The sequence below is a fragment of the Deminuibacter soli genome (genome assembly GCF_003412455.1).
GTDB lineage: Bacteria > Bacteroidota > Bacteroidia > Chitinophagales > Chitinophagaceae > Deminuibacter > Deminuibacter soli.
Map to the genome: position 1 here is coordinate 288,357 of NZ_QTJU01000006.1, position 45,375 is coordinate 333,731.

The window sequence follows — 45,375 nt, forward strand, 5'->3', positions numbered from 1 at the left end:
CGGGAATAACCGGCGCGCCAGCGGTTCAGTGAAAGTATCTTCCAGTACGGCGTCTTCCAGCTGCTGTGCAGAGGCGCCATTTTTATACAGTTGCACCAGTTGCTGCACCTGCTGTTCGTAACGGTTTACCTTGCCATAACCGAGGGCTTCGGCCATGGCTTCTTTCAGCACTTCCACATTGCGGTTTTCGCAAAACACAAGGGGAATTACAATCCAGTAGTTGGCGGTACCTACCGAGCCGTCTGCCCGGTGAAAGCCCATGAAGGTTTTATCTTTCCAAGCAGCAACAGCAGGCCGGTTCCATTGCAGTTTGCGTTCGCCCATATGATAGCCGGCTGCTGCATGTTTTACATTGTGCACATGAATAGCGCCGCCTTTGGGTACCGCCTCGCTGGTTTTGCCTACCAGTACGCCGTACATATAAATGTTTTCACCGGCAGGCATGTCATATAAAGTAAATTTATGTTTGGCTGCTACATCATTAACCAGGGTTATAAAGCTGCCGTTGTGTTGTACCGTTGTTCCTTTGTCCAGTTGCTGTAAGGCTACCAGCACATTATCCGCGGGGTGTATGTGCAGGAAGTTTTGCTTAGTACCATTCATAGCTGCGCGCTGCTTGTTGTTATTAGGAATAATGCCGCCTGCGAAACGAAAAACTACGGAAACGTTTGCGTCTCCGTTACGCAGGCCTGTATTGGATTTCACAATCCGGGTACAAATAAAGCAAGGTACTGCCGGTAAAAAAATTTACATTTTATCATAGTAGTAAGGTAAATTAGCCTGTTTCCATTCCTTTCGTGCAAACCAAAGCATATTTATCTGAATGAGACCACAATTGCTAAAGGTATCCACTGGTCCGGCACATTCATTCAGTGTTCGCCAGGATGTAGTACCCCATGTGAATAACAGATGGCATTACCATGCCGAAGTAGAGCTGATCCATTTTAAAAAAGGAGAAGGCACGCAGTTTATCGGCGATAACATCAAGCCGTTTAAAGCAGGCGATGTGGTGCTGGTTGGCGCACACCTGCCACATTACTGGCGCTTCGATGATTTTTATTTTGATGAACATACCCGCACCAATGCCGACGTACGTGTGGCTCATTTTGGCGAAACATTCTGGGGCGATCATTTTCTGCAGCTGCCCGAAAACGTGAACATCCGCAATGTGCTGGAAAAGGCAAGGCTGGGCATACAAATCAGCGGTAAAACCCGCGTACGCGTGGCAGAACTGATGGAACGCCTGCTGTATGCAGAAGGTACGGAACGCATCATTTACCTGATGGAGGCGCTGATTACCATTGCCAATTGCAAGCAACTCACCATGCTCTCTTCCATCGGTTTTAAACATGAATTTGTAGAAGCTGAGAACGACCGTATCAATGCCATTTACGAATATTCACTGGCTAATTTCAAACGCAAAATTCAGCTGGATGAGATTGCCGGTGTTGCCAATATCAGCCCCAATTCGTTCTGCCGTTATTTTAAATCACGCACCCGTAAAACCTACTCACAATTCCTCATTGAAATACGTGTAGGCCATGCCTGCAAACTGCTTATCGAAAACAAACTGAGCATTAAACAGCTCTGCTACGAAAGCGGGTTTAACAACTTCGCCTGTTTCCATAAATACTTTAAGGATATTACAGGTAAAAGTCCGCTGAAGTACCAGAAGGAGTTTGTGGCGGGATGATGGGCCGCGCACATATCCGCCCGAGAATCGAGAATCGACAGTCGGCATGATCGCAGCGAATCCCGAAAGCAGCTTGCAGCAAACCTGCAAAAGCTGGCAGCGTTTTACTATGCCGCATACTCTGACAGCCACTGCACGTTAAACATTAAACTTTAAACCAGTACCCAGTACCGTTGCTTCTGCAAGCTAAACGCTACCTGCTAAACGCTAATCGCTTTTATTGTATCTTCAACACTTTATTCACCGATTGCAACTTAAAACATGAGGCTACTTCTTACCGCACTGTGTATGTTATACGGTGCTTCGCTATTTGCACAAAACAAAACCATCAGCATCGACACCAAAAACAGCAGCCTGGTATTTGCCGTTGGCAAAAACGAGCGCTTGTACCAGGTGTATTTTGGCAGGAAAACAGCCGGAACGGATTACACCAAATTCAAAACCACACACGAAGCATATATCGGCGGCGGACTGGATGACTGGTTTGAGCCTGCCCTACGCATGGTGCACAACGATGGTAATCCTTCACTGGAGTTGCATTATCAAAGTCATACCAGCACGGGTAATGCAGACAGCATACAAACCGATATTGTGCTGAAAGATCCAGCCTATCCTGTTGAAGTAGTATTACACTTCACCGCGTTCCCCAATGAAGATGTAATTAAAGCCTGGAGCACCATCAGCCATAACGAGAAAAAGCCGGTAGTGCTTTCCCAATACGCATCTGCATTGCTGCACTTTGATGCAGACCAGTATTGGCTTACACAGTTTCATGGTGACTGGGCCAAGGAAATGAATATGGAAGAAAGCCGCTTAACCAATGGCATACACATTATAGACAGTAAACTGGGTACACGCGCCGATTTTTACCGCGCTCCCCTGTTCTTCCTGTCGCTGAACCAGCCTTCCACAGAAAACACCGGTGAATTGATTGCAGGCACACTGGCATGGACCGGTAATTTCCGTTTTGCATTTGAGATAGACCGTCTTAACTCTTTGCGTGTGCTGCCCGGCATCAACAACTATGCATCTGACTATACACTACAACCCGGCGAAACCTTTACCACACCTGCATTTATTTACACTTACAGCAATGCAGGTAAGGGACAGGCCAGCCGCAACCTGCACAAATGGGCGCGTAACTACGCGGTGCTGGATGGCAACCAGCCACGCCTTACCCTGCTGAACAACTGGGAAGCCACTGAAATGAATTTCAATGAAAACATCCTCTCCGGCCTGTTCGATCAAACAAAGCAACTGGGTGTTGATATGTTCCTGTTAGATGATGGCTGGTTTGGCAACAACCACCCACGCAATGGCGATACAGCCGGCCTGGGCGACTGGCAGCCCAATAAAGCCAAACTGCCCAACGGTATTGGTCACCTGGTGCAGGAAGCGACAGCGAAAGGCGTGAAGTTCGGCATATGGCTGGAGCCTGAAATGGTGAACCCTAAAAGCGATCTTTACAATAAGCATCCTGACTGGATTCTGCGTCTGCCCAACCGCCAGGAACACCTGGAACGCAACCAGCTGGTACTGGATTTAACCAACCCGCAGGTACAGGATTTTGTATACCACATTGTAGCTGACCTGCTCGATGAAAACAAAGACATCGCGTATATTAAATGGGATTGCAACCGCCCCATGACCAATACTTATTCACCTTACCTGAAACAGCAACAATCACATTTATACATCGATTACACACGCGGCCTCTACAAAGTGTTTGAGCGCGTTCGTGCAAAGTATCCGCACTTACCTATTATGCTGTGTTCGGGCGGTGGTGGCCGTACCGATTATGGTGCGTTGAAGTATTTTACCGAATTCTGGCCCAGCGACAATACCGACCCGCTTGAACGCATCTTTATTCAATGGGGCTATTCTTACTTCTTCCCGGCCAATACCATTGCAGCACACGTTACCAACTGGGGCAAACAATCCCTGAAGTTTAAAACAGATGTAGCCATGATGGACAAACTCGGCTACGATATTAAAGTAAGCGACTTCACGGCCAAAGAGCTGCAATTCAGTCAGCAGGCCATTGCCAACTACAAGCGCCTCAGTGAAGTAATCTGGAAGGGTGATTTGTACAGGCTGGTATCGCCCTACGATAACCAGCGCGCAGTGGTAATGTATGTGAATGATGACAAAACAAAAGCTGTGCTGTTCAACTATCACCTTTACCCACGCAGGGCCGAAGTGTTTTACAATGTTACGCTACAGGGCCTTGACCCCAATAAACAATACCATGTAAAAGAAACCAACCTGTTTCCCGGTACGCAATCGCACAATGCAGCGAACGATAAAGTTTACAGCGGCGCTTATTTAATGAACATCGGCTTCAACCCGTCAAATGGTGGAACACCGGAGGTGTTGAGCAGCCATGTATTCGAGATCACGGCGGAATGATCGTGAATCGTGGGTTGTCACTCATCGGCATTTAGTAAACGGCTTCTTTGTGCACTTTGTGGTTTTCCCTTTGTGTTCCTTTGCGGTAAAAAAAAGCAATCAGCTTAACAGGCACAGTAGATTTATAAATTTCCTTTCAGTTCCAGGCTGATGACCGTGGCAATTGCATCAGGCGCTGTGGCAGGCACCTGGATGGTGATACCATCTGCAGCAGTGCTGGTTTGAAGGGATTGGTTGCCGGCCAGCAGGGCTGCTTTTACCACAGGCAATTGCACCCCTTTAATCAGCAGCTGTTTATCCTCAGGCCAGTTAAACACATGCACGTACAATGTGGTAGTGCCAGCCTGTTTTTTCAGGGTATACCTGCCCCATTCAGGTGCATCGAGCGGACTGGCCTGTGTACCGTAGATAGCAGTACCGTTTACTTTCATCCACTTGCCGATGCCTTGCAGGCTTTGTATGCTTTCATCCGGAAACTCGCCTGATGCGGTAGGGCCAACATTCAGCAGGTAGTTACCACCTTTGGAAGCAATATCAACCAGGTTGCGCACCAGGGTTTCCACGCTTTTCCATTTGTGGTCATAACTTTTATAACCCCAGGTGCCATTCATCGTCATACAGGTTTCCCAATCGGTATGATCCAGCTCGTGTGGTTTGGGTATTTTTTGTTCAGGCGTTTTATAGTCGCCGGGGAAGTTAGGACGTTTAAGACGGTCGTTGGTGATAATGTGTGGCTGCAGCTTTAATGCATCTTTCAGCTTTTGCGCATATTCATCGGTCATATCGGTTGGCGTATCCCACCACAACACGGCTACATCGCCATAATTGGTTAACAGTTCTTTTACCTGCGGCACCGCCACCTTGTCTATGTACTCACCCATTGAGGCCGTTGTTTGTGCCGGATCCCAATGGCCTTTGTGCGCAAGCGTGTATGCATCAATGGCAGCAGAATCGGGATTTGCCCAGCCTTCTGAAGCCGGTTTGCGTGCAGCAGCCCCGCCGGGATTGTTCCAGTCCTGCGCCTGCGAATAATAGAAGCCCAGGCGAATGCCATACTTCTTGCAGGCCTCAGCCAATGGTTTTAATACATCTTTGCCGTAAGGTGTGGCATCTGCGATATTCCATTTGCTGGCTGCACTTTTAAACATGGCGAAACCATCGTGGTGTTTGGCAGTGATTACAATGTATTTCATACCTGCATCTTTCGCCATGCGTACCCAGGCATCTGCATCGTATTTCGTGGGATTAAACCGGCGGGCACTCGCCTGGTAGTCTGCAACCGGTATTTTACCGCGGTTCATGATCCATTCACCACCGCGGCCAATTTCATGCCCCTTGTAACTACCGGCCAATTGTGCGTAATCGCCCCAGTGAATAAACATACCAAAACGGGCTTCGCGCCACCATTGCATTCTTTCTTCGCGGGAAGTATCCTGCTGCGCGTGTACGCTGCAACAGAAACAGGATAATACAACAAACAGGCAAGCAATCGATCTTTTCATATACAGTTTTTAGTGCAACCAATTATCCATGTCAGTCAGTTAGGATTTTTTCACGCAAGGCCCGCAAAGGCGCATACGCAACGCTTAACTGAACAAAACTGAATCTATAATAGTGACTGCAACTAACTCATTCTTCTGCAAATGCCGGCCGGGCTTTTTATCCTTTTATTCAGATGAATTGGCATATCGGCCATGCGTGCTTTATTTCCGCTGTTTCACTGAACGTTGCAGGGCTTCCAGGTAGTAGTAGTCTGCATAGTTCAATGGTGCATCCACCTCTGTGTTCGAGGGCTTTGTGCCTGTGCTGTGCAACAATATAAAGCCCTTGTTCTCACCAATGGGTGAACGGTAATGATTGGTTAAGCACTGCAATGTATGATCTGCCGCCTTACGGTATTCACGGCCATTGCTGCTGTATGCACTCAGCTCGTACAAGGCCGAAGCAATAACAGCAGCTGCAGATGCATCACGCGGTTCATTGGGTAGGTTGGGCGCATCAAAATCCCAGTACGGCACACCATCTGCAGGTAAGTGCGGGTGATGTAAAATATAAGCAGCCACATGTTCTGCCTGTTGCAGAAAGGCCGGGTTATGTGTTTCACGGTAACACATGGTAAAGCCATACAGGGCCCATGATTGTCCGCGCGCCCATGCAGAAGCATCGCTGTAACCCTGGTGGGTGGTGCGTTGCAGCACTTTACCTGTTAGCGTATCATAATCCACTACATGAAAACAGCTGTAATCATCCCTGAAATGATGCTGCATGGTAGTGGTTGCGTGCGCCACTGCTATTTTATAAAAAGAAGAATCACCGGTTAAACGCGTTGCTGCAAACAGCAGCTCCAGGTTCAGCATATTGTCGATAATAACGGGATAGGCCCATTTTTCCTTGTGATGATCCCATGAGCGGATACAACCTACTTTGGGGTTAAACCGCGTGCTAAGTGTTTTGGCAGCCTGTATAATGACTTCTTTGCTATGTGCATCATTGGTAAGGCGGTAGCCATTGCCGATACTGCTGTAGATTTTAAAGCCCATATCGTGCGTACCACCATTCCATTGTTCCGGTTCAACCAGTGCATCATATTTTTCGGCATTCGTACGCCATTGCTGCCCGTGATTATACGCATAGAGCTGCCACATTACGCCGGGAAAAAAGCCGCTGGTCCAGTCTTTTGCAGGCACCAGTTTCAGTTCGCCTTTTTCCAGTGTCCTGGGCGATACCAGTTCGGCATTCCTTGTACGTATGGAATCCGTATTCTTCAGCAGGCACATGGTTTGTACTGCAGCATCATTCATTATTTTTTTCAGTGGCACAGGCTGCGCTGTTAGGGTTGCAGCCCAAACAACCGCACCTGCCAATCCTATTAATTTTTGCATACCTGGTATTTAAAGCATGTTCTGCGAAATGTTCGTTCTGATGGTGCAACTGTTATATCGCCTTGTTTTCTTTTACCCATATCAGCGGGTGACGTACCGGCAGGTTCCTGATCACCTCTTCGTTCTGCGGGTTATGTTCCAGCTGTTTCCAGGTATTGAGCCAATCCGGCTGCTGTAAGGCATCCGCACCAAATATTAATGCAGGTTGCGCTACCGGCCATTGATCCCAGAACATCACGTCTTTCTGAAATGGCCAGGTATTTTTATCGCGCAGGTAGGGATACAGGTAAGCGATGCCTTTTTGCATGCAACGGCCATCCGGTGTTTTGTACAACCACAAATTATCCAACGGGGTGCTCAGCAACTGGCAGATAGTGCTCATGGCATCGAGGTTAAAAATAGCATACCCGTATGGTTTGGTGCGTTTCAGCTCACGTGGAAAGCTGCCGTCTGCATCCATTTGTGAAGGCAGCAGCAGGTTCTTAAACCGGTCTCTGCAAAACTGCTGCAGGGTATCGTTGTGCGTAAATACGGCAAAGGCAGCCACCTGCATTACCCAGCAGGTACCGTGGTTATTGGCAGCGTTCATTTCGTCTTTGCCATAGGGATGCGTGGTTAACCACAACAGGTATTTATTAAACCAGTTGCGTACACCGGCAAGCAAATCCGCACCAATTATGCCGGATGCTTCCATTGCTTCCAGTCCTTCCACTACTTCCATGAGCTGAATAGTATCGATGATGCCGATACCCCTGCCTGTTGCCCTGCCTTTAATGGCCTGCGCGTATTGCAGGTTAGGGTTCATGCAGGTAGCAGTATCTATAAACCAGGCGCGTACATGCAGCATCGCCTGGCGTACATATTTATCATCGTGTGTTAACTTGTAGGCCGAAGCCAATGCACCAATAATGCGGCTGAAGCGGATCATTGCCAGCCGGTGTGCGACAAAGTTGTCGGGATTGGTCAAACCATCCTTTTGTATGTACGGACTATCCGGATGCTGCGGATCAGGCCACCAATAGTCACCTTCAGAATAAAAATCATGTTTGCCGCCCGCACTGCGTACACAGGTTTGCGCCGTTACGGTAACAGGCGCCTCCTGCATGGCCTGTGCTGCTTCGCGCAATACCTGCGCACGCAGGGTTTTCGCAGCTTCTGCATACACAGGATTAACCAGCTTTTTGTGTTGCCAGGCAATACCTGTGCTGATTAAACAAAGCAGCAAAGCTGCATTCCATACTATTCGTTTCGTTTGCATCTAAAACGTGTTCATTGATTCATGGTGTGATCCCTGTAAGCCTGCCTGTTGCTATAACGGCAGCAGCGCTGTAGGTAAACCGGCGCTTTGCACACTTACCACACTTTTGCCGCCATTGGTATGTACACGTATTATGGCGCGCCCGTTTGTGAGCTGCACATAACGTGAACCAGACGAGGTGCCCTGATTGTCAATTAAGGTTCCGTCGCCCGCAATACCAAAACGTACAAAGGCAGTGGCATCCAGGCAGGTCACCTGCGCAGCATCCTTCAACTGTACTTCAACAGTTGCAATGCCGTTGGCTTCTGCCGTTTTGCGTAACACCAATGTGGCAGGCTTAGCCCATTTCCTTGTTTCATAAGTTAATTGAATGGTATCGGCAACAACTGTTTTACCTGTACGCGCCACTACACGCACTTCATTGTCACCACTTGCAAACACAACGTTCCAGCGTAAGCCGGCAGCAGGAAAGTCCTGGCTGTTGCGTTTTTTAGTGCCATAACTTTTGTTGTTGACAAACAGTTCTGCCTCGCTGCAGTTGGAATATACTTTCACCATTTTCTCTTCACCTTCATTCCCCCAGCGCACAGGCCAGCCATGACCGTAAATGTGTGCCATGGGCTGTGTTGTCCAGTATGACTGAAACACGTAGTATGCCTCTTTGGGTGTTAAATCGCGTTCTACCACGCCTTTCTGGTTCATGTAAGGCACCGGGTTATCAGGGCGCACAGGAGTGGAAAAATCTTTAAACACCCATTGCGCAGAGCCGGTGAGCCAGGGCATGGTTTCCTGTTCTTTCAAATGCCAGTCGAACAAATTACAGGCATAACTTTCACTCCAGTCGCCATCTTTTGAAGCCCTTGCCGCACCGCCGAACAGAGAGGCATCACCGGAGCGTTCATCTGTACCGCTACCTGTTTTTATATTTTGCAGTGCTTTATCGGGATTTTCAGAATGACGGCCTGCATGACTGTCTGCCCCCCATTCTGCATGAAAGAAATGCAGTGTTTTTTTGAACTCTTCTTCGGTAGATGATTTGTACTCGGTAAACAAACCGCGGTACCAGCCTGCCCATATGGATGGCGAATAAACATCCACAATATCCTTACAAAAATCGCAGCGGCGGATGGCTGTTTTGCGTGTTGAATCCAGCTGGTGCGAGAGCGTGTTGAGTTGTTTCATAAAATAACGGATGGCTTCTTTATCGAAGGTAGAGAAGTCGCCGGGCCAGTCATTTTCATTACCCAAACCCCAGATGACCACGGCCGGGTGATTGTAGTGCTGTTCAATCATGTTGGTGAGCATGCGTTTGGCCTGTGCCTGGTAAACAGCACCACCCAGCCCGCCGCGGCACCAGGGAATTTCTTCCCAAACCAGTATGCCCAGGCTATCGCACAGATGTAATACTTCGCGTGATTGCTGGTAGTGCGCAAGCCGCATAAAGTTCACGCCCATGTTTTTTATGAGCAGCAACTCTTTGCGGATCATGTCTTCCGTCATCGCGGCTGCAACACCTGCCTGGTCTTCGTGGCGGTGTGTGCCGCGTAACAGCAGTCGCTTGCCATTCAGCATAAACGGACCGTTTGCTTCAAACACAAAATTGCGAAAGCCAACCTGTTCTGTTTGTGTAAAGCTTTGTCCTTTCGCTGTAATGGTAGCTGTTACCGTATATAAAAATGGCTGATCAGGCTGCCATAGCTGCGGCTTTTTGATATTCCATTTTACCAGTTGCATTTCCTGCTGCAGGCTGGTTGCAGGCAGGGTTGCCTGCTGTATGGTTTTACCCTGCGGATCGCTGAGTTGCAGTGTGATGGTTGCGCTATCGAGGTGCAGGGGATTGTACCATCTTGCACGCACATCCAGCATACCCTGTTTGCCGGCAGCATCTGTGCCTGCCTGTGCAAACAGTTTATCTATCGACAATGCAGGTGCATATACCAGGTTCAGGTAACGGTAAATGCCGCCATACACGTTAAAATCCGACAAGCTGGAAGGAATCATTTCCAGGTCGCGCGAATTATCGGTGCGTATACTTACCGGTACCTTTCCCTTGAATTGCTTTTTGCATACCCCGGTTTGCTGAAAGGCTGCGACTGCATCGGTAATATCCACCGTAAACTCATCATAACCGCCGGTATGTGCACCTACTTTCGTGGTGTACACATATACTTCCGTTTTCTGCCCTGCACCTTCAAAATGCAGCAGCGTACGGCCGTTGGCGTAGGGATTATTGATGTTTAAACTGGTGCGGTACCAGGCTGGTCCCTGGTAGTAATTTACATCGGGGTCAACTGCATCTGTGGCATTTACACAATGCGGCAGCTGCACTTTTTGCCAGAGCGGCACACTTTCAGGGTTGCCTGCTGTTACAGGACGTACCGCTTCCCATATGCCGCCCAGATCCTGTTTCAAAAACTCCCAGCCTGTAATTAAACGTACCTGCTGCTGTGCCATTGCCATATGGCCAAAGGCAAGTAATAATACAATCGTTAAACGCTGTTTCTTCACGGTAAAACGTATAAATGTTGGTTGCGGCAATTGTGCTGAACAAAAGGCTGCAGGTAGTATCCCTGCAGCCTTTGTTTGTGCAATCATTTCTACCGGCGGCAATTTCGGCAAAAACGCCATTGCCCGGTATTTTGTTTACGTAATCGATTCCGGAAACCATTGCCGCAGACTGTTACTGAGGTGGCCATAGCCTCCCAGTTAGGTTATGCAATAGGCATAACGGCAAATGCATGGTTGCTTTAAAATGGCAGGTTTATTTATTTTTGTGATTACCGTATATTCCAGCGATTTTAAAGCCTTATTATGCAGGTTCAGCTTATACAGCATACCACCGATATTCCAGCCGCCGTACATGCATTGTATGAAAGCAGTTTTCCTGCAACTGAACGCCGCCCCTGGCACCTGCAAACCATACTGGCAGCAACAGGCAGCCTGCAACTGGCATCGGTAAATGTGCAACACCAGTTTGGCGGCATGGTGAGCTGGTGGTTATTACCCGGCTTTGTTTTTATTGAACACATTGCAGTAAGGGAAACCCTGCGCGGACAAGGCATTGGCGCTGCCGTTATTCAACTGCTGCAACAGCAATACCGTTTGCTGGTACTGGAATCGGAACATGAACACCAATCGCCTTTTGCCAAACGGCGCATCGGGTTTTACCAGAAACTGGGGTTTACTATTTTCCCCTACCCCTACCTGCAGCCACCTTATACAAAAGATGCCATGTTTGTTCCGATGCACCTGCTGCACAGCGGCAGTGACAATAGTGAAGCGGGGTTTCGTCATGTTAAGGAGATGGTGTATAGGAAGGTGTATGGGGTGAAGGGGAGTGAGGGAATCACTGGTGAGTAGTGATGAGTGATCGAAGCGGAAATTAGTTGCTGGTGGGGGCACCGGGCAACAGCGTTGGAAAGGGGGCATCAAAATTTGCTGCGATCGTCTCGACTGTCGACTGTCGATGGCTTTCCTCTCACGCCTTCACGTTTCTTCAAACTGCCATATGGCGGGGGTGGCGAGTTCTATTAAATGATTATCGGGATCACGGAAATAAATGCTGCACCCTTTTTTAAAGAACACCCTGCTTTCAATGGCAATACCTTTTTGCTGCAGCAAAGTTTCCCATTGCGCTTCTTCCGCAGCAGCAATGCCGAAGGCCATGTGTACCGGGCCATCGCCGTCGTGCGGGGGAATAATGCCTTCGGGTAACAGTGTGGGCGTAAGTGACATTTTTTTCTGGAACAGCAGCAGCACCTGTCTGCCGGCAATGTTGAGTGCCTTTAGCCTGCTGTCGCCAAACAGGAGTTTGAAACCGAACAGATCCTGGTAAAACTGAACGCTTACTTCAAGATCATCGACATATAACGCAGTTTCAAGAATGGAATGTATCGCTGGCATAACCGGTATATTTTACAGGTTGTAAATAACAGGCCAGGGCTGAGGTCGGCTCGGGAAACCGACACGCGAGATGATCGTAGCGGGTCCGTTTGACCAGGACATATAAGCATGCCGGTGGTATACACTTACCGGCATGCTTTGTATAATGCAATGTTATTACTCTCCTATCGCGTATTCAATACCTCCCAGCAGGTGCTGCAGGTAAAGCGGGTCTGCATAAGATTCATCGGTATGACCTAATTCAGTATAAAAAGAACGGCCGCCATCATAGTTGTGGTACCAGCTCATGGGGTGATAGTTGCCGTTTTCACCGCCTGTATAGCTGCTTTCATCGATGGTGATGAGTACATGCACATCATCCCAGTTGGTGGTTTTAAAATTGTACCATTCATCTTTGCGTTTCCAGGTTGCTGGCAGGTGTTTGCTGGCAATAAAGCTTGAATCGGTTACATGCAATACCGCTTCCTGCTGTTTGGGATGGCTTTTAAAATAAGCGCCTACCAGCTTGTTGTACCAGGGCCAGTCGTATTCAGTGTCTGTGGCAGCATGTACGCCTACAAAGCCGTGGCCTGCGCGGATGTATTTTTCAAACGCAGCCTGCTGTTCATCGTTCAGCACATTGCCGGTAGTGCTCAGGAACACCACAGCTGCATATTTTTTCAGGTTTTTATCGGTGAACACGGTTGAATCGGCGGTAGTATCCACATCAAAATGATGCGCTGCACCCAGCTGCATAATGGCAACCTTGCCAACAGCAATACTCTGGTGATGATAACCGGCCGTTTTGCAGAACACAAGAATGCGCGGTGTTTTTTTAAAGAAAGTGAAAGAGCAGGCCAGTACAGTGATACAGGCGGCAAGCATCAGTTTTTTCATCATGATATTTTTTGCGACAATAATAAGTTAGGTTTCTAAGGTACGTATATAAACAGAAATTATAACCTGTTACAGCGGGATGCCTTAAGTTTACACCGCAACACACAGCATGGCTTTAAAGGATTATTATAAAATATTAGGCATTAGTCCGGCAGCATCTGCTGATGAGGTAAAAAAAGCTTACCGCAGGCTGGCGCTGCGCTATCATCCTGATAAAAATACCGGCAATCATATGGCTGAGCTCCATTTCAGGGAAGTAAAGGAAGCCTACGACACGCTTATTGATGCTGCCAAACGCGAGGCGTATAACTACGAGCGTTTTTATCATTACCGTTTTTTGAACGAGCGGCCAATGGAGCATGGCATTACAGCCGACTGGATTGCCCGGCAAATGATAACGCTGGAAGAAACGGTACACCGCCAGGATTTTTTCCGCATTCATCATGATGCTTTGCTGTTTCAACTGCAACAACTGCTGAGCGAATATAACCTGGAAGTGGTGCAACGCAGCGAAAACCCGCAGGCCAATGTCAATATTGTAATACACGCACTCGCCTGTACAAGGCCCTTAAACCTGGCCTATACCCGGGCGGTTTGTGCCTTGTTGCAACAGGTAGCAGGTACCGACACGTTGCTGTTGCAACGCATAAAGGATACCCTGAAACAGAAAAAACAACAGCAGCTCATCAACCGCAGCATATTGCCTGCGGCGGTGTTGGCTGTTTTACTGATTTTGTGGTTGATCATATCGGTTACACGATAGGCTTTGCGGCGGAGAACAGCGGGAATTTTAACCGGACTAAAACCACCTGCACACTTGCCGTGTTGTACGAACATTTCTTTTGCCGCTTTTGTTTTAGCTATTGAACTGTGTAACCAAATGCAAACAAATAATCCACAAATGAGCATAAGTTATTTTAGGAGTTTAATGAAAAAATAATTTCATTTGTACTAAAACAGGGTAGCAATAGCAATGGTGGAAACGAGAGAAATATCGGCCTTATTTACCTTAATCGACGACCCTGATGAAGAGGTTTTCAGCACGGTATCGCACCGGCTGGTTGGTTATGGAAGAGGCATCATACCCAATCTGGAAAACCTGTGGGAGAACTCGCCCAGCGAATCTACCCAGGAAAGGATTGAGATGATTATCCATCGCCTGCACTTTTCTGACCTGGTGGTTGATTTTACCGAATGGAAAAACAGTGCCTACCACGATCTCCTGTTCGGCGCACTGCTGGTTGCCAAGTTCCAGTACCCCGATCTGCAAACCACACCCGTTCTCCAGGAAATAGAAAAAATACGCCGCAATGTATGGCTCGAGCTTAACAGCTATCTTACCCCGCTGGAGCAGGCCAATGTAATTTCGAGCATCGTATACAATTATTACAATCTCAAGGGCCAGGAAACCGTTTTCACCAACCCGGATGATTTCTTTATCCACAAAACACTGCAGGCCAAAAAAGGCAATGCCCTGTCCAATGGCATCCTGTACCTTATTTTGTGCGAACTGCTCGATATCCCCGTAAGGGCCATACAAATTCCCAAGCATTTTGTGCTCGCGTTTTTCCACAACGATTACAATCCCGGCTCTACCAACGGCCAGCACAATATTCATTTTTATGTAGATGCTGCCACCGGCCAGCCCTTCAGTCATACCGATATAGACCATTATTTCAAACGCCTCGATATCCGTTCTTCCGCACGTTTTTTTGAGCCCCTCAACCATGTGCGCATTATCCAGCACCTGCTGCAGAATCTGGCCAAGTGTTTCGACAGTCATCAAACTGCCTACAAGTACGATGAGCTGATGCATTTATGCCAGCTGCTGAACGACTAAGCTCCATTCTTTCTATTGCACATTTCTCCATTTTTGTTGTACAAACAGCGCCGGATTAACCGTTACAAGCCAAACAATACGCGGCCCCGCTTGTTGTGTGATGGACCATACTTACTTTTACTATTATTAAAAATTCTACAGCCATGAATGCAAACATCGGACTATCGGAAGAACATAAGGCGGGATCGGTAAAGATCCTCGGCAGGATTCTCGCGGATGAATTTGTGTTGTACACAAAAACAAGGAATTTTCACTGGAACGTAGAAGGCTCCAACTTCGTTGAAATGCATACTTTTTATGAAAAAATGTATGATGAACTGGACGAGGTATTTGATGAAGTAGCTGAGCGCATCCGCATGCTCGGTCACTATTCACAGGGCCGTCTGAAAGACTTTTTACAGGTTACCAGCCTGCTGGAAGAAGAGTATACCAACGACCAGCAGAAACAATTGCAAAGCCTGCTGAGCGACCACGAAACAGTGATTCGCCTGCTGCGCAATGATATTGATGAACTGCAGGACAAAATGCACGATGCCGGCAATGCCGACTTTGTGACCGGCTTGCTGAAACAGCACGAAAAATGGGCCTGGTTTATCAGAAGTTATCTCCGCTAATATCAGCCAAATGCATACAAAAAAGGCTGCCCTGTTGAGGGCAGCCTTTTATGCTTTATACGAAATATTCAGAAGAGGGTTTGAACGCCATGGGCGACCTTCATTTCATGTTCGAGCAGCCATTTTTTGCGCCAGAGGCCACCGGCATAACCTACCAGGGTGTGGTTGCTGCCAATAACGCGGTGGCAGGGCACTACAATGGCTATATGGTTTTTACCGTTGGTGGATGCTGCCGCGCGGATGCTTTTTACATCGCCGAGGCGTTTGGCCAGGTCCATATAACTGATGGTTTTGCCGAAGCTGATATTAAGCAGCTCACTCCATACTTTTTGCTGAAACTCGGTACCTTCCTGGTACACGGGAATGTCGAACACGCGGCGCTTGCCGTTGAAAAATTCAATCAGTTCCTCTGTACACTGGTGCATTACCTCTGAAATGCCTGGCTCGCCATGTTCTACCTGTTCCTGTTTATCAATAAAGCTGATTTCGGCTATATACTGGTCTGTACCGCCGATTTTCAGCATACCCACAGGGCTTTGGTAATATGTGTAGTACAGTGGCGGCATCAGTTTATTTTAGCGCCGTTGGGCGTGGTGCCTCGCGGCGCTATTAAAATTACTTGTTTATTTTCATCATATACACCCAATACCAGGCATTCGCTGAAAAAGTTGGCGATTTTTTGGGCGGAAAATTCACCACCGCAATACCTATGTACCAACAAGCTGCTCGCTGGTATAATGATGGGTGATCAGTCGGCGCGAGGCCTTACAAGCCATCGAGAATCGAGAATCGACAGCCGGGATGATTGCAGCGAATCTTGGTGCCCCCACCGTTGCCGTTGCCCGGTGTCCCCACCGGCAACGAATCTCCGCTCCGATAAAAACCTCCGCTAAGGTTGCTCACCACTCACCACTGACCACTCACTAAATTCATTCACTATTGCCTATTCACTATTCACCAGTAATCTCCCTCACTCCCCCTGCTCTTCGCCAAACACCCGCGCGGCCTCCCAGCCCAGCATGGCTTTTTTGCGGGCCGCGCCCCAGTGATACTGGCCGGTGATGCCGGAAGAGCGGATGACCCTGTGACAGGGAATAAGATAAGCAACCGGGTTATCACCCACTGCTGTACCCACTGCCCGCGCTGCCATGGGCATCTGGATAGCCGAGGCTATGGTGCCATAGGTTTGCACGCCGCCGCTGGGAATATGCAGCAGGGCCTCCCACACTTTTAACTGGAACGGGGTGCCTTTGAGATGCAGTTTAATGGCCGGTAAATCGTGCCGGTTTTGCTCAAACAAATGCAGGGCGCTTTGCTGGATGTGTGTTTTACGCTGTACCAGCCTGGCGCGCGGGAAGGCTTTTTGCAGGGCAAATGGTACATCTTCATCATCCCACAGGAACGACATATGGCAGATGCCCTTCATGGTAGATGCAATGAGGCAAGGCCCGAAAGGTGTGTCGTACACAGCATAATCTATCACCAGGCTTTCGCCGCCGTTTTTGTACTCACCGGGTGTCATGCCCTCGATGGATACAAACAGGTCGTGCAGGCGGCTGGTGCCGGAGAGGCCGGTTTCAAAACTTACATCGGCCAGGGATTGCTGTTTGCGCAGCAGTTCTTTGGCGTATTGCAGGGAGATGTACTGGGTAAATTTTTTAGGACTAACACCTGCCCATTCCTTAAACAGCCGTTGAAAATGAAACGGGCTTAAGTGAACGGCGGCAGCAACGGCATCGAGGTCCGGCTGCTCTTTGAAGTGATCGCTGATGTATTGTATAGCCTCGGCTATGCGTTGGTAATCGATGTTGTTCATAAACCAAAATTACAGCGGGGTGCAGGCGGTTTCAACCCGCTTCTTGCTACATATCGTCGCTGGTAAAACTCAGCGGCAACAGCATGCCGGCGCGTTCCACCACATATATTTTCCCTTCTTGTCCGCCCATGATTAACCGGATGGGATGCAGCATACGGGCCTCATACTCAACCATTGTTTGCCTGCAGATACCGCAGGGCGTAATGGGGTGACTGCTGGCACCGTTGTGGTTATGGTAGCTGATGGCCATGGTGTCGATCTCGGTTTTGTGATCGGGGTACAGCGATGAAATGGTGGAAAGCAGGGTGCGTTCTGCACAGATGCCCACCGGGTAGCTGGCGTTTTCCTGGTTGGTACCGGCAACCGTATCACCATTGGTCATACGGGCTACTGCTGCTACATGAAAATTGGAATAAGGTGCATAGGCATGTTCAGTGGCTGCCCTGGCTGCACGCAACAATTCGGCATCTTTGGGTGCCAGTTCGCTGATATCGGCATACTCTTCAAAAGCAAAATGATATTGCTGGGCTTTCATACAGTTCCTTCTTTAGATAAAAAATCCCCATAGCGATAGCTATGAGGACCCCTTACGGTGAATGAAGTTAAGGCAAAAAAGCCGGGAAACCAAAGAAAGCTGCGAGCTGCGAGCTTCGAGCTTCGAGCGTTTATGGAGGCGTCTTTATTGCAGAATGCCGGTGGGACACCGGCCCTGGCATTCAAAAGAAAAGCCCCGCCCCGGCTAAGCCGGGACGGGGCTTTTATTATTCACTATTCACTATTGACTATTCACTATTCACCAGTGATCTTCCACTCACCACTCACCACTCACCACTCACTACTCACTACTCACTACTCACCACTCACTACTTGATGCTCCTGAAAATCCTGTTCCAGCGCGGACTGCCATTCCAGCTGAACCAGATTAGCGAAGCGCGGCCTACGATATTGGTTTCCGGTACAAACCCCCAGAAACGGCTGTCCTGGCTGCGGTGGCGGTTATCCCCCATCATCCAGTAATAATCGTACTGGAAAGTATAGGTGGTAGCTGGCTTGCCGTTGATGATAAAGCTGCCGTTGTTTTCCTGTAAGGTATTGTGCTCGTACGTATCAATAATGCGCCTGTACACGGCAATATTGGCTGCCGTAAGGGTTACGGTAACACCTTTCTGCGGCACTACCAGCGGACCAAAGTTATCCGGGCTCCATTTGAAATGATCATTGTCGTAAGGGAACGTAGCACCATTGTTATAAATGTAAGGTTCTATGCTTTTGAAGTTGGGCTGTTTTTTTACCAGCTCGGCTTCTTCCGGCGTCATGTTAATCAGGTAGGCATTGCCTTTGGCGCCGTAAACACTCATGTGACCGCCATTATCATTGGGATCGGCGATACCGAGTGATTTCTGCAGAAACTCTTCACTGAACGGTGTGCCATTGGTTTCTACCACATAATCTGTTTGTGAGGCAGGCGGTACAAAAGCAGGTTTATCGTTAATGTACAACACGCTGTTGCGCAATTCCAGCTTATCGCCCGGAATAGCAGTACAACGTTTGATGTAGTTATCGGTTTTATCCATCGGGTGCACCAGGATGGGATATTCAGCCATCAGCTTTTCGCGGTCTCCATTGTAAGAGGTGCGCAGCACATCGTAATAAGGATTGGCAGAACCAAAATCGGGCAGGTTGATAATGGTATCACCTGCAGGGAAGTTGAACACCACCACATCATTTCTTTCCACCTTGCTAAAGCCGGGCAGGCGTTTGTAAGGTACCTGTACCCATTTAACATAGGAAGGCATGGTTTTGCTGAAAGGCATGGTATTGTGTACAAAGGGAAAACTGATGGGTGTTTGCGGCAGGCGTGAGCCGTAGCTCATTTTATTTACAAACAGGAAATCATTTACCAGCAGGGTTTTCTCCATACTCTCGGTAGGTATGGTATATGCTTCAAAAATAAAGGTGCGGATAAGCGTGGCAGCCACGATGGCGAAAACAGCTGCGTCGATCCATTCACGCGTGGGCGATTTATGGTATTTTTTAACCGCTTCGTGCCCTACCCATTTTTCATTGGGCGAAAAGCCGAGGTAAGGAAAATAGATAAAGGGCAGAAATACCGCCGCTGTATGATGCAGCAGGGAAAAACGGCCAAAATGCATCACAAAAATGATGCAGAGCCAAATGGTAACAAACTGCCCTGCTATTGGTATCAGCTGCAGCCAGAACCATACTTTGCGCAGCCCTGTTTTTTCTACTATCAACCAGGTGTTGTACACAGGCACCAGTGCTTTCCAGGGTTCAATCCCTGCTTTCTTAAACATGCCATACATACCTAAATGCCAGCCGATCGTTGCAACGATGAAAATAATCCAACCCATAGTTTTTAATTAGTGCCAACAAAAATACCATTCTGACGCATCCGGCCAAATCCGGTTTTGCCTGCCATGGCTTAAACAGGAACGAAAAGTAATCCTTTTGCCGGCTGTAAACAAAAAATGTACTGTACCGTTTGTATTATTACGGTCGCTTTTATTACAAATAAAATGTGAAATCATTTACCAACGGTATCCTTGCCATTTCCTGCCCATGTTCACCACTGTTCTGCACAGGCGTGCCAGGCTGCCGGCGTTTTTTCAAGGCACATAGAAAATATCCGGAATGCACGCGTTTACAATTAAAGACATGGAAAACCTCAGCGGTATAAAAGCGCATACCCTGCGTATCTGGGAGCAGCGCTACCGGCTGATGATACCGAAAAGAGGAGACAGTAACCACCGCGTATATGATAATGAAGACCTGAAGCAGCTGCTGCGTATCTCGTTCCTGTATCACAACGGCTTTAAAATTTCACATATCGCCCGCCTGCAGCAGGATGCACTGAAAGCCCTTGCACTGAACCAGCTACAGCGCAAACCTTTTGGCAGCCTGCAAAACCAGCTGCTGGAAGCAATGATTGATTTTGATGATCTCAGTTTTTCACAAGCCCTTAACTATGCCATGCGGCAACTGGGCGTGGAAGAATGCATGTTGCAGGTGGTGTATCCTTACCTGGAAAAAACCGGCCTGTTCTGGCTTACCAACAGCGCCATGCCGGTGCAGGAGCATTTTGCCAGCAATATTATACGTCACCGGCTGCTTACCGAAATAGACGCGCTGCCCCGCGCTACAGGCAGCCCGCAGCGCTACCTGCTGTTTACCCCGCCGGGCGAACACCATGAAATACCCTTGCTGTTTATTTACTATATGCTTAAGAAAGCCGGGAAAAACGTGCTGTATGCAGGCGCCGGCATAGACACAGACACTTTGCAGTTAATTGCCGGGCGACCGGTTACGCATCTCTTTTACTACCAGATCACCAACTTTATGAAGCAGCAGCCCGAAGAATATGCCAGCCGGCTTTGCCAGGATTTCAGCACACAGCAGGTGGTTGCTGGCGGACCGGTTACCCGGCAAATCACCAACCGTTTACCCAACCTTACGGTACTCAATTCCCTGCAAAGCCAGCTGGACTACCTGCGGAAGGTTTGACGTTTAATGTTTGAAGTTTAATATTACTCCCCTCTCATGAGCACCATGGCGCTGGCGCCACCGCCGCCGTTGCAGATACCTGCTGCGCCGTAACGGGCATTGTGCTGTTGTAAAATATGTACAAGGGTAACCACGATGCGCGCGCCACTGCAACCCAGCGGGTGGCCGAGGGATACAGCGCCGCCATGTACATTTACTTTTGCTGCATCCAGCCCCATTTTTTGCGTGTTGGCGATACCTACCACCGAAAAGGCTTCGTTCAGTTCAATAAAATCCATGTCTTTCAGTTGCAGTCCGGCTTTCTCCACTGCTTTGGGCACGGCGAGGGAGGGCGTGGTGGTAAACCATTCAGGCGCCTGTTCGGCATCGGCATAGCTTTTTATAATGGCCAGCGGTTTTAATCCCAGTGCGTTTGCTTTTTCGCTGCTCATGAGCACAACAGCGGCAGCGCCATCGTTCATGGTGCTGGCATTGGCAGCGGTAACCGTACCTTCCTTCTGGAAAGCAGGTTTTAACTCAGGTATTTTATCGAATTTAACATTGTAAGGTTCTTCATCTTTGTCAAACTTCAGTGCATCGCCCTTGCGCTGCGGTATCATCACCGGCACCACTTCAGCAGCAAAATGGCCGTTGGCCCATGCGGCCTGGCTTCTTTTGTAACTTTCAATGGCAAAAGCATCCTGCTCTTCACGGCTAATATGACAATCTTTTGCACACAACTCAGCTGCATTACCCATGGCATATTGGTGATATACGTCGGTGAGGCCATCTTTAGACAGTCCATCGGTGAGGGTTACATCGCCGTATTTGTTACCCCAGCGGGTATTGGCTGCGTAATAGGGCACATTGCTCATGCTTTCCATACCACCGGCCACAACAATATCCGCATCGCCCAGTAAAATACTTTGCGCGCCCTGGGCAATGGCTTTCATGCCGCTGGCGCAGACTTTATTTACCGTGGTACAGATCACGGCATCGGGTAAACCGGCGAGTTTGGCTGCTTGGCGGGCAGGCGCCTGGCCCATATTTGCCTGTAATACACAACCCATCAGCACCTCCTGCACCTGGGCAGGTTCAATACCAGCCTGTTGTACAGCAGCCTTAATGGCAATAGCGCCCAGCTGCGGGGCCTGGAAATCTTTTAACGATCCGCCAAAACTGCCGATCGGCGTACGAACGGCGGAAACAATATAAACAACTCTGTTCTGCATAATTCGATGAGGCTTTTATCAAAGATAGGGAACAGCCGGCTTTTAACTAATAGTTGTTAGTATTTTACGAACTGCAGGCTTTTTCTCCCACTCGTCTACCCGGCTGTACAAAATTGTTGTGCCCGTGGCTGTGTCCCCACAGCCACAGGCGACATGAAGGAAAAATTCGCTTAGATCATTCACTATTGACTATTCACTGTTCACCCGGGTTCACACCTCACGCCTTTTTGCTACTTTTGTTCGTTTCCCCATGATTACCCAGCAAACCATACAACAGATCACCAACCGCATTGACATTCTCGATGTGGTGGGCGAATTTGTGAAACTGAAGAAGAGAGGCGCCAACTACCTTGGCCTGTGCCCTTTTCACGGCGAAAAAACGCCTTCGTTTACCGTGTCTCCTGCCAAGGAAATTTACAAATGTTTCGGATGCGGCAAAAGCGGCAACAGCATCAGCTTTTTAATGGAGCTGGAGAAGTACAGCTATGTGGAAGCACTGCGCTGGCTGGCCAACCGCTACCACATTGAAATTGAAGAAACGCAGGTAAGTCCGGAAGTACGCCAGCACCAGCAGGTGGCAGAGAGCCTGCACATCATCAACGGGTTTGCACAGAAGTATTTTGCCGAACAGCTGTGGCAAACACAGGAAGGCGAGGCTGTGGCGCAGAGCTACCTGGAAGAACGTGGCTTTCGCAGGGAGATCAGTGAAAAGTTTCAGCTGGGGTACAGTCCGCAAAACAGGCACAGCTTTGTAACGGCTGCCCTGCAAAAGCAGTACAATGCAGAGCTGCTGGTAAAAACGGGGCTGGTTGTAAACCGCAATGAAGAGCTGCTGGACAATTACCGCGGCCGTATTATTTTCCCTATTCACAACAACACCGGCAAGGTCATTGGTTTTGGTGCAAGGGTGATTGGTAAGGCTGAGAAAGTACCCAAGTACATCAACACGCCGGAGAATGAGATCTATGTCAAGAGCCGTATTTTATATGGTGCCTATTTCGCGCGGCAATCGATAGACAAACAGGATGAATGTTTGCTGGTAGAAGGTTATACGGATGTGATCAGCCTGCACCAGGCGGGTATTGAAAACGTGGTGGCGAGTGGCGGTACATCGTTAACCACCGATCAGCTGCGCATCATAAAAAAATATACCAACAACCTCACCATTATTTATGATGGTGATTCGGCAGGTATAAAGGCTGCGCTGCGCGGACTGGATATGGCGCTGGAAGAAAGCCTGAATGTAAAGCTGGTATTGATTCCCGATAAGGAAGACCCGGACAGTTATGTAAACAAGGTAGGTGCAAATGCTTTCAGGGAATTTGTAGCAGAGCATAAAAAAGACTTCATTCTTTTCCAGCTGGAAATAATGCTGAAAGATGCAGGCAATGATGTAAGCCGCAAAAATGATGTGGTAAACCAGATTGCCGAAACGCTCAGTAAAATCAATAAAACAGAGGATTTTACCAAGCAGCAGGAATACATACGCCAGTGCTCGGGCATACTGCGTATTGATGAAACCGGTTTGACCACGCTGGTGAATAAATACAAGCGCGACCGTATTCAGCGCGATGAAAAACGCTTTGCGCAGTTCGACAACGGCAATAACAATAGCAACAACCAGGGCAACAATATGCCCGGCTTTGATATGCCGCCGGATGATATGCCGCCACAGGACAACATGCCGTTTGATGATGCATCGTTACTGGCCAACCAGGACGAGCCGCATGAAAAAAACCTGTTGCGTGTGTTGATGGAATATGGCCTGCGTGCATGGGATGAAGAAAAGACCATGGCCCAGTATATTTTTGATGAACTGGAGCAGTTTGAGTTTGACAGTGCCCCTATGGAACAGCTGTACGAAGAATACAGGCGCCAGTACTTTGCCGGCATGGAGCCTACCAACAAAACCCTGTTGTATATTGACAATGCAGACATCCGCAACCTGGTAGTGAACATTACCATGAACCAGTTTGAATTAAGCCACCGCTGGGATGACAAGCAGGAGAACATGAACATTTTAAACCGTGACATCAGTCATAAAGATGTGCAGCTGAGCGTACATTATTTCAAGCTGCGCAAGATCAAGAAAATGTTTGACCAGAACCAGCGTGATATGGAGCAGGCCACCACATATGAAGAGCAGGTTAAACTCATAGAAATACACAAGCACCTGAAGCAAATTGAACAGGAGCTTACCAAACAATATGGTACCGTAATATTCAAGTAAGGCCGCTGTGCCTGCCTATACAAGGCAGGCACACTTGCCGGTTATTGCACCAGCACGTCAAACTCGCCTTTGGTAAAAATGAGTTTGCTGGTATCGCCGGTAGCATAACCGATGGAATTAAACTCCCCTTCAAAAGTTCCTTTTACCTCGCGCTCGGTTAAGCTGGTAATTTTCATTGAAAACGGGTGCACTGCTTTTTCTGCAATACCGGTTTCAAATACCTTGGAAAGGCTGTCGCCCAGGTTAAAGATACCGGTGGCATTTGCAGGTGTAAGAGACGTATAGGTACCCTCGCTAATGGGGTTGGAAGAAGTTAATCGCAAAGTAATGGCAGAAGGCTGGGTGGTTGTTGTATCGATGCCGATAACAGACAACATATAATCTTTGTCGAAACTGATGCTGGTAGCAGTACTCATGCTGCTGAAGTTCAGCTGTTTCCCGTTTAAAGTGGCTTTGATATAAGAGCGAACGGAGATGACCTCCTCATCCTTTTTGCAGGATGTCAGCGCGGTTAACGCAAATGCTGATAACACGAATAATCTTTTCATGCTTGTTTAAGGACTTAGGGGTGGTTGTTGCAACGAATATATTGGATTATATCATAATAAATACAATCCGGCCTTTAGTTTTTTTCAACATGCCTTACTTAGCCCATTAAACTGAATTTATGCCACCGGGAGCACAATGGTAAATGCCGAACCCTTACCCGGTTCGCTGTGGGCGAGAATAATGCCATGGTGATTGTCGGCTATTTTTTTACAAACCGCCAACCCTATACCTGTGCCGCTGTATTGCTGCCCGTTATTTAACCGCTGGAAAATAACAAAGATCTGTTCGGCATAACGCGGGTCGAAACCAATGCCATTATCGGCAACAGTAAGCTCGGCATATTCGATACCCTGCTGCAGCTGCGGGTAAATATGTACAGCCTGGCCATCGAGTATACGCAGGCGGATATTGATTTCAGGCGCGTCGTCAGAGAATTTAAGGGCATTGCCTACCAGGTTATGCAACAACTGGTTCATCTGGATGGGTATGGCCTTTATTACAGGCAGGGGATCACTGTGAATACGTGCTTTTTTCTGCGTGATCATCACCTCAAAATCATTCAGCACCTGCTGCAGCACAGTATTCAGGTTTACCTGCACAAACTGCCCGTTGGATTTGCCGAGCCTGGAAAAATTCAGCAGGTCATTGATCAGTCCCGACATGCGCCGGGCTGATGCTTCTACCTTCTGCTGGTATTTCGCGGTATTAAACGCAGGCTTGCCCTGGTTGGATGTAATGAGCTGTGAAAATATCTGGATCTTGCGCAGCGGCTCCTGCAAATCGTGGCTGGCCACATAGGCAAATTGCTCCAGCTCCTGGTTGGTACGCAGCAATGCCTCGTTCGATGCTTTTAAATCAGCCGTTCTGTCCTGCACTTTTTGTTCCAGTACTTCAGCTGCATTCTCGGCCATCAGCCTGGCGTTTACCAGTTCTGTCACATCGTGCAGCACTACCATTACGCCGCTTATTTTTCCTTCGGTATCGTATTGCGGTTCGTATACAAAATTCACATAGGCTGTTACGGGTATATTGTTGCGGTGCAGCCTGGTTTCGCGTTCATGACCTATCCATCGCTCACCGGTGCGGTATACCTGGGTGAGTTGTTCAATAACACCCTGCCCGGCAGCTTCGGGCCATGCTTCCAGCAATGGTTTGTTTACTACGGCTTCAGCAGGCTTGCCCCATAGTTCAAGCAGTTTATCGTTGGCAATGTCTATTACAAAAGAAGGTCCGCTTACTACTGATATAGCTACCGGTGCTTTCAGCAGCAGGTTACGCAAATGCACTTCTGCCTGGCTGCGAATGTGCACCAGTTTTAGCTGCGCGCTCACCCTTGCCAGTAATTCCTTGGCAGAAAAGGGTTTTACCAGGTAATCATCCGCACCGGTTTCATAACCCGCAATCCTGGCCTCCTCTCCTGCCCTTGCAGACAGCAAAATTACCGGTATGCGCGCCGTATGCGGTTGCTGTTTCAGTGTATGCAGTAACTGTATGCCGTCCATCACCGGCATCATAATATCGCTGATCACCAGCGCCGGTTGGTGCTGCTCCATGTATTCCAGCGCCAGTGCTCCGTTGGCTGCAGTTGTTACGCGGTAATAAGGCAGCAGCAAGCGTTCCAGGTAATGCCGCATATCGGCATTATCGTCAACCACCAGCACCAGCGTGTCTTTATCCTGTACCACGTTTGCAGCAGTAGCCATGTTGGCCTCATCGGGATCAAGCAGGCTCATGGCTTCTTCAATAAAAGCGATGGTTTGCACACGCTGCCTGGTGGTACCTGTGTCTGTATGTTTTACCTGTTGCGCCGGTAAATGATCATAACCCAGCGGGAGCGTTACTGTAAACACAGAACCCTTGCCTGCCGTGCTGCTTACCGTAATGGTGCCGCCATGTAATTCAACAAGCTCTTTTACCAGCGACAAGCCGATACCCGTGCCCTCGTGTGAACGGCCGGTAACATTTTCTACCCGGTGAAAACGTTCAAACATGCGTGGCAATTCACTGGCAGGAATGCCCACACCTGTATCAGCTACCTGCAGTACCAGCTGATTGTTTGCTTCGTATTGTTTTACCTGCACCGATCCGTGCAGGGTATATTTAAATGCGTTGGATAAAAGGTTCAGCACAATCTTCTCCCACATATCGGTGTCTACATACACCGGCTGCGGTAAAATAGCACAATCCACCTCAAAAACAAGCCCTGCTTTTTCAATTACTGAACGAAAGCTGCTTGCCAGGTCTGCTGTAAAAGCACCCAGCTGTACGGGCTCAAACGCTGCCTGCATGCGGCCTGCGCTAATGCGGCTGAAATCGAGCAGGCTGTTTACCAGCCGCAGCAAACGCAACGCATTGCGGTGTGTGGCCGACAGTTGTTCATGCTGCTGCGGTGTTAATATGCCATCGTTCTGCAGCAACTCTTCCAGCGGACCAAGCATCAATGTAAGCGGTGTTCTGAACTCATGACTGATATTGCTGAAGAAGGCTGTCTTCGCACTGTCAATTGCTGCGAGTGCTGCTGCACGTTTGCGTTCTTCTTCCAGTGCATGTACATTACCCAGGCCGGTCATTACCTGGTCGGCCACCAGCTGAAAAAAGCCTGCATACTGCTCATTCAACAGGCGGTATGGATTTAAACCCACCACCAGTATGGCAAACGGGTGTTTCTGCACGCCGGCAGATAAGGGCAGCAGCAATGCCTTGCGGGGTTGCACGGGCCATGCGCCCTGCGGCAAATCCCGTATCCCGGCAGGGATGTTATACACCTGCGTTTTATTCCCGTCCAGCACCTGTTGCAATCCCCAATCTCCATCGCGTTGCAGGTGTATTTCCTGTGGCAGCAATGTATGGTTCATGCTGGCCGTACTGGCAGCAAGTGTTGCGGTATGCCCGTCTGCAGATAACTGGTAAATAAATGCAAAGGGAAAATCGTGCGGGTTTTCACCCAGCACGCGTATGGTATTGTCAAACACAGCCTGGTCGTTCAGGCTATCGATGCTGTTTTTGGCCAGCCCGGTAAGTGTGCGCAACTGCCGTTCGCCGGTAATGCGTTGCGTGGTATCGGTATTGGCACAGATAATGCCTGCTGGCAGGCCGTCTTCGCCCGGTACCGGGCTGTAAGAAAAGGTATAATACGTTTCTTCCGGGTAACCGTTGCGCTCCATAATCAGCAGCAGGGCTTCATCGTAGGTGCCTTCATTTTTTTCCATACATGCTTTGGCGCGTGGCTCAATCTGGTGCCATATTTCGCGCCACACCTCCGTCGCAGGCATGCCCAAAGCATCGGGATGTTTACCGCCCAGAATGGCAGTATAAGGATCATTGTACAGGTTAATCAGCTTTTTGCCCCACCATACAAACATTGCCTGGCGCGAGGTAAGCAAAATACGTACACAGGTTTTAAGGCTCTGCGGCCATTGCTGCACATCACCCAGCGGGGAATTATGCCAATCGTACGCACGCATGCGCCTGCCCATTTCACCGCCGCCTGATAATATCTGTTCTGCAGAAGCGAGTTGCAGGTTGTTCATAGTAGGTACTGTTGATATAATTTACAGCCGGTCAAAGAAATGGTTCAGCAACCCGCTTAACCCGGCAATACTTGATGGTTTGGTGATAAAAGCTGTGGCGCCCAGCAACATTGCTTTGTTAATATATACCTGCTGTGAAGAGGTGCTGTAAATGATAACCGGTACCCGCTGCAGGTTGTCTTTCCGGCGTATGGCTTCAAGGCATTGCAACCCGTTCACACGCGGCATGTTCAGGTCAAGAAAAATGTAATCGGGCAGCGGCTCCTGTTCCAGCAGCTGCAGGCCCTCTTCCCCGCTGCCCGCGAACAGGCAGCTACAGTTTTTTCCTGTTTCCCTAATGGCCAGTTCAAATATTTCCTGGTCATCCATATCGTCGTCGATCACTAAACAAAGCATAAAGTCGATAGCAGCAAGGGGTCAAAAAATGAAACAACAAGTTAGTTTTTTCAGGGTATAAATGTTACAAGTAACGAGGTAAATTGTTCACAACCGTTATCGTCGAGAATCGAGAATCGACACGTCGAGACCATCGGGGCCGATTCGTGAATCGTCAGTCGTCAGGGATTGAAGCTTGCAGCTGTTTTCGTGTCGTCAGTCGTGAGGGATTTAAGTGGGTATTATAACTGTCGCCTTCGGCGATTTAAACCCAACAGGCTAGCAGCTAGCAGCTTGAAGCTTGCAGCTGTTTTCGTGTCGTGAGCCGTGAGGAAACTAAGCGGGTACTATTGATTTTAGCTAATTTTTCCTCGGGCGCCTGCGGCTGTGTCCGCACAGCCGCTTATTATTGAGTGCGAATGTGACTGTGGGGAACACAGTCACTGGCATAAAAAAGGCGCGGCAAAAAAAATGCACCCACTATCGTGGATGCACATTTTAATGATTTTGAAACCGAAGAAAAAGGTGATTATTTCTCGGTGGGGTTCTTCTTTCCTGCCAATAATTTTTCTACTGTTGCTTCAAGTCTTCTCTGTTTCGTGTCAGCTCTTTTTGCGTCCTGGATCCAGGAAACATACTCCTTCTGGTTGGTAAACGACAAATTGGTAAAAAATTCTTTTGCCTCATTGTGTTTTACAAACAGGGTTTCCAGTTCTACGGGCGGACTAACCAGGCGCCTGTCAAAATCAACACCGTTGATTTCAGAATTCCTGATCTCGGTAAATGCCCTCGAACGGTTGGGAATTGTTTCTACTTTCTTAAAACGCATGGCTGTCCACACATGATCAATTGCTACCTGCCTCACCGCTTCATAACCATTGTCTGACAAAATCTGCCAACTACAGTCCCTGTTTAAATCGCTCGCAATTTTGCTGGTGGCTTTTGGGTATGCTACCCATAATTTGCTGTCATCGTGTAACGCACTGAACAATTCCTTCAAAATGTTACAAAGCTGGTTTTGACTGAGTGCGAACACCAGTGCAAAATCAATCTTTTTAGCCTTCAATAAAGGGGTAACATTTTTTGAGAACGTCAGCTTGCTGAATTGCTTCTCGATTGCTGAAGGGATGCCCTGTATCAACAGGTTTTTTTCGTCTTTTAATTGCAATTTTTCAAACAAACTTTCTTGCGACATGCCTCAAAAAAAATTTTAAGGTGAGAAATTCGAGAGTGCAAAATTAGGTAAAAAATGCAGCATTTCCCCTTATGGGCACAAAAAAACCCGCAAAAAATGCGGGTTTCACCGTTTTTATTCACAATCAGTGGCTTACCGGTTTGTAATAGGTTAAGGCTTCCGGCATCAGTTTTTTAATGTTGTCAATACGTGCCTGGTCGCTCGGGTGGTCGCTCAGCATTACCGGCGGCTTATCTCCTCCCAGCGATGCCATGCGCTCCCAGAAGGCGATGGCCACCTGCGGGTTGTAGCCTGCCATGGCCGCGAAAATAAGGCCGTAATGGTCGGCTTCCGATTCCTGTTTGCGCGAGTTGGGCAACAACACACCCACCTGTGCAGAAGGCGCGTAAACGCTGTTGAAAATGCTTGCAGCCTGCGGGTTTCCACCCAGGGCTACGCCGCCCAGGCTGCCCAGTCCCTGTGCCACCATTTGCTGGCTCATGCGCTCACGGCCATGACCGGCAACGGCGTGGGTAATTTCGTGCCCCAGTACAATAGCCAGCGAAGCTTCGTCGCGCGTAACAGGCAGGAGGCCGGTATACACCACCACTTTACCGCCAGGCATACACCAGGCGTTTACTTCCTTGCTGTCAACCAGGTTAAACTCCCACTTGTAGCCTTTTAAAATATCAGATGCGCCCTTTTGCTGGTAATATGTAGTAATGGCATTGGCAATACGGTTGCCTACGCGCACTACCATTTCCGCATCTTTACTCGATGAAGCAGATACCACTTTGTTCTGTGTTAAAAACTGCTGGTATTGCGTAAGCGCCATGGATTGCATTTCCGATTCAGAAACCAGGGATAACTGGCTTCTGCCGGTAATGGCATTTCTTGTACATCCGGCGAAAGTTAGCGTTGCGGCTGCAACAGCAGCTATAGCAAGGTTACGGGTCATTGTTTCAGTGTTTAGAAAATTAATTTTCAATATCTGTACCAGTTTGCAGGCAGTTGCTTATTTAATGTGCTAAAGATAAGCATGCACCATGCAAATATCCAAATGCCATACAGTTATGCAGTGCAGTTGGTTGCATGCAGCTTAAAACCCGGGGCTTATTACAGTAGGATGGAATACGCTGCACCATGCAGCTGTGCAAAAGATTTAGTCCTCATCGTCGTCAAGATGACGGCGCCTGCGGCGATCGCGGTATTTGAGAATGGGCACTTTACTTTCCGTGCCTTTAAGTATGCGGTTGATATTCTTCTGATGGGTTAGTATCACCATCAGCGCCACTGCCACTGCGAATACGCGGTACAGGGTTTCTTTTTCATTGAAGATAAACAGTATCAGCACCGCGAAAGCAACACTGGCCAGTATAGAACTCAGCGATACAAAGCGGGTTAGGTACAATACCAGTAAAAACACACCCACACAGCAAACTGCTACCAGGGGCTGAATGGCCACGGCCATACCAAACAAGGTGGCCACGCCCTTACCGCCTTTAAAGCCTGCCCATACCGGGAAGATATGACCCAGTACGGCGCCCAGTCCCAGCCCGATCATCAGGTTGGTTCTGTCCCACTCGTCGGTTAAATAATGCGGTAATAAAATATACAGGGAAGTAGCCAGTACGCCTTTCAGCATATCCACAATCATTACCACGGTGCCCCATTTGGAGCCCAGCACACGGTAAGTGTTGGTGGCGCCCGCATTACCACTGCCGTAATCCCGGATATCAATTCCGAAAAAATGCCTGCTTATCCAAACGGATGTGGGAATCGAGCCTATTAAATACGCCAATATGATGAGTAACAATTCGTTCATTGGTGGCTACAGTTGGGTAGACAAATATAGGGGATTTTGACATTCACAAACACCCGCTAACAAATCGTTTATTTCCATCATATATTAAAAAGTACCAGATGAATGCCTTAGCTGGGGAAATTAGCAGGAAATTTAACATATGGGGGATTAGTGGTGAGTGGTGAGTGTGGGAGATCACGGTGAATAGTGAATAGGCAATAGTGAATGAACGGAGCGGAGATTTTTACCGGGGTGGAGCTAGTTGCCGGTGGGGACACCGGCAACGGCGGCATATTCTTGCGATCGCTGAGATAATCCCGACTGTCGATTCTCGATTCTCGAAATTGGTACCCGCTTATCACTCACGGCTGACAATTCACGGCTCACGGTCTCGACTGTCGATTCTCGATTCTCGATGGCTTCACGATTCACTTGCTGCACCACATCGCTATCCAGCCGTTGCGGTGGAAGGTTTTGCGGTGTTGTAAGCCTTGCGCGGCAACAGCGGGCAAAATATCTGCTTCATCAGCTTCGAGCAATCCGCTTAACAGCAGCACGCCGTTTTCTTTAAGTTGCTGCTGCAGTTGCGGCATATTGGCAAGTATAATGTGCTTGTTGATATTGGCAAGTATCACATCATACGATCCGCCTGTTGCTGCAGTATCAGCCTTTGCAATAGTGGTGTGTGTACTATGATTGGTAGCCAGGTTTTCCTGCGCGTTGTCGATACTCCAGTCATCATTGTCAATGCCCAGTACACTGGCTGCGCCCAGCTGCTCGGCCAGTATGGCGAGAATGCCGGTGCCGGTGCCAAAATCAAACACAGCGGTATTGCGGAAATCCAGCTCACGCATCAGCTGAATCATCATATAGGTAGTGGCATGGTGACCGGTGCCGAAACTCATTTTGGGTGTAATTACAATTTCATGCTGCATACCCGGCACAGCATCATGAAAGCTGGCGCGTATGGCTACAAAATCATCCACCAGTACAGGACTAAAACCTGCTTCCCACAAGGCATTCCAGTTTTGTTCTGCAATTAAACTGGTGGTATAGCTAAAAGCAAACTGTTCGCTCAGTTCTTTCAATGGCGCTTCATTAAAAGCGGGTTCTTCAATAAAAGAGTATAGCTCAGAAGGTCTTTCTTCAAAGCCATCAAAACCTTCTTCAGACAGCAGGGCGATGATAATGTCTTTCTGCTCCTGCTCTGCATTGTGTATCGAAACCTGGATATAATTGGGCATGCGGCAAAGGTAAAGAAAAGCGGTTAGCAAAAACAGCTGCAAGCTACTAGCTGCCAGCCCTGTTGGGTTTAAGTCGCCGAAGGCGACAGTGTAATACTCGCTTGGTTATCTCACGAATCGGACTCGCTGTGATAGTCTCGACTGTCGACTCTCGACTCTCGATGCCTTTACGGCACGATTTTTTTTGCCTTATCTTGCTGATGAATATGACACTCCACTCTATTGACATCCTGAGCTGGATCATCACTGCTTCTTATGTGGTGAGTACAGTGTTTGCTGTCATCATTATTTCCCAGAACCGCGCGCCTTCCAAAACCATCGCTTACCTGTTGTTGTTTTACAGTTTGCCCGTGCTGGGTATTGTTATTTATGCAGTAGCAGGTGAAAACTATCGCAAGAACAAACTGTATAAACGAAAATTCCTGCAGGATAATGCGCAGTTTAATTTATATGCCAGTCATCTCATACGCCTCTCGGAAGACTTGCTGGGACAGCATTTGAAAGAACTGAAAGGCAGCGAGCAAACAGCAAGACTGATACTGAACGACAGCCGCCTGCCCCTGTCTGTAAACAATCGCGTAGAGCTGCTGATTAACGGGGAGCAGAAGTTTGAACGCATGTTTGCCGAGCTGGAAAAAGCACAGCACCATATTCATATTGAATATTACATTATTGAAAACGGTGTTATTGCAGACAGGCTGCTGAAACTGCTGGTAAAAAAAGCAGCAGAAGGTGTTGCAGTAAAAATGATTTACGATGATTTTGGCACATCGCTTAAAAACAGGTACCTGCGCAAGTTGCGTACACAGGGGGTAAAAGCATTCCCGTTTTACCGCATCCTGTTCCCGCTGGTTTCTAACAGGCACAACTACCGCGATCACCGCAAGATGATTATCATTGATGGCAGGCTGGCCTTTACCGGCGGCATCAATATCTCTGACCGGTACGATAATAATTTACCCGGCAACGATCTTTACTGGCGCGATACCCATTTGCTGATTGAAGGCGATGCCGTAAAACCCTTGCAGTACCTGTTTTTCCTGAACTGGAACTTTTGCTCAGATGAAGAGCTGCCGGTTTCACTGGATTATTTTCCCAGTGACAAAACCGGCCACAACCAACTGGTACAGGTTATTCAAAGCGGGCCAGACAGTGACCGTGCCAGCATCATGCTCAGTTATTTCAGCGCCATTGTTAATGCAAAAAAATATGTGTACATCACCACGCCGTATTTTATTCCCAATGAAAGTTTGCGCAATGCATTAAGGGAAGCCGCACTGAGCAAGGTTGAAGTGCGTTTGCTGGTACCCGGTGTGTCTGATTCACGTTTTGTAAACCTCGCTGCCCACTCCTATTACGAAGAATTGCTGGAAGCCGGCGTACGCATTTATCTCTATCAAAAAGGCTTTGTACACGCCAAAACCCTGGTGAGTGATAATACCCTCAGCATGGTTGGCTCTGCCAATATGGATATCCGCAGTTTTGATCTCAATTTTGAATTGAATGCCGTGGTATATGATTCCCTTATCCACGACCAGCTGAAAGCCGTTTTCCTGAAAGACCTCGAAGACAGTGTTGAAATAACCCTCGCCGAATGGTCGCAACGCAGCAGGGTGAAGAAATTCTGTGAATCTATCTGCAGGCTGTTTTCATCGGTGTTGTAGGTGGTGGGCTTCGGCGCGCTTCGCGCATGTGCGGGTTCACCGACACATCGAGATTCGACAGTCGAGACTATCGCAGCGAGCCAGGTTCATGAGTGATGTTAGTGGTTCGCTAAGATCGTCCCGATGTGTCGATGTCTCGACTGTCGATGTCTTTCCCACTCACAAAAAAGCCCCGCACACTGGTATGCACGGGGCTTGTATTATTTGCAGTAAACTGAATTAGTCTCTCTGCTGACGTGGTTCGCGGGGCTCGCGCTGGTCGCGCTGATCACCGTTTCTTGAACCACTGCCTTCAGGGCGCGGACCGCGCGGAGCGGGTTCCTGGTGTCCTTCAGGTTTTGGCATCAGCACCTTGCGGCTCAGTTTGAACTTGCCGGTTTTGGTATCAACGCCAATCAGTTTTACTTTAATTACATCACCTTCTTTCAGCACACCTTCCAGGCTTTCGAGGCGTTTCCATGAAACTTCGCTGATATGCAGCAAACCTTCTTTCTTAGGCAGGAACTCAACGAACGCACCGTAAGGCTGAATGGTTTTTACTTTTGCTTCATACACTTCGTTCACTTCAGGAACAGCAACAATGCCTTTAATCCAGATGCGTGCTTTTTCAACACCATCTTTATTGGCAGAGAAAATGCTTACTTCACCGGTGTTGCCAACCTCTTCGATGTTGATTGTGGTACCGGTTTCTTTCTGAATTTCCTGGATCACTTTACCCTGGGGCCCGATTACTGCACCGATAAATTCTTTATCGATGATCAGTTTCTCCATCCTTGGTGCGTGAGATTTAACTTCTGCACGTGCAGCCGGCATACATTCGTACATGGCGTCGAGAATGTGCAGGCGGCCTTTGCGTGCCTGCTCCAGTGCTTCGCGCATTACTTCCATGCTTAAGCCGTCTACTTTAATATCCATCTGCACACCGCAAATACCTTCACGGGTACCGGTTACTTTAAAGTCCATATCACCCAGGTGATCTTCATCACCCAGGATATCGGTGAGAATAGCGTATTTACCATCGGTACCGCGGGTAATTAAACCCATGGCCACACCGCTAACGTGTTTGGGGAAAGGCACACCTGCATCCATCAGGGCCAGTGAGCCGGCACATACAGTTGCCATTGAAGACGAACCGTTTGATTCCAGGATATCGCTCACCACGCGAACGGTGTAAGCATAATCGCTGCCGGGCATCATTTGTTTCAGGCTGCGCATAGCCAGGTTACCATGACCCACTTCACGGCGTCCGGGGCCACGCATCATTTTCACTTCACCTGTAGAGAACGGGGGGAAGTTATAATGCAGGATGAATTTAGAATATTCAGATTTTGCTGCGCTTTCAATCATCAGCTCATCCAGCGGTGTACCGAGTGTAACGGTAGTGAGCGACTGGGTTTCGCCACGGGTGAACAGTGCAGAACCGTGCGGTGTAGGCAGCGGATCGGTTTCCATTGCCAGCGGACGAACCTGGTCAAGCTGGCGGCCGTCCAAACGGATACGGTCGTCGAGAATCATGTTACGCACCACTTCCCACTGCAGGTCTTCGTAATATTTTTTAGCCAGTTTTTTGGTCTTGTCTTCCACTTCCTCGCCAAGGCTTTCTATTAGTGCATCTTTCAGCACTTTGAAAGCATCGCTGCGTTCGTGTTTGGAAGTACCGCTTTTAGCGATTTCGTACATTTTGGCTGAGCTGAAAGCAGCAACTTTCTCTCTCAGTTCTTCGTCCTGTACGGGTTTTGGATAATCACGCTTGCCGGTAACACCTTTTAAAGCGCGGAGCTGTTCCTGTGCTTTAATCTGGATGCGGATAGCGTCGTGTGCCAGCTGAAGCGCCTTCACCAGGTCTTCTTCGCTGCACTCTTTACTTTCACCTTCCACCATCATGAGGTTTTTCTCAGTGGCAGCGATCATAAAGTCCATATCGGCAGTAGCGAGCTGTGTCCTGGAAGGGTTCACCACCAGTTCACCGCCGATACGTGCAATACGTACTTCAGAAATGATTTCTTTAATGGGAATATCAGAAACGGCGAGTGCTGCAGAGGCTGCCAGGCAGGCCAGTGCGTCGGGCATAATTTCACCGTCGCTTGAAACGAGGGTGATCAGCACCTGCACATCGCAGAAATAATCTTCGGGAAACAGCGGGCGCAGCGCACGGTCAACCAGGCGGCTGATGAGCACTTCGTAATCGCTTAAACGGCCTTCGCGTTTGAAAAAAGAACCGGGGATACGACCGGCAGAGGCAAATTTTTCCTGGTAATCAACGCTTAAAGGAAAGAAATCCTGTCCTTCGCGTGGTTCTTTGTTGGCTACAACGGTAGCCAGCAGTATGTTGTTACCCTGCCTAACGGTAACAGATCCGTCGGCCTGGCGTGCCAGTTTACCTGTTTCGATGGTCACTTCGCGGCCACCACCCAGGTCAAACGATACACTTAATGGTTGTGATAACATAATGTAAGTAATTTAAATCCCGGATACGACCGGGCAGATTTGCGCCGTACAAAACAGGAGGGAAGGATTGTACCGGCGGAATCAGGCGAAAAATCGGGTTAGTGCGCAATGCAACCGCTATACACACAAAAAACTATTCCCAACCGTTTTACAATTTCAGTTGGGAATAGCTTGTATCATAGCTGAATGAATTATTTCCTGATACCCAGTTTAGCGATCAGTTCACGATAACCGGTAAGGTTATGTTTCTGCATGTAAGCCAGCAGGCGTTTGCGCTGACCTACCAGTTGCATCAAACCGCGATTGGTAGAAAAATCTTTTTTATTTGCCTGCAAATGCTTGGAAATGCTGGAAATACGCTCTGTTAACATAGCGATTTGGCCCTCGATAGAGCCGGTATTTTCGGCTTTACCACCGAATTCAGCAAAAATTGTTGCTTTTTTTTCTTTTGTTAAAGGCATCTCAAATACTTTTTTAAAACATCCAAATAATGGCTTCTACTTTATTTTGTGTGCAAAGGTAGGGTTTTCGGGGATGAAAACAGCAGTAATGCCCAAATAATTTAGCGGGGCGTATAATTGGGGGCGAAATTAGGGGTTCTCCACAATTGAAACAATACCTGTTTACAGCTGTTTGGTAAAACATAACCCCACCGAACAACCTGCTGCACCGAAACCTGGCTGCCATTGGAAAAGCATTTACATATTGTTAGTTCAACCATACCATACCCGGCTGTTTATGGCAGCATGGCCGACCGTTTTTACAAACTGCCTGCCCTGGCAGCCGCCGGCATACATATTCACCTGCACTGTTTTGGCGATGATGCCGCTCCCCTGCCTCCCTGCCTTACGCAATACTGCGCCAGCGTGCATGTATACCCGCACAGCCGCATTTCGGCCGCTACCATCCTGCAACTGCCCTGTATGGTGGCCAGCCGTAAAAACGAGCAGCTGTTTCAGCGCCTGCTGCACGATGATTACCCTGTTTTGATGGAAGGCATTCACTGTACCGCCCTGCTGCTGGACGACCGTTTTGCCGGCCGCCGTTGTTTTGTACGCCTGCAGCAGGTACAGCACCGCAGCTACCAGCAACAGGCCAGGCAATCGGCCAACCTGCTGCGTAAATGGTACTACCGCCACCAGGCTTCGCTGCTGCTGCAGCACGAGCAGCGTATTGCCGGTAAGGCAGTGTTTATTACCAGCCTGGATGCCGATGCAGATTTTTACCGCGAATACATGCAATACCGCCATACGGCCGTACTGCCGCTGTTTATTCCGCAGCAGCAGGTGAACAGTGAAGAAGGATCGGGCAGTTATTGTTTATACCACGGCGATTTATCGGCCGGGCATAATGAGCAGGCGGCAAGCTGGTTGCTGAACCAGGTATGCCGCAACATCGATGTGCCCCTGGTAATTGCAGGCTGCAACCCCTCGCCACGGCTGCAACAGCAGGCACGGCAATGGACCAACACCTGTGTGGTGGCCAACCCCAGCGCGCCCGAACTGCAGGACATTATCCGCAAGGCGCACATTCATTTATTACCCAGTTTTACCAATACCGGCGTGCCGGGCAAGTTATTAAATGCTTTATTTAACGGGAGGCATTGTATTGCACATGCACCGGTGCTGCGCAGTACCGGGCTTAGCGCTATTTGCCATGCTGCAGGCGTTACTGCACAATGGATACAGCAAATAAGTGCGCTGTACCGGCAGCCGTTTACCCTGCGCGATATTACCCTGCGCAAACAGGTATTGCTGCAACGCTACAACAACGCCGGCAATGCGGCCACCTTTATACAATGGATCTGGGAAAGATGAAACTTATTCTGTCACCAGCGCAGCACTATCCATTACCTTGCTTTTTTCTGTTTTCAGCATGCGGGAAGGATAACGGTTAATTACGATAAAATCGTGCGTAGCCATGATGATAGCGGTGCCATAATCGCGGCAGATGTGAAACAGCAGCTGCATAATTTCATCGCTGGTTTCAGGATCGAGGTTGCCGGTAGGCTCATCTGCCAGTATTACTTTGGGTGAGTTAAGCAGGGCACGGGCAATTTCTACCCTTTGCTGTTCGCCGCCGCTCATTTCGAAAGGCATTTTGAAGCCTTTGCTTTTTAAACCAACTTTATCGAGCACATCGTTGATTTTTTCTTCCATCAGCTTTTCGTCTTTCCAGCCCGTGGCTTTCAGTACAAAGCGGAGGTTTTCATGCACATTTCTGTCTGTAAGCAGTTGAAAATCCTGGAACACCACGCCCAGGTTGCGGCGCAGGAAAGGAACTTTTTTCCAGTTCATGTCTTTCAGCGAATGCCCTGCCACATCTACCACGCCTTCTTTCAAAGGCAATTCGCCGTATAATGTTTTCAGCAGGCTGCTTTTGCCGGTGCCGGTTTTACCTACCAGGTATACAAACTCTCCCCTGTTAACAGAAAAATTTACGTCTTGTAACACCAGGTTACCCCCCTGGTAAATATTGGCATTGCGAACAGAAACAACGATCTCAGACATGGTGCTTGAATTGGCATCAAAAATACAGGAATGAATTTGAAAATGAACCAAAAAGCTAACTTCAACACCTGTGCCACAGCCTGTTTAAGCCGGTTTTGCAAATGCCGGCCCGCAGGGGCGTAGACTTTTATGCACAAGCTGGTCGAATTTCCCTTAATTTACACCCGGTTTAACGTATTTTCAATTTTACCCATTAAAAGACGTTTTATGTATTTCCCATTAACCCACCCCTGCAACAGTTACCTGAAAAGACTGTTACTGCTGAGCGCCCTGCTTTCTGTAACAGGATTGTTTGCATTCGGATTTACACCCCGCCACGTATTCAGCTACGATACAGCCAACGGCAGCGACACACTTGCGCCAGCCGGCAGCAAAAAAAGCAAAAACAAAAACAAGGCAAACGAAACAACCACGCGCGCCTATGTAGTGAATATTGCCAGTTACGATACCGGCGTGTTTAAAGGTGTTACCAAACTCATTACTGTTTCGGGCAAAAACGCAACCATAAAGGTAGATACTACAGCCAGGGCAGCCGAGGTGCTCACTGCCATTAATGCGCCTGTATATGTGCTGGATGGCAAGGTGATCAGCGATAAGGAAATGCAGCAGGTTAACCCGGCTGATATTGCCAAAGTAACCGTACTCAGCGGCACCGAAGCAGCTGCTTACGGCGGTCCCAATGCCATTGCCATTACCACCCGCAAGGCCACAGCAGAAGCAACAGCGAAAGCCGCCCCTGTAGAAGTGCAGGTGAAAACAGAAGACACCCCCGCTGCAACAGATACGACCAAAAACAATAAGGTTGCCAGCGGTTATGCAGACGATAAGATTATCATGGCCAACACAGCTGCAGCAGACAAGCCTGCAAAATCCGCTGCAGACAGCAACACAGCAACAACAAAACCGAGGCCGCGCGCCAGGCAATCCAAACCCCGGTCCTCCGCTACTACCGCCAGCGGTTATGTTATCCCCGACAGCAAGCCCTAGGGCCACCGACAGTCGGGATCGTAAATCGTCAGTCGTCAGTCGTGAGTGATCTAAGCGAGTGCCAATTTCGAGAATCGAGACATCGACAGTCGGGATCGTGAATCGTCAGTCGTCAGTGATCTAAGCGAGTGCCAATTTCGAGAATCGAGACATCGACAGTCGGGATCGTGAATCGTCAGTCGTCAGTCGTGAGTGAGCTAAGCGAACATTGTTGCCGGTGAGTACACCAGCAACAGCATTATAAAGAAATCCCCCGTCCCGGCTAAGCCAGAACGGGGGATTTCTTTTATTCACTATTGACTATTCACTATTCACCAGTGATCTCCCACTCACCACTCACTACTCACCACTCACTACTCACCACTCACTACTCCACATTCAAATCAAACGCCATTCTTGTTTGCGGAATACCAAACCAGGTTTTTACTTTCTTCACCTGTTGCAGCATCTGGTAATCGGTAGCACCTATTTCTTCTTTAGCCATGTTCACCCGGATGGTTTGGGAAACACTACCCCCCAGCAATTGTTCCAGCAGGGATTTTTTCTCTGGGTATTCTGCAGTGGAATAATTTTTCAGCTTAGCCATGTGCGCAGCAGAAGCAATCGCATCCTGCATGGTGCCGATACGGTCTACCAGACCCACCTCAATGGCCCGCTCGCCTGTCCACACGCGGCCCTGCGCAATACTGTCGATATAGTCTATTGATTTTTTCCTGCCCTCTGCCACACGTGATTTGAAGGTGTAATAAATAGAATCCACATCGGCCTGCAGAAAATGCTTTTCTATTTCCGTAAGCGGTTTGCTGGCATCGGTGATACCTGCATATGGTGCAGTTTTTACACGATCGAATGTAATGCCCAGTTTGTTTTTAAAGAACGATTGCATATTGGGTATAATGCTGAATACGCCGATGGAACCGGTTAAAGTACCGGGATCGGCAAACACCGAATCGCCGTTGCAGGAAATATAATAACCACCGGAAGCTGCGAGATCGCCCATGCTTACAATCACCGGCTTTTCTTTGCGGGCGAGTGATATTTCGCGCCAGATTACATCACTGGCCAGTGCGCTGCCGCCGGGTGAGTTTACCCTGAATACAATCGCTTTTACAGATTTATCGAACCGCGCTTTGCGGATAATGTTTTTATACTGGTCGCTGCCTATTTCATCTTCCTGCCCTTTGCCGTCAACAATATCACCCTGTGCATAGATAAGGGCAATTTTATCTTTTTCGTCGGATGTATCGATAGACTTTACATATTTGCCAGGCAGGATGAAATTGGGATGTTCTGTTTCTTTGATGTGCAGCAGGCGGAAGATTTCTGCCTTTACCTGGTCGTCGTATTTAAGACCATCTACCAGGTTATATTTTAAAGCGTCGCTGGCAGATTGGATGGTGCCGTTGTTGGCGAGGGCATGTAAGGCAGCGGTATCAGTATGGCGGGCAGTGGCGGTGTTTAGCAGCAGGCGGCTGTACAAATCGTTGAGCAGAACGGTTGTCTGCAGGCGGTTGGCATCTGTCATTTGCGTTACACGAAAAGGCTCTGTGGCGCTTTTGAACTTACCTGCAAAGAACACCTGCGGTTCTATTTCCAGCTTATCCAGCAAACCTTTCAGGAACATTACACTGCTGGAGTAGCCAGACCAATCTACCCCGCCGTTGGGATGGCAATACACTTTATCAGCCGCAGTAGCCACGTAATACGCTTTCTGGCTCATCACTTCACCATAGGCGATCACAAACTTTTTGCTTTCCCTGAAATGCAGCAGGGCCTGCCGCAGCTCTTCGCTGGCTGCAAAACCATTGCCATTACCGGAAGCTTTGAGATAAATGCCTTTAACGGCAGAATCGGTTTTGGCATATTCAATCATACGCACCACATCGTGTAAACCGGGCGCATCTTCTGCATCAGAAAAAAGAGCGGAAAGCGGGTTATCCTGCGATTGTTCCTTAAAACCGGTAGATAAGTCGAGCACCAGCACACCATTGGTACCTATCTCGGGTTTATCGGGCGAAGTGGCCTTTCCAACCATATAAGCCAGCACCAGGAAAGCGATCACCGTAAAAAGCACGAGTGCGAGCAGGGTTGCAAAGAATATTTTGAAAAAGGATTTCATACTTTGTTGTGTGCATTTAAAAATAAAGATATTTGAAGCGGGCTATACTACCAATTTATGAACCACGCATACTTGTTGATAGGCGGTAATTTAGGCGACCGGCTGGCATATTTAGGCAAGGCTAAGGAGCTGATTACACAAAAAGGACACACGATTATTCAATGTTCAGCCATTTATGAAACGGCTGCCTGGGGGGTAGAAGAACAGCCCTCGTTCTACAACCAGGCCCTTTATGTACAAACGACACTTAATGGCAATGCATTGATGCAGCAGTTGCTGGATATAGAAACACAAATGGGCCGGCAAAGGTTGCAGCACATGGGGCCACGTGTGATAGACATCGATATCCTGCTTTTCAACAACCTGGTACAGCAAACACCGCTGCTCACTGTTCCGCATCCGCGGCTGCACCTGCGCAGGTTTGCACTTGCCCCGCTGGCCGAAATTGCGGCTGATGTGCAGCACCCGGTATTGCATGAAACCATTGCCACGCTGCTGGTTCAGTGCCCTGATTCACTGGATGTGCATAAAATTTCGTAACCGGTTTATCCTGCCCCGTAATTTTGTGCCCGGATTAATACAACATGAAGCATCATTTTATTACGATAGAGGGCAATATAGGAGCAGGAAAAACAACGCTGGCGCATTTGCTGGCAAAAAAACTGAATGCAAGACTGATTCTCGAAGAATTCGCAGACAACCCATTTCTACCCAGGTTTTACGAAAACCCCAAACAATACGCCTTTCCGCTGGAATTGTTTTTTATGGCGGAGCGATTCAAGCAGCTGAAAGAAATGCTGCATACCAACGATCTTTTTCAGCACATCACCGTATCGGATTATCTTTTTACCAAATGCCTGCTGTTTGCCAAGGTAACACTGCCCGAAGAAGAATTCAGGCTGTACCAGAAACTGTTCGACATTATTCACCAGCAACTGTTATTTCCCGATATTCTCATTTACCTGCATGCACCCGTAGAGCGTTTACAGGCGAATATCCGCAAAAGAAACCGCGCCTACGAGCAGCATATACCCGACGATTACCTGCTGAACCTGCAGGATACCTACACCAGTTATATCAGGCAACACAACATCAAAACATTATTCGTTGATGCCTCAAATGCCGATTTTCTTGGAAATGATGCACATTTGCAGGTAATACTGGATGCCCTGGAACAGGATTTTCCCGAAGGGCAGCATTATATCAGTTTACCGTAGCCCGGCTTTACTAAAAACATCAGGTTATGACGCAAACAGTACCAACCCAGCAAAACGATCCTTTCTCGTCGGTCAGAATAAAAGCCTTCCGCAACCTGCTGGCAGGACGAATCTTTTTTATCCTGGCCTTACGCATGATGACCACCGTTGTTGGCTGGTGGATTTACAACCTTACCAACGATCCTCTTGCCATCGGCCTCATTGGCCTGTCTGAAGTAATACCTGCCATTTCACTGGCACTGTATGCCGGTCACTTCATCGACATATCAGAAAAACGCAGGCTGCTGCTTACCGGCGTAATGCTGTACTGCATTGCAGCCACCATATTAACCATGCTATCATCCCGCTATACGGCTGCACACCTCAGCAATCACTGGATTGCCATTTGCGTGTACATGACCATCTTCTGTACCGGCATTATACGTGCTTTTACAGGGCCGGTGTTTAACGTAATGCTGGCATCTATTGTGCCCAAAAGCGCATTGCAGAATGCCACTACCTGGAACCAGGGCGGCTGGCTTTCCGGCTCGGTTAGCGGGCATGCCATCGGGGGCTTTTTGATAGCAGGTATCGGTATTTCAGGCACGCTTACCGTGATTGCCTGTTTACTGGCACTCTCCTTTATTATACTGTTCCCGCTGAAGAAACAACCGCCGCTGGCTGAACGCGGTGAAAAACGCACGCTTGAAAGTGTAAAGGAAGGGCTCAACTTTGTATTCAAAACAAAAGAGCTGCTGGGCGCTTTATCGCTCGATATGTTTGCGGTATTGTTTGGCGGCGCAGTAGCCATGGTGCCGGTATATGCAAGGGATATCCTGAAAGTAGGCCCTGAAGGTTTCGGCTTTTTGAACGGCGCAGCCGATATCGGCGCTATCTGCAGTGTGGTATTGCTTACCATCTCTCCCATGCGCAGAAAACAGGGCACCAAACTGCTGTTTGCAGTAGCCGGTTTTGGCACCTGTATCATCATATTCGCTGTATCGCAGTTATACTGGTTATCGTTCGCCGCACTGCTGCTCAGCGGCATGCTCGATGGCATTAGCGTGGTAGTACGTGGCACCATTACCCAGCTTAAAACACCCGATCACATGCGCGGCCGCGTGCTGAGTGTAAACTCCATGTTCATCAATTCCAGCAATGAACTGGGCCAGTTTGAAAGTGGTCTTGCCGCAAGATTATTGGGGGTTGTGCCCTCCGTAGTGTTCGGCGGCATCATGACCTGGATGGTAGTGGGCGTTACCTGGTTTAAAGCCCCTTCTTTACGCAAAATGGAATACTAAGGTTGGGGCATACGCGCTTCGCGCGGTGATCCGTTCGGGTGAATAGTCAATAGTGAATAAAACAGCAGGCGTAATGTATTGACCGGTACTCGCTTGTACGAGCCTGAAATAAGTTGACCAAAAAACCAGGTCAAACATGGCAAAAACACATTTAGTAACCCGACGCGTCTTCAGTGAAGAGGTACGTCGCAGTGCCGTAAAGGCAATTGAATCAGGAAAG

General features: G+C 48.5%; 38 protein-coding genes (1 of these 38 cut by a window edge). 14 read left to right on the forward strand and 24 right to left on the reverse strand.

The genetic code is table 11. The features are described 5' to 3' along the window. On the reverse strand, positions 1-603 hold the 5' portion of the coding sequence (locus DXN05_RS17065; protein ID WP_116848527.1) for a UxaA family hydrolase. 1,059 nt of this gene lie to the left of the window's left edge; only the first 603 of its 1,662 coding nucleotides appear in the window; its start codon is at positions 601-603; its stop codon lies off the left edge, out of view. A 220-nt stretch (positions 604-823) separates the two neighbouring features. Here DXN05_RS17065 and DXN05_RS17070 point away from each other — a divergent pair, with 220 nt between their 5' ends. Then, on the forward strand, positions 824-1,693 hold the full coding sequence (locus DXN05_RS17070) for an AraC family transcriptional regulator (RefSeq protein WP_116848477.1): 870 nt from the start codon (positions 824-826) through the stop codon (positions 1,691-1,693). A 261-nt stretch (positions 1,694-1,954) separates the two neighbouring features. Beyond that, positions 1,955-4,102, forward strand: coding sequence for an alpha-galactosidase (locus DXN05_RS17075; protein WP_116848478.1), 2,148 nt, complete (start codon positions 1,955-1,957; stop codon positions 4,100-4,102). A 122-nt stretch (positions 4,103-4,224) separates the two neighbouring features. On the opposite strand, the gene DXN05_RS17080 is transcribed toward DXN05_RS17075, so the two are convergent. From DXN05_RS17080 to DXN05_RS17095, 4 genes are all read right to left on the reverse strand, one after another. Then, the gene (locus DXN05_RS17080; RefSeq protein ID WP_116848479.1) at positions 4,225-5,604 is read right to left on the reverse strand and encodes an alpha-L-fucosidase; all 1,380 of its coding nucleotides are present in this window, start codon (positions 5,602-5,604) and stop codon (positions 4,225-4,227) included. A gap of 201 nt (positions 5,605-5,805) precedes the next feature. Beyond that, positions 5,806-6,984, reverse strand: coding sequence for a glycoside hydrolase family 88 protein (locus DXN05_RS17085; protein ID WP_116848480.1), 1,179 nt, complete (start codon positions 6,982-6,984; stop codon positions 5,806-5,808). Between the two features lie 52 nt (positions 6,985-7,036). Then, positions 7,037-8,242, reverse strand: a complete 1,206-nt coding sequence (locus DXN05_RS17090; RefSeq protein WP_116848481.1) for an alginate lyase family protein — start codon at positions 8,240-8,242, stop codon at positions 7,037-7,039. Between the two features lie 51 nt (positions 8,243-8,293). Further along, on the reverse strand, positions 8,294-10,870 hold the full coding sequence (locus DXN05_RS17095; RefSeq protein ID WP_245975238.1) for a glycoside hydrolase family 2 protein: 2,577 nt from the start codon (positions 10,868-10,870) through the stop codon (positions 8,294-8,296). A gap of 183 nt (positions 10,871-11,053) precedes the next feature. Between DXN05_RS17095 and DXN05_RS17100 the strand changes: the two genes are divergently transcribed. Next, positions 11,054-11,602, forward strand: a complete 549-nt coding sequence (locus DXN05_RS17100; RefSeq protein WP_116848482.1) for a GNAT family N-acetyltransferase — start codon at positions 11,054-11,056, stop codon at positions 11,600-11,602. Positions 11,603-11,728: 126 nt separating this feature from the next. Here DXN05_RS17100 and DXN05_RS17105 read toward each other — a convergent pair whose 3' ends face one another. Together DXN05_RS17105 and DXN05_RS17110 are read right to left on the reverse strand one after the other, a co-directional pair. Then, a complete protein-coding gene (locus DXN05_RS17105) occupies positions 11,729-12,145 on the reverse strand; it encodes a VOC family protein (RefSeq protein WP_116848483.1) in 417 nt (138 codons plus the stop codon). 156 nt (positions 12,146-12,301) lie between these two features. Beyond that, the gene (locus DXN05_RS17110; protein WP_116848529.1) at positions 12,302-13,021 is read right to left on the reverse strand and encodes a ThuA domain-containing protein; all 720 of its coding nucleotides are present in this window, start codon (positions 13,019-13,021) and stop codon (positions 12,302-12,304) included. A gap of 109 nt (positions 13,022-13,130) precedes the next feature. Between DXN05_RS17110 and DXN05_RS17115 the strand changes: the two genes are divergently transcribed. The 3 genes from DXN05_RS17115 to DXN05_RS17125 all read left to right on the forward strand — a co-directional run bounded on the left by DXN05_RS17115 (position 13,131) and on the right by DXN05_RS17125 (position 15,475). Continuing rightward, positions 13,131-13,784, forward strand: coding sequence for a DnaJ domain-containing protein (locus DXN05_RS17115; protein ID WP_116848484.1), 654 nt, complete (start codon positions 13,131-13,133; stop codon positions 13,782-13,784). 210 nt (positions 13,785-13,994) lie between these two features. Next, on the forward strand, positions 13,995-14,861 hold the full coding sequence (locus DXN05_RS17120) for a transglutaminase family protein (RefSeq protein WP_116848485.1): 867 nt from the start codon (positions 13,995-13,997) through the stop codon (positions 14,859-14,861). A gap of 143 nt (positions 14,862-15,004) precedes the next feature. Continuing rightward, entirely contained in the window at positions 15,005-15,475 is a 471-nt protein-coding gene (locus DXN05_RS17125; RefSeq protein WP_116848486.1) for a Dps family protein, read from the forward strand. A 68-nt stretch (positions 15,476-15,543) separates the two neighbouring features. On the opposite strand, the gene DXN05_RS17130 is transcribed toward DXN05_RS17125, so the two are convergent. From DXN05_RS17130 to lepB, 4 genes are all read right to left on the reverse strand, one after another. Then, positions 15,544-16,041, reverse strand: a complete 498-nt coding sequence (locus tag DXN05_RS17130) for a methylated-DNA--[protein]-cysteine S-methyltransferase (RefSeq protein WP_116848487.1) — start codon at positions 16,039-16,041, stop codon at positions 15,544-15,546. A 404-nt stretch (positions 16,042-16,445) separates the two neighbouring features. Further along, positions 16,446-17,291 carry a bifunctional transcriptional activator/DNA repair enzyme AdaA gene (locus DXN05_RS17140; RefSeq protein ID WP_116848488.1) on the reverse strand — a complete coding sequence of 282 codons (846 nt, stop codon included), beginning with the start codon at positions 17,289-17,291 and terminating at the stop codon, positions 16,446-16,448. Positions 17,292-17,337: 46 nt separating this feature from the next. Beyond that, on the reverse strand, positions 17,338-17,826 hold the full coding sequence (locus DXN05_RS17145) for a cytidine deaminase (protein ID WP_116848489.1): 489 nt from the start codon (positions 17,824-17,826) through the stop codon (positions 17,338-17,340). 328 nt (positions 17,827-18,154) lie between these two features. Further along, positions 18,155-19,663 (reverse strand): signal peptidase I, encoded by a 1,509-nt coding sequence (gene lepB, locus DXN05_RS17150; protein WP_116848490.1) that lies wholly within the window; start codon positions 19,661-19,663, stop codon positions 18,155-18,157. Positions 19,664-19,943: 280 nt separating this feature from the next. On the opposite strand from lepB, the gene DXN05_RS17155 reads away from it, so the two are divergent. Next, positions 19,944-20,813 (forward strand): MerR family transcriptional regulator, encoded by an 870-nt coding sequence (locus DXN05_RS17155; RefSeq protein WP_116848491.1) that lies wholly within the window; start codon positions 19,944-19,946, stop codon positions 20,811-20,813. Between the two features lie 23 nt (positions 20,814-20,836). Here the strand turns inward: DXN05_RS17155 and DXN05_RS17160 are convergent, their stop codons facing one another. Further along, entirely contained in the window at positions 20,837-22,024 is a 1,188-nt protein-coding gene (locus DXN05_RS17160; protein WP_116848492.1) for an acetyl-CoA C-acyltransferase, read from the reverse strand. A gap of 250 nt (positions 22,025-22,274) precedes the next feature. On the opposite strand from DXN05_RS17160, the gene dnaG reads away from it, so the two are divergent. Beyond that, positions 22,275-24,254, forward strand: a complete 1,980-nt coding sequence (dnaG, locus tag DXN05_RS17165; RefSeq protein ID WP_116848493.1) for a DNA primase — start codon at positions 22,275-22,277, stop codon at positions 24,252-24,254. Between the two features lie 41 nt (positions 24,255-24,295). Here dnaG and DXN05_RS17170 read toward each other — a convergent pair whose 3' ends face one another. The 7 genes from DXN05_RS17170 to prmA form a co-directional block, all read right to left on the reverse strand. Beyond that, positions 24,296-24,802 (reverse strand): hypothetical protein, encoded by a 507-nt coding sequence (locus tag DXN05_RS17170; RefSeq protein WP_116848494.1) that lies wholly within the window; start codon positions 24,800-24,802, stop codon positions 24,296-24,298. Positions 24,803-24,919: 117 nt separating this feature from the next. After that, a complete protein-coding gene (locus DXN05_RS17175) occupies positions 24,920-28,333 on the reverse strand; it encodes a sensor histidine kinase (protein ID WP_116848495.1) in 3,414 nt (1,137 codons plus the stop codon). A 21-nt stretch (positions 28,334-28,354) separates the two neighbouring features. Next, on the reverse strand, positions 28,355-28,729 hold the full coding sequence (locus tag DXN05_RS17180) for a response regulator (RefSeq protein ID WP_116848496.1): 375 nt from the start codon (positions 28,727-28,729) through the stop codon (positions 28,355-28,357). A 508-nt stretch (positions 28,730-29,237) separates the two neighbouring features. Then, positions 29,238-29,903, reverse strand: coding sequence for a YdeI/OmpD-associated family protein (locus tag DXN05_RS17185; RefSeq protein WP_116848497.1), 666 nt, complete (start codon positions 29,901-29,903; stop codon positions 29,238-29,240). A 124-nt stretch (positions 29,904-30,027) separates the two neighbouring features. Continuing rightward, a complete protein-coding gene (locus tag DXN05_RS17190; RefSeq protein WP_116848498.1) occupies positions 30,028-30,840 on the reverse strand; it encodes a M48 family metallopeptidase in 813 nt (270 codons plus the stop codon). 204 nt (positions 30,841-31,044) lie between these two features. Next, entirely contained in the window at positions 31,045-31,707 is a 663-nt protein-coding gene (gene plsY / locus DXN05_RS17195; RefSeq protein WP_116848499.1) for a glycerol-3-phosphate 1-O-acyltransferase PlsY, read from the reverse strand. A gap of 407 nt (positions 31,708-32,114) precedes the next feature. Further along, entirely contained in the window at positions 32,115-32,930 is an 816-nt protein-coding gene (gene prmA / locus DXN05_RS17200) for a 50S ribosomal protein L11 methyltransferase (protein ID WP_147313960.1), read from the reverse strand. A 206-nt stretch (positions 32,931-33,136) separates the two neighbouring features. Here prmA and cls point away from each other — a divergent pair, with 206 nt between their 5' ends. Beyond that, positions 33,137-34,594, forward strand: coding sequence for a cardiolipin synthase (gene cls, locus DXN05_RS17205; RefSeq protein WP_158559289.1), 1,458 nt, complete (start codon positions 33,137-33,139; stop codon positions 34,592-34,594). 219 nt (positions 34,595-34,813) lie between these two features. Here the strand turns inward: cls and pnp are convergent, their stop codons facing one another. Together pnp and rpsO are read right to left on the reverse strand one after the other, a co-directional pair. Then, the gene (gene pnp, locus DXN05_RS17210) at positions 34,814-37,042 is read right to left on the reverse strand and encodes a polyribonucleotide nucleotidyltransferase (RefSeq protein ID WP_116848502.1); all 2,229 of its coding nucleotides are present in this window, start codon (positions 37,040-37,042) and stop codon (positions 34,814-34,816) included. Between the two features lie 191 nt (positions 37,043-37,233). Further along, entirely contained in the window at positions 37,234-37,503 is a 270-nt protein-coding gene (gene rpsO, locus DXN05_RS17215; RefSeq protein ID WP_116848503.1) for a 30S ribosomal protein S15, read from the reverse strand. 225 nt (positions 37,504-37,728) lie between these two features. Between rpsO and DXN05_RS17220 the strand changes: the two genes are divergently transcribed. Beyond that, entirely contained in the window at positions 37,729-38,859 is a 1,131-nt protein-coding gene (locus tag DXN05_RS17220) for a glycosyltransferase (RefSeq protein ID WP_147313961.1), read from the forward strand. Positions 38,860-38,862: 3 nt separating this feature from the next. Here the strand turns inward: DXN05_RS17220 and DXN05_RS17225 are convergent, their stop codons facing one another. Beyond that, positions 38,863-39,552: a cell division ATP-binding protein FtsE gene (locus DXN05_RS17225; protein ID WP_116848530.1), complete on the reverse strand. Its 690-nt coding sequence runs from the start codon at positions 39,550-39,552 to the stop codon at positions 38,863-38,865. 207 nt (positions 39,553-39,759) lie between these two features. On the opposite strand from DXN05_RS17225, the gene DXN05_RS17230 reads away from it, so the two are divergent. Beyond that, positions 39,760-40,539, forward strand: coding sequence for a hypothetical protein (locus DXN05_RS17230; RefSeq protein WP_158559290.1), 780 nt, complete (start codon positions 39,760-39,762; stop codon positions 40,537-40,539). Positions 40,540-40,906: 367 nt separating this feature from the next. On the opposite strand, the gene sppA is transcribed toward DXN05_RS17230, so the two are convergent. Then, positions 40,907-42,658: a signal peptide peptidase SppA gene (gene sppA, locus DXN05_RS17235; protein ID WP_116848506.1), complete on the reverse strand. Its 1,752-nt coding sequence runs from the start codon at positions 42,656-42,658 to the stop codon at positions 40,907-40,909. Between the two features lie 57 nt (positions 42,659-42,715). Here sppA and folK point away from each other — a divergent pair, with 57 nt between their 5' ends. The 3 genes from folK to DXN05_RS17250 are packed head-to-tail and all read left to right on the forward strand — an operon-like array spanning position 42,716 to position 45,155. Beyond that, positions 42,716-43,198, forward strand: coding sequence for a 2-amino-4-hydroxy-6-hydroxymethyldihydropteridine diphosphokinase (folK, locus tag DXN05_RS17240; RefSeq protein ID WP_116848507.1), 483 nt, complete (start codon positions 42,716-42,718; stop codon positions 43,196-43,198). Between the two features lie 44 nt (positions 43,199-43,242). Beyond that, a complete protein-coding gene (locus DXN05_RS17245) occupies positions 43,243-43,875 on the forward strand; it encodes a deoxynucleoside kinase (protein WP_116848508.1) in 633 nt (210 codons plus the stop codon). 26 nt (positions 43,876-43,901) lie between these two features. Next, positions 43,902-45,155 carry an MFS transporter gene (locus DXN05_RS17250; RefSeq protein ID WP_116848509.1) on the forward strand — a complete coding sequence of 418 codons (1,254 nt, stop codon included), beginning with the start codon at positions 43,902-43,904 and terminating at the stop codon, positions 45,153-45,155. Here the strand turns inward: DXN05_RS17250 and DXN05_RS24965 are convergent. Then, on the reverse strand, positions 45,135-45,375 hold a 241-nt coding region (locus DXN05_RS24965; protein ID WP_211330086.1), incomplete at its 5' end, for a hypothetical protein. The genes DXN05_RS17250 and DXN05_RS24965 overlap by 21 nt on opposite strands.

What these genes read in the sequence shown, in the direction of transcription:
- rpsO (WP_116848503.1), bottom strand. Translation starts at nt 37,503, where the DNA reads ATGCCTTTAACAAAAGAAAAAAAAGCAACAATTTTTGCTGAATTCGGT.
- prmA (WP_147313960.1), bottom strand. Translation starts at nt 32,930, where the DNA reads ATGCCCAATTATATCCAGGTTTCGATACACAATGCAGAGCAGGAGCAG.
- DXN05_RS17120 (WP_116848485.1), top strand. Translation starts at nt 13,995, where the DNA reads ATGGTGGAAACGAGAGAAATATCGGCCTTATTTACCTTAATCGACGAC.
- DXN05_RS17130 (WP_116848487.1), bottom strand. Translation starts at nt 16,041, where the DNA reads ATGCCGCCACTGTACTACACATATTACCAAAGCCCTGTGGGTATGCTG.
- sppA (WP_116848506.1), bottom strand. Translation starts at nt 42,658, where the DNA reads ATGAAATCCTTTTTCAAAATATTCTTTGCAACCCTGCTCGCACTCGTG.
- DXN05_RS17185 (WP_116848497.1), bottom strand. Translation starts at nt 29,903, where the DNA reads ATGTCGCAAGAAAGTTTGTTTGAAAAATTGCAATTAAAAGACGAAAAA.
- DXN05_RS17155 (WP_116848491.1), top strand. Translation starts at nt 19,944, where the DNA reads ATGCACGCGTTTACAATTAAAGACATGGAAAACCTCAGCGGTATAAAA.
- DXN05_RS17125 (WP_116848486.1), top strand. Translation starts at nt 15,005, where the DNA reads ATGAATGCAAACATCGGACTATCGGAAGAACATAAGGCGGGATCGGTA.
- DXN05_RS17250 (WP_116848509.1), top strand. Translation starts at nt 43,902, where the DNA reads ATGACGCAAACAGTACCAACCCAGCAAAACGATCCTTTCTCGTCGGTC.
- cls (WP_158559289.1), top strand. Translation starts at nt 33,137, where the DNA reads ATGACACTCCACTCTATTGACATCCTGAGCTGGATCATCACTGCTTCT.
- DXN05_RS17100 (WP_116848482.1), top strand. Translation starts at nt 11,054, where the DNA reads ATGCAGGTTCAGCTTATACAGCATACCACCGATATTCCAGCCGCCGTA.
- folK (WP_116848507.1), top strand. Translation starts at nt 42,716, where the DNA reads ATGAACCACGCATACTTGTTGATAGGCGGTAATTTAGGCGACCGGCTG.
- DXN05_RS17225 (WP_116848530.1), bottom strand. Translation starts at nt 39,552, where the DNA reads ATGTCTGAGATCGTTGTTTCTGTTCGCAATGCCAATATTTACCAGGGG.
- DXN05_RS17075 (WP_116848478.1), top strand. Translation starts at nt 1,955, where the DNA reads ATGAGGCTACTTCTTACCGCACTGTGTATGTTATACGGTGCTTCGCTA.
- lepB (WP_116848490.1), bottom strand. Translation starts at nt 19,663, where the DNA reads ATGGGTTGGATTATTTTCATCGTTGCAACGATCGGCTGGCATTTAGGT.
- dnaG (WP_116848493.1), top strand. Translation starts at nt 22,275, where the DNA reads ATGATTACCCAGCAAACCATACAACAGATCACCAACCGCATTGACATT.
- plsY (WP_116848499.1), bottom strand. Translation starts at nt 31,707, where the DNA reads ATGAACGAATTGTTACTCATCATATTGGCGTATTTAATAGGCTCGATT.
- DXN05_RS17160 (WP_116848492.1), bottom strand. Translation starts at nt 22,024, where the DNA reads ATGCAGAACAGAGTTGTTTATATTGTTTCCGCCGTTCGTACGCCGATC.
- DXN05_RS17175 (WP_116848495.1), bottom strand. Translation starts at nt 28,333, where the DNA reads ATGAACAACCTGCAACTCGCTTCTGCAGAACAGATATTATCAGGCGGC.
- DXN05_RS17110 (WP_116848529.1), bottom strand. Translation starts at nt 13,021, where the DNA reads ATGAAAAAACTGATGCTTGCCGCCTGTATCACTGTACTGGCCTGCTCT.
- DXN05_RS17105 (WP_116848483.1), bottom strand. Translation starts at nt 12,145, where the DNA reads ATGCCAGCGATACATTCCATTCTTGAAACTGCGTTATATGTCGATGAT.
- DXN05_RS17115 (WP_116848484.1), top strand. Translation starts at nt 13,131, where the DNA reads ATGGCTTTAAAGGATTATTATAAAATATTAGGCATTAGTCCGGCAGCA.
- DXN05_RS17190 (WP_116848498.1), bottom strand. Translation starts at nt 30,840, where the DNA reads ATGACCCGTAACCTTGCTATAGCTGCTGTTGCAGCCGCAACGCTAACT.
- DXN05_RS17070 (WP_116848477.1), top strand. Translation starts at nt 824, where the DNA reads ATGAGACCACAATTGCTAAAGGTATCCACTGGTCCGGCACATTCATTC.
- DXN05_RS17145 (WP_116848489.1), bottom strand. Translation starts at nt 17,826, where the DNA reads ATGAAAGCCCAGCAATATCATTTTGCTTTTGAAGAGTATGCCGATATC.
- DXN05_RS17095 (WP_245975238.1), bottom strand. Translation starts at nt 10,870, where the DNA reads ATGGCGTTTTTGCCGAAATTGCCGCCGGTAGAAATGATTGCACAAACA.
- DXN05_RS17140 (WP_116848488.1), bottom strand. Translation starts at nt 17,291, where the DNA reads ATGAACAACATCGATTACCAACGCATAGCCGAGGCTATACAATACATC.
- DXN05_RS17085 (WP_116848480.1), bottom strand. Translation starts at nt 6,984, where the DNA reads ATGCAAAAATTAATAGGATTGGCAGGTGCGGTTGTTTGGGCTGCAACC.
- DXN05_RS17170 (WP_116848494.1), bottom strand. Translation starts at nt 24,802, where the DNA reads ATGAAAAGATTATTCGTGTTATCAGCATTTGCGTTAACCGCGCTGACA.
- DXN05_RS17080 (WP_116848479.1), bottom strand. Translation starts at nt 5,604, where the DNA reads ATGAAAAGATCGATTGCTTGCCTGTTTGTTGTATTATCCTGTTTCTGT.
- DXN05_RS17245 (WP_116848508.1), top strand. Translation starts at nt 43,243, where the DNA reads ATGAAGCATCATTTTATTACGATAGAGGGCAATATAGGAGCAGGAAAA.
- pnp (WP_116848502.1), bottom strand. Translation starts at nt 37,042, where the DNA reads ATGTTATCACAACCATTAAGTGTATCGTTTGACCTGGGTGGTGGCCGC.
- DXN05_RS17180 (WP_116848496.1), bottom strand. Translation starts at nt 28,729, where the DNA reads ATGCTTTGTTTAGTGATCGACGACGATATGGATGACCAGGAAATATTT.
- DXN05_RS17230 (WP_158559290.1), top strand. Translation starts at nt 39,760, where the DNA reads ATGTATTTCCCATTAACCCACCCCTGCAACAGTTACCTGAAAAGACTG.
- DXN05_RS17090 (WP_116848481.1), bottom strand. Translation starts at nt 8,242, where the DNA reads ATGCAAACGAAACGAATAGTATGGAATGCAGCTTTGCTGCTTTGTTTA.